The sequence below is a fragment of the Kitasatospora purpeofusca genome (assembly GCF_036010405.1).
Taxonomy (GTDB): Bacteria; Actinomycetota; Actinomycetes; order Streptomycetales; family Streptomycetaceae; genus Kitasatospora; species Kitasatospora purpeofusca.
This window is the reverse complement of record NZ_CP108561.1, coordinates 6,462,501-6,520,171: the sequence shown is the minus strand read 5'-3', so window position 1 is coordinate 6,520,171 and position 57,671 is coordinate 6,462,501. Positions and strand designations below refer to the sequence as shown.

The 57,671-nt window shown below is 73.3% G+C and carries 40 protein-coding genes and 2 rRNA genes (2 of these 42 cut by a window edge); 11 read left to right on the top strand and 31 right to left on the bottom strand.

The features are described from left to right. The 3 genes in view from OG715_RS28550 to OG715_RS28540 are tightly spaced (at most 15 nt apart) and all read right to left on the bottom strand, a layout consistent with a single transcriptional unit that may run on beyond the window. A protein-coding gene (locus tag OG715_RS28550; RefSeq protein WP_266274398.1) for a lysine N(6)-hydroxylase/L-ornithine N(5)-oxygenase family protein crosses the window boundary here: on the bottom strand, nucleotides 1–18 show its 5' end (the start). The gene continues 1,461 nt to the left of window position 1, outside the view; the window shows 18 of its 1,479 coding nt (coding positions 1–18); its start codon is at nucleotides 16–18; its stop codon lies off the left edge, out of view. A 15-nt stretch (nucleotides 19–33) separates the two neighbouring features. Further along, entirely contained in the window at nucleotides 34–747 is a 714-nt protein-coding gene (locus OG715_RS28545; RefSeq protein ID WP_407661135.1) for a GNAT family N-acetyltransferase, read from the bottom strand. Further along, on the bottom strand, nucleotides 639–2,540 hold the full coding sequence (locus OG715_RS28540; RefSeq protein WP_407661028.1) for an IucA/IucC family protein: 1,902 nt from the start codon (nucleotides 2,538–2,540) through the stop codon (nucleotides 639–641). Before OG715_RS28540 ends, OG715_RS28545 begins: the two co-directional genes overlap by 109 nt. A gap of 329 nt (nucleotides 2,541–2,869) precedes the next feature. On the opposite strand from OG715_RS28540, the gene OG715_RS28535 reads away from it, so the two are divergent. Beyond that, nucleotides 2,870–4,057 carry a trypsin-like serine peptidase gene (locus OG715_RS28535; RefSeq protein ID WP_266274399.1) on the top strand — a complete coding sequence of 396 codons (1,188 nt, stop codon included), beginning with the start codon at nucleotides 2,870–2,872 and terminating at the stop codon, nucleotides 4,055–4,057. A 139-nt stretch (nucleotides 4,058–4,196) separates the two neighbouring features. Here the strand turns inward: OG715_RS28535 and hflX are convergent, their stop codons facing one another. The 5 genes from hflX to miaA form a co-directional block, all read right to left on the bottom strand. Next, entirely contained in the window at nucleotides 4,197–5,705 is a 1,509-nt protein-coding gene (gene hflX / locus OG715_RS28530; protein WP_266274400.1) for a GTPase HflX, read from the bottom strand. Between the two features lie 107 nt (nucleotides 5,706–5,812). Next, complete coding sequence (locus OG715_RS28525) at nucleotides 5,813–8,299, bottom strand: RelA/SpoT family protein (RefSeq protein WP_266274401.1); 2,487 nt, start codon at nucleotides 8,297–8,299, stop codon at nucleotides 5,813–5,815. A gap of 210 nt (nucleotides 8,300–8,509) precedes the next feature. Next, entirely contained in the window at nucleotides 8,510–9,421 is a 912-nt protein-coding gene (gene dapF / locus OG715_RS28520) for a diaminopimelate epimerase (RefSeq protein ID WP_266274402.1), read from the bottom strand. A gap of 91 nt (nucleotides 9,422–9,512) precedes the next feature. Then, a complete protein-coding gene (locus OG715_RS28515; RefSeq protein ID WP_266274403.1) occupies nucleotides 9,513–10,061 on the bottom strand; it encodes a hypothetical protein in 549 nt (182 codons plus the stop codon). Nucleotides 10,062–10,287: 226 nt separating this feature from the next. Beyond that, on the bottom strand, nucleotides 10,288–11,247 hold the full coding sequence (gene miaA / locus OG715_RS28510; RefSeq protein ID WP_266274404.1) for a tRNA (adenosine(37)-N6)-dimethylallyltransferase MiaA: 960 nt from the start codon (nucleotides 11,245–11,247) through the stop codon (nucleotides 10,288–10,290). Nucleotides 11,248–11,384: 137 nt separating this feature from the next. Between miaA and OG715_RS28505 the strand changes: the two genes are divergently transcribed. Further along, nucleotides 11,385–11,723: an antitoxin gene (locus OG715_RS28505; RefSeq protein ID WP_266274405.1), complete on the top strand. Its 339-nt coding sequence runs from the start codon at nucleotides 11,385–11,387 to the stop codon at nucleotides 11,721–11,723. 34 nt (nucleotides 11,724–11,757) lie between these two features. Here the strand turns inward: OG715_RS28505 and OG715_RS28500 are convergent, their stop codons facing one another. Both OG715_RS28500 and miaB read right to left on the bottom strand, forming a co-directional pair. Continuing rightward, the gene (locus tag OG715_RS28500) at nucleotides 11,758–12,456 is read right to left on the bottom strand and encodes a class III extradiol dioxygenase subunit B-like domain-containing protein (RefSeq protein WP_266274406.1); all 699 of its coding nucleotides are present in this window, start codon (nucleotides 12,454–12,456) and stop codon (nucleotides 11,758–11,760) included. Between the two features lie 121 nt (nucleotides 12,457–12,577). Then, the gene (gene miaB, locus OG715_RS28495) at nucleotides 12,578–14,080 is read right to left on the bottom strand and encodes a tRNA (N6-isopentenyl adenosine(37)-C2)-methylthiotransferase MiaB (RefSeq protein ID WP_266274407.1); all 1,503 of its coding nucleotides are present in this window, start codon (nucleotides 14,078–14,080) and stop codon (nucleotides 12,578–12,580) included. A gap of 86 nt (nucleotides 14,081–14,166) precedes the next feature. Between miaB and OG715_RS28490 the strand changes: the two genes are divergently transcribed. After that, nucleotides 14,167–15,174 carry a TAXI family TRAP transporter solute-binding subunit gene (locus tag OG715_RS28490; protein WP_266274408.1) on the top strand — a complete coding sequence of 336 codons (1,008 nt, stop codon included), beginning with the start codon at nucleotides 14,167–14,169 and terminating at the stop codon, nucleotides 15,172–15,174. A gap of 21 nt (nucleotides 15,175–15,195) precedes the next feature. On the opposite strand, the gene OG715_RS28485 is transcribed toward OG715_RS28490, so the two are convergent. Beyond that, entirely contained in the window at nucleotides 15,196–16,638 is a 1,443-nt protein-coding gene (locus OG715_RS28485) for a sensor histidine kinase (RefSeq protein ID WP_266274409.1), read from the bottom strand. Between the two features lie 6 nt (nucleotides 16,639–16,644). Further along, nucleotides 16,645–17,400, bottom strand: coding sequence for a response regulator transcription factor (locus tag OG715_RS28480; protein WP_266274410.1), 756 nt, complete (start codon nucleotides 17,398–17,400; stop codon nucleotides 16,645–16,647). Nucleotides 17,401–17,813: 413 nt separating this feature from the next. On the opposite strand from OG715_RS28480, the gene OG715_RS28475 reads away from it, so the two are divergent. From OG715_RS28475 to OG715_RS28455, 5 genes are all read left to right on the top strand, one after another. Further along, the gene (locus tag OG715_RS28475; protein ID WP_323182239.1) at nucleotides 17,814–18,587 is read left to right on the top strand and encodes an amino acid ABC transporter ATP-binding protein; all 774 of its coding nucleotides are present in this window, start codon (nucleotides 17,814–17,816) and stop codon (nucleotides 18,585–18,587) included. 139 nt (nucleotides 18,588–18,726) lie between these two features. Then, a complete protein-coding gene (locus OG715_RS28470; RefSeq protein WP_266274411.1) occupies nucleotides 18,727–19,635 on the top strand; it encodes a glutamate ABC transporter substrate-binding protein in 909 nt (302 codons plus the stop codon). Between the two features lie 109 nt (nucleotides 19,636–19,744). Further along, the gene (locus OG715_RS28465) at nucleotides 19,745–20,398 is read left to right on the top strand and encodes an amino acid ABC transporter permease (RefSeq protein ID WP_266274412.1); all 654 of its coding nucleotides are present in this window, start codon (nucleotides 19,745–19,747) and stop codon (nucleotides 20,396–20,398) included. After that, on the top strand, nucleotides 20,395–21,246 hold the full coding sequence (locus OG715_RS28460; protein WP_266274413.1) for an amino acid ABC transporter permease: 852 nt from the start codon (nucleotides 20,395–20,397) through the stop codon (nucleotides 21,244–21,246). The genes OG715_RS28465 and OG715_RS28460 overlap by 4 nt, the downstream gene beginning before the upstream one ends. Nucleotides 21,247–21,380: 134 nt before the next feature. Then, a complete protein-coding gene (locus OG715_RS28455) occupies nucleotides 21,381–23,297 on the top strand; it encodes an FAD-dependent monooxygenase (RefSeq protein WP_266274414.1) in 1,917 nt (638 codons plus the stop codon). A gap of 57 nt (nucleotides 23,298–23,354) precedes the next feature. Here the strand turns inward: OG715_RS28455 and rny are convergent, their stop codons facing one another. The 7 genes from rny to OG715_RS28420 all read right to left on the bottom strand — a co-directional run bounded on the left by rny (nucleotide 23,355) and on the right by OG715_RS28420 (nucleotide 31,352). Then, nucleotides 23,355–24,806: a ribonuclease Y gene (gene rny, locus OG715_RS28450; protein WP_266274415.1), complete on the bottom strand. Its 1,452-nt coding sequence runs from the start codon at nucleotides 24,804–24,806 to the stop codon at nucleotides 23,355–23,357. Nucleotides 24,807–25,040: 234 nt separating this feature from the next. After that, nucleotides 25,041–26,072 carry a regulatory protein RecX gene (locus tag OG715_RS28445; RefSeq protein WP_323182240.1) on the bottom strand — a complete coding sequence of 344 codons (1,032 nt, stop codon included), beginning with the start codon at nucleotides 26,070–26,072 and terminating at the stop codon, nucleotides 25,041–25,043. A gap of 4 nt (nucleotides 26,073–26,076) precedes the next feature. Continuing rightward, the gene (recA, locus tag OG715_RS28440; protein ID WP_266274416.1) at nucleotides 26,077–27,198 is read right to left on the bottom strand and encodes a recombinase RecA; all 1,122 of its coding nucleotides are present in this window, start codon (nucleotides 27,196–27,198) and stop codon (nucleotides 26,077–26,079) included. A 154-nt stretch (nucleotides 27,199–27,352) separates the two neighbouring features. Next, a complete protein-coding gene (locus OG715_RS28435) occupies nucleotides 27,353–28,495 on the bottom strand; it encodes an AI-2E family transporter (protein WP_323182241.1) in 1,143 nt (380 codons plus the stop codon). Between the two features lie 240 nt (nucleotides 28,496–28,735). Then, a complete protein-coding gene (locus OG715_RS28430; protein ID WP_266274417.1) occupies nucleotides 28,736–28,930 on the bottom strand; it encodes a DUF3046 domain-containing protein in 195 nt (64 codons plus the stop codon). A gap of 68 nt (nucleotides 28,931–28,998) precedes the next feature. Beyond that, nucleotides 28,999–29,559 (bottom strand): GNAT family N-acetyltransferase, encoded by a 561-nt coding sequence (locus tag OG715_RS28425; protein ID WP_266274418.1) that lies wholly within the window; start codon nucleotides 29,557–29,559, stop codon nucleotides 28,999–29,001. Nucleotides 29,560–29,690: 131 nt separating this feature from the next. Further along, on the bottom strand, nucleotides 29,691–31,352 hold the full coding sequence (locus OG715_RS28420; protein WP_266274419.1) for a S8 family serine peptidase: 1,662 nt from the start codon (nucleotides 31,350–31,352) through the stop codon (nucleotides 29,691–29,693). A gap of 203 nt (nucleotides 31,353–31,555) precedes the next feature. Here OG715_RS28420 and OG715_RS28415 point away from each other — a divergent pair, with 203 nt between their 5' ends. After that, nucleotides 31,556–36,307 (top strand): DEAD/DEAH box helicase, encoded by a 4,752-nt coding sequence (locus tag OG715_RS28415; protein WP_266274420.1) that lies wholly within the window; start codon nucleotides 31,556–31,558, stop codon nucleotides 36,305–36,307. Nucleotides 36,308–36,540: 233 nt separating this feature from the next. Here OG715_RS28415 and OG715_RS28410 read toward each other — a convergent pair whose 3' ends face one another. The 9 genes from OG715_RS28410 to OG715_RS28370 all read right to left on the bottom strand — a co-directional run bounded on the left by OG715_RS28410 (nucleotide 36,541) and on the right by OG715_RS28370 (nucleotide 50,098). After that, nucleotides 36,541–36,834 (bottom strand): hypothetical protein, encoded by a 294-nt coding sequence (locus OG715_RS28410; protein WP_266274421.1) that lies wholly within the window; start codon nucleotides 36,832–36,834, stop codon nucleotides 36,541–36,543. A 52-nt stretch (nucleotides 36,835–36,886) separates the two neighbouring features. Then, a complete protein-coding gene (locus OG715_RS28405; protein WP_266274422.1) occupies nucleotides 36,887–37,255 on the bottom strand; it encodes a helix-turn-helix domain-containing protein in 369 nt (122 codons plus the stop codon). Nucleotides 37,256–37,639: 384 nt separating this feature from the next. Then, nucleotides 37,640–38,194, bottom strand: coding sequence for a CinA family protein (locus OG715_RS28400; protein WP_266274423.1), 555 nt, complete (start codon nucleotides 38,192–38,194; stop codon nucleotides 37,640–37,642). Between the two features lie 94 nt (nucleotides 38,195–38,288). Continuing rightward, nucleotides 38,289–38,927: a CDP-diacylglycerol--glycerol-3-phosphate 3-phosphatidyltransferase gene (gene pgsA / locus OG715_RS28395; protein ID WP_266274424.1), complete on the bottom strand. Its 639-nt coding sequence runs from the start codon at nucleotides 38,925–38,927 to the stop codon at nucleotides 38,289–38,291. Then, nucleotides 38,924–40,396 carry a 30S ribosomal protein S12 methylthiotransferase RimO gene (rimO, locus tag OG715_RS28390; RefSeq protein ID WP_266274425.1) on the bottom strand — a complete coding sequence of 491 codons (1,473 nt, stop codon included), beginning with the start codon at nucleotides 40,394–40,396 and terminating at the stop codon, nucleotides 38,924–38,926. Before rimO ends, pgsA begins: the two co-directional genes overlap by 4 nt. A gap of 96 nt (nucleotides 40,397–40,492) precedes the next feature. After that, nucleotides 40,493–41,362: a helix-turn-helix domain-containing protein gene (locus OG715_RS28385; RefSeq protein ID WP_266274426.1), complete on the bottom strand. Its 870-nt coding sequence runs from the start codon at nucleotides 41,360–41,362 to the stop codon at nucleotides 40,493–40,495. A gap of 307 nt (nucleotides 41,363–41,669) precedes the next feature. Continuing rightward, complete coding sequence (locus tag OG715_RS28380; protein WP_266274427.1) at nucleotides 41,670–44,366, bottom strand: FtsK/SpoIIIE family DNA translocase; 2,697 nt, start codon at nucleotides 44,364–44,366, stop codon at nucleotides 41,670–41,672. Between the two features lie 157 nt (nucleotides 44,367–44,523). Further along, a complete protein-coding gene (locus OG715_RS28375; RefSeq protein WP_030396687.1) occupies nucleotides 44,524–45,159 on the bottom strand; it encodes a response regulator in 636 nt (211 codons plus the stop codon). A 346-nt stretch (nucleotides 45,160–45,505) separates the two neighbouring features. After that, nucleotides 45,506–50,098: a HAMP domain-containing protein gene (locus tag OG715_RS28370; RefSeq protein ID WP_266274732.1), complete on the bottom strand. Its 4,593-nt coding sequence runs from the start codon at nucleotides 50,096–50,098 to the stop codon at nucleotides 45,506–45,508. 543 nt (nucleotides 50,099–50,641) lie between these two features. On the opposite strand from OG715_RS28370, the gene OG715_RS28365 reads away from it, so the two are divergent. Then, entirely contained in the window at nucleotides 50,642–53,200 is a 2,559-nt protein-coding gene (locus OG715_RS28365; RefSeq protein WP_266274428.1) for a SpoIIE family protein phosphatase, read from the top strand. Between the two features lie 318 nt (nucleotides 53,201–53,518). After that, nucleotides 53,519–54,082 (top strand): acetate uptake transporter, encoded by a 564-nt coding sequence (locus OG715_RS28360; RefSeq protein ID WP_266274429.1) that lies wholly within the window; start codon nucleotides 53,519–53,521, stop codon nucleotides 54,080–54,082. Between the two features lie 69 nt (nucleotides 54,083–54,151). On the opposite strand, the gene OG715_RS28355 is transcribed toward OG715_RS28360, so the two are convergent. The 3 genes from OG715_RS28355 to OG715_RS28345 all read right to left on the bottom strand — a co-directional run. Then, nucleotides 54,152–54,988 (bottom strand): phosphatase PAP2 family protein, encoded by an 837-nt coding sequence (locus OG715_RS28355; protein ID WP_266274430.1) that lies wholly within the window; start codon nucleotides 54,986–54,988, stop codon nucleotides 54,152–54,154. Between the two features lie 95 nt (nucleotides 54,989–55,083). Continuing rightward, nucleotides 55,084–55,200 (bottom strand): 5S ribosomal RNA (rrf, locus tag OG715_RS28350). 85 nt (nucleotides 55,201–55,285) lie between these two features. Then, nucleotides 55,286–57,671 (bottom strand): 23S ribosomal RNA (locus OG715_RS28345); it runs 737 nt beyond the window's last position.

Here is a 57,671-nt window from a genome sequence, read left to right as displayed (position 1 = left end):
GGGGGCTGGGGTGTCCATGAGGCGGGGGCTGTCCTAGGCGGGGTGCGGGGTGCGGTCGCGGACCATCAGGGCGGCCCGCTTGTCGGGCAGGTCGAGTTCGGCGGCGAGCCGGAAGCCGGCCCGCCGGAAGGCGCGGACGGAGCGCCGGTTGCGGACGTCGGGCTCGGCGACCACGCGTTCGCAGTGCGGGCGCTCCCGCAGGACGCGGTCGGTCAGGGCCGTGAGCAGGGCGGTGCCGAGGCCCCGGCCGCGGCTGGCGGCGGGCCCGAGCAGCAGGTGCAGTCCGGCGTCGTGCGGCCGGGCCGGGTAGTGCGCGGCGAGCGGGTCGAGGTCGGCGCGGTACACCTCCCAGTAGCTCATCGGGGTGTCGTCGAGCAGTCCGAGGCAGGGCAGGCTGCGGCCGTCGCCGTCGAGCTGGTGGCGCAGGTGCCGTTCGGTGACGGCGGACGGGCCGGCGAGTTCCCAGAACGCGGCCACCGCGGGGTCGTTCATCCAGCGGGTGAGCAGGCCGAGGTCGGCGGGGAGCCGGACCAGGCGGAGCCGGAGCTCCCCGGCGGCGGTGGCGATCGTGCCCCACCCCACCGGTTCGTCGGTGCCGGGGCGCCCGTCCACCGCGACACCGGGACCGGGGCGCCCGCTCACGCGCCCGCCACCGGGTTGGGCAGCTCGATGTAGACGGACTGGGTGGCGACCGGCCCCACCAGCTCGTCCAGTCCCTGGATCCGGGTGAGCAGATTGGCCTTGCAGGGCAGCGTCGGGGCGTCGAGCAGCAGGCCGGGCAGCGCGGAGCCGGTGGCCCGGGCGGCGGCGCCGGTCAGGAAGCGCCGGAGCGCGGCCAGCAGCACGGCCTCGTCGGCGAGCCGCTGCGAGCCGAGGGCGCCGATGAGGCCGAGGACGTGGTTGATGCCCAGGTAGTAGGCGAAGTGGTGGTCGATCACCGGATCGTCGAGGAAGGTGTCGCTGCGCGCGCCGAGGCCGGGCAGCCGGGCGGTGAGCCGGTCGGCGGCGCTGTGCCGGTAGTAGTAGCCCTGGTTGTCGCGGTAGCGGCCGCCGTTCGGCCAGCCGTCGGCGTCGAGCAGGACGAGGCTGTTCTGCTGGTGGGCCTCCAGCGCGATGCCGGCCTGTCCGTCCAGCCAGAGCACGGGCAGGACGACGGCGTCCAGGTAGCGCAGGAACCATTCGGCCGCCACGGTGGGCAGCGGCCGGCCGGTGCGGGACGCGAGCGTGCGCAGCAGGTCGCCGAGCCGGGACCGGACGCGGCCGGCCTCGTCGCCGGCCCCCGCCGGGTGCGGCCGCTCGGCGACCAGCCCGGCCACGCAGTGGGCGCGGTCGCCGGGGGCGAAGGGCTGGGCGCGCAGCACGGTGTCCAGGCCGCCGGGGTCGCCGAGGCCGGGGTGGTCGACGCCGATCCAGGCGGGGTCGCGGACGATGTCGAAGCCGGGGTGGGCGGCCCGCCACTCGGCGCCGAGGCCGCTCTCCAGCAGCCGGTGCATCTCCAGGCCCCGGTGGAGCTCCTTGCGGAGGTTCTCCCGGCGGGAGTTGGTGATCCGCAGGCCGAGCGAGAGCTTCAGCATCCAGGGGGTGCCGGGCCGGTAGACGGTGCGCACCGAGGAGGTCGGGTACCAGGCGGCGCCGGACGGGCCGAGGTCGTGCAGCCGGCCGTCGGCGAGCAGGGCGGCGGCGGCCGGGCGGTGGGCCAGTTCGCGGGCCTGCCAGGGGTGCAGCGGCAGGGCGGCGGTGCCGGGCGGCAGCAGGGCGGGGTCGCCGAGGAGCTGGGCGGTGATCCGGTCGGCGCCCTCGGTGAGGGCGGAGCCGGCGGCGAGCAGCTCGCGGTCGACGGCGTACCAGTGCAGTTGGAAGGAGCCGTGGAGTTCGGGCGAGTAGGCGGCGCTCTGGGCGGGGCCGAGGCCGTCGCGGCTCTTGGGGGTGGGGTGCATCGGGTGGCCGAGCAGCAGGGACTGCTCGGTGGCGAGGAACTCGGAGCGCTCGGGCCCGCCGGGCGGCGGGGCGGTGCCGGAGCGGTGGTGGGCGAGGATGTCGGCGGTGCGGACCACCGAGTCGGCGACCCGGGCGGCGAGGTCGGCGATCTGCCCGGGGTCGGGCCGGTCGGCGGCCGCGGCGGCGAGCAGGGCGGCGGCGGTGACGGCGTCCACCGGGGCCTCGTGGAGGTCTCCCGCCGTACCGGCCCCGAGGGTGGCCGGGCCGAACCGGTGCCAGCCGGCCGACGACCAGTGCCGGACGGGGGCGGAGAGCCGGGCGGCCCCACCGAGGACGGCGATCCGCAGGTGTCCGTCCGGTCCGGGCGCGGCGCCGGTCTCGCGGGCCCAGCAGCGCAACAGGGCCTCCACGGCGGCCTGTTCGGCGGCGACGGCCGGGTCCGGGTGGAGCAGCCGGTCGGACGTGACCGGGGCGGCGACGGCGGCACCGGCGGCGGGAACGGCGGTCACGGGACCGGTGGCCGCAGGGCCGGTGGCGGCGGCTGCGGGGCCGGGCCGGCCGGCCGGGATGTCGGGCGGGGCTCCGGTGAGGGCGGTGCTCAATGCTGCTCCTTGGTGCGCGTGGAGTGCCGACGCGCGGGGGGTGGAGAAAACCTGCGGGCGCTCGCACCGTCGCGTCAGGTAAGGGTTACCTATCCCTGACGGTTGATCACAAGGGCGCTTCACTCGTCCGGGTGAAGACCGGTGAAGGTTCACCATTCGGGAGGGAGCTGGTCCCCCAGTGCCAACGAGCGGACGGCCCCCGCGTCACAGATCGGTGACCGCCGCCCGGGACCGCAACCGGGGGCCGCCCGGTGCCGTCCTGGTGGCCAGTGGCAGACTCCAGGACGGCGGCCCGCCGCCCACACCGAACCACCAGGGGGACAGCACTCATGCCAGCGATCCACCGGTCAGCCGCGGCCGCGGTCCTCGCCGCGGGGACCCTGTTCGCCGTCACCGCCTGCGGCCCCGACGGGCCTTCGGGCGGCGGCGGAACCGCCGCCCCGCCGCCCTCGCCGGGCACCACCGCCTCCGCCTCCGCCGCGGGGGGCGGCACCGGCGTGATCGGCGGCATCACCCTGCCCACCGGCATCCCGACCAGCCTGCTGGAGGGCCTGCCGAAGAGCTGGGACGACCTGACGCGGTGGAAGTTCGAGGACTGGGACAACTGGGCGTCCAAGCACGTCTTCAACAACCCGATCGTCAAGGACTTCTGGAATCCGGACAAGATGGGCGACTCCAAGCCGGCCGACCCGGCGCCGCCCACCGCCAAGCCCGCCGCCGACGACGGGGTCACCGACCCGGAGCCCGCCGTGGTCAAGGCCGTGCCGGTGCCGCGTCCGTACACCAAGCAGCCGTCCGGGAAGGTCTTCTTCTCCGCCGAGGGCGGCCGGGGCAACTGCTCGGCCACCGTGGTCCAGGACCCGGCGCACCCGGGGAAGAGCAACCTGGTCTGGACGGCCGGCCACTGCGTCCACCCGGGCAAGGGCGGCAACTACTTCAAGGACCTGGTGTTCGTCCCCGCCTACAACAACTCGGGCGCCTCCAGCGGCGGCAAGAAGGCCCCGCTGGCCGAGCTGGCCCCGCTCGGCACCTGGTGGGCCAAGGACGTGGTGACCTCGCCGCAGTGGCTGGTCGAGGGCGGCGGGACCGGCGACGCGGCGAACCAGTACGACTTCGCGATCATGCGGGTGAGCAACCAGAACGACAGCGGCAAGTCGCTGGAGGAGACGGTCGGCGGGGCCGTCCCGGTCTGGTTCGACGCCCCACGCGACAAGGTCACCGCCACCGCCGTCGGCTACCCGCTGTACAAGCCGTTCGACGGCCAGGAGCTGTACAAGTGCGAGGGCGGGAAGCCGACCCGGCTCTCCTTCGACCCGAAGCGCCCGTCGATGCTCACCATCGGCTGCAACATGACCCAGGGCTCCAGCGGCGGCGGCTGGTTCGCGCCGATGCCGGACGGCAAGCTCGCCCTGGTCTCCAACACCTCGATCGGCACCCAGGACCACACCTCGCTGAGCGGGCCGTACCTGGAGACGGTCGCCAAGCAGGCGCTGGACTGGATCGCCAAGAAGAAGTAGCCCGGCACGATCACCGGCACGGCCGCCAGCACGATCACCGGCACGGCCGCCGGGAAGAACCGTCCGGGAACGCCGACGGCCCCGGTCCCCTCCTCGCGGGAGGGGACCGGGGCCGTTCGCGTGCTCCGCGCGGCGCGGATCAGCCCTGCGGCGTCAGCGCCACCACGAAGGGCTCCAGCTCGGCGGCCAGCTCGGCCGGCACCTTGGCGTGCAGCAGGGTCCCCTCGCCGGTGTGCTCGGCGCCGAGCAGCTCGCCCTCGGCGTGCACCCGGGACACCAGCGCGCCCTGGGTGTACGGGACGAGCGCCTGCACCTCGATCGCCGGCCGCGGCAGCTCGTCGTCGATGAGCGCGAGCAGCTCCTCGATGCCGACGCCGGTACGGGCCGACACCACGATGGCGTGCGGCTCGCGGCGCAGCAGCCGCTGCAGCACCAGCGGGTCGGCCGCGTCGGCCTTGTTGATCACCACGATCTCCGGCACGTTCTGCGCGTCGACCGAGACGACCACCTCGCGGACGGCCGCCAGCTGCGTCTCCGGCTCGGGGTGCGAGCCGTCCACCACGTGCAGGATGAGGTCGGCGTCGGCGACCTCCTCCATGGTGGAGCGGAACGCCTCGACCAGGTGGTGCGGCAGGTGCCGGACGAAGCCGACGGTGTCGGCCAGGGTGTAGACCCGGCCGCTCGGCGTCTGCGCCCGGCGCACGGTCGGGTCGAGGGTGGCGAACAGCGAGTTCTCCACCAGCACGCCCGCGCCGGTGAGCCGGTTGAGCAGCGAGGACTTGCCGGCGTTGGTGTAGCCGGCGATGGCCACGGACGGCACCTGGTGGCGCTTGCGCTCCTGGCGCTTGGTGTCGCGGCCCTTCTTCATGTCGGCGATCTCCTTGCGGAGCTTCGCCATCTTCTCCCGGATCCGGCGCCGGTCGGTCTCGATCTTGGTCTCACCGGGACCGCGGGTGGCCATGCCGCCGCCGGACGAGCCGGAGCCGCCACCACCCATCTGCCGGGAGAGCGACTGGCCCCAGCCGCGCAGTCGCGGCAGCATGTACTGCATCTGCGCGAGCGAGACCTGCGCCTTGCCCTCGCGGGACTTGGCGTGCTGGGCGAAGATGTCCAGGATCAGGGCCGTCCGGTCGACGACCTTGACCTTGACCACGTCCTCCAGGTGGATCAGCTGGCCCGGGGTGAGCTCACCGTCGCAGACCACGGTGTCGGCGCCGCTGGCGGCGACGATGTCGCGCAGGTCCTTGGCCTTGCCGGAACCGATGTAGGTGGCCGCGTCGGGCTTGTCACGCCGCTGGATCAGACCGTCCAGCACCTCGGAGCCGGCCGTCTCGGCCAGCGCGGCGAGCTCGGCCATCGAGTTCTCCGCCTCCTCCAGGGTGCCGTCGGTCCAGACCCCGACGAGCACCACGCGCTCCAGGCGGAGCTGGCGGTACTCGACCTCGGTGACGTCCTCGAGCTCGGTGGAGAGGCCGGCGACACGACGGAGCGCGGCGCGCTCGCTGCGGTCGTACTGGTCGCCGTCGTAGTGGTGTCCGTGGTCCTCGTCGATGGCCGCGAGGTCCTCGTCCATGAGGGCTTCCGCCCGCAGACCGTCGATGCGGCGCGTGGCGTCGGTCTGGTCGCGGGTGTCGAACGTGGAGGTCATTCTGTCCTTCGGCTACTGGAACGGGTGGCCTGTGCGCGACCGTACGGACGGTCGTGCCGGGAGTCTGCCCAGCTGCCGCCCCGACTACCACTCGGGCGAGGTGCGAGCTACCCCTCGGGGCCGCGGTTCGGACTGGGACTCCTCTGCCCCGAGAACGCCGCGGTCCGGCCGTGAATTCCCCATGATGTTCGCACGCCGGGCGCGGACGGGTCATCCGCATTTCCCTCCGGCGCCGCCGGGTCGCCCGCCGGGCGGACCGCCGGACCGGGCGGGGCGGCCGGGGCCCGGCCGGGGCCGCCGCCGGGCGGGGCGTGCGGCCGCTCCACGTCGTACACCCCGGAGACCCGCAGCATGGCCCGCAGCACCTGGGCCAGCGCGGCCGGGTCAGGCAGCTCGACGGTGTAGGTGTGCCGGACCCGCAGCTCCTGCGGCGGCTCGACCTCGGCCGAGACGATGCCGACGCCCTCCCCCGAGATCGCGGCGGTGAGGTCGGCGAGCAGCCGGGGCCGGTTCAGCGCCTCCGCCCGCAGGGTGGCCCGGTAGCCGCCCGGCGGGGCGCCGCCGGGGCGCCAGTCGACCTCCAGCGCGCCGCGCCCGTCGGCGCGCATCCGCTCCCCCGCCGGGCAGCCGGCCCGGTGCACGGCGATCGCGCCGCCGCGGATCGGGTAGCCGACGATCCCGTCCGGCGGCACCGGGGTGCAGCAGCGGGCCAGCCGGACCGGCGCGCCCGGGCGCTCGGCCGAGGTCACCGGGACGGCGGGCCGGCCGGGGGCGACGGGGTGGGCGGGCGGCGCGGGCTGGCTCGGCGAGGGGCCGGTGCGGACCACCGGGCGGCGGGGCGGGTGGTCGGCCAGCCAGCGCTCGATGGCGATCCTGGCGGCCGGGGTGCGGGCGTGCGCGAGCCATTCGGGGGCGGGGCCGGAGGGCTCGGACCGGTGCCGGCCGGCCGGAGCAGCGGAGGGCCCGGGGCCGTCCGGGCCGTCGGGTCCGAGGGAGCCTTCCGAGCTGTCCGACCGGTCGGAGCCGTCCGACCCGTGGGGACCGTCGGGCACGTCCGAGCCGTCGGTGAGGATGGCCACCCGGTCGCCGTCCTGGAGCACGGTGGAGAGCGCCACCAGCCGCCCGTTCACCCGCGCCCCGATACATCGGTGCCCGGTCTCCTCGCCCAGCAGGTAGGCGGCGTCCACGCAGGTCGCCCCGGCCCGGAGCTGAAGCGTTTCACCCAGCTCGGTGACCGCGGTGATCTCGCGGTCGCCGGCGAGGTCGGCGGTGAGGGCGGACCAGAAGGCGTCCGGGTCCGGGGTCTCCTGCTGCCACTCCAGCAGCCGGGAGAGCCAGCCCGGCCGGGCCGGGTCGGTGCGGTCCAGCTCGTCCGGGGCCTGCTCGCCGCCGCGCGCGGGCTGCCGGGGGTCGCCGAGCGCCACCACCCCGGTCTCGGCGATCGCGTGCATCCGGCGGGTGCGCACCAGCACCTCGACCACCTCGCCGCCGGCCAGCGCCACCGCGGTGTGCAGCGACTGGTAGAGGTTGAACTTGGGCGCGGCCACGAAGTCCTTGAACTCGCCCGGCAGCGGCGTCCAGCAGGTGTGCAGCTCGCCGAGCACGGCGTAGCAGTCGGCGTTCTCCTCGACCACCACCAGCAGCCGCCCGAAGTCGGCCGGCTGCGGCTCCTGCGGGCGGCCGTCCCGCCCCGGGGCGGCGTCCCGCTTGAGCAGCACCCGGTGCAGCGAGACGCAGTGCCGGGGCCGGACGGTCACCTCGGCGGCGACCCCGGCCTCGGCGAGCTGACGGCCCAGCACGTCGGCGAACGGCGCCAGCAGGGTGTCGGGGCCGTCCTCGTGGCGGGCCAGCAGGGCACGGCTGCGGGCGTGCTCCTCCGGGTGCAGGGTGGCGAAGACGATGTCCTCCAGCTCCGCCTTCAGGACCTGGATGCCGAGCCGCTCGGCCAGCGGGATCAGCACGTCCCGGGTGACCTTGGCGATCCGCACCTGGCTGGCCGGCTTCATGTGCCGGATGGTCCGCATGTTGTGCAGCCGGTCGGCGAGCTTGATCACCATCACCCGGACGTCGTCCCCGGTGGCGACCAGCATCTTGCGGAAGGTCTCCGCCTCCGCCGCCGCCCCGAAGTCGACCTTCTCCAGTTTGGTCACCCCGTCGACCAGGTAGGCGACTTCGGGGCCGAACCCCTCGGCGACCTGGTCCAGCGTCAACTCGGTGTCCTCCACGGTGTCGTGGAGCAGCGAGGCGACCAAGGTGGTCGTCCCGGCGCCGAGTTGGGCCAGGATCATGGTGACGGCCAGCGGGTGGGTGATGTACGGCTCGCCGCTCTTCCGCTTCTGGCCCCGGTGGCTCTCCTCGGCCAGCCGGTAGGCCCGGCCGAGGAGGCCGAGGTCAGCCTGCGGATGGTGCCGCCGGTGGGCCTGGACCAGCGGTTCGAGGGCGTCCGGCACCGGCGGGCGGCCGGTGGCCAGCAGCGCGGCGCGCCCGGCGCGTCCGAGCGCGGCCCGGCCCAGTCCGCCGAGCGGCCGTCTGGGCCCGGCTTGCCGTGCGGACGTCGGCTGCCCCGCCAGGGGCTGCCCGGCTTCGATGGTCATCGGCACCTCCGGCAGCGGTACCGGGGGCGTGGGCCGACCCGGTGGTCCATGCTACCGAGCAGAGCACGTTCCGCGATGCCCCGCTTCCCGTCCGTCATACCTGTCACTCGAACGGGGGGATTCGATCCCGTACGAATTGGGCAAACGCGATCGGCCCCCCGCAGCCCGGGCAACGCTCCCCGGGCCGCCCGCACCGCCGGTGAGGGACGGTCAGGCGCCGCCGAGCAGCGCCGTCCAGGACGGGTCCAGTTCGCCGCGGGCGACGATGACCGCCGGGCCGGTCTTCTCCACCCGGCCGTCCGGGTGCTCGGTGATCGTCAGCCGGCCGCCCAGCACGTCGACCGCGTAGGTCACGGCGGTGCCGGTGACCGCCGGGTCCAGGCCGTCCCGCCGGGCGGCGGCCACCGCGACGGCGCAGGCGCCGGTACCGCAGGAGAGGGTCTCGCCGGAGCCGCGCTCGTGCACCCGCATCGCGACGTGCCGGGGCCCCCGGTCCACCACGAACTCGACGTTGACGCCCTCGGGGTAGGCGCCCTCGGGACTGGTCGCCGGCGCCGTCCGCAGCTCCCCGGCGTGGTCCAGGCTCTCGACGAACGCGACCGCGTGCGGATTGCCCATGTTGACGTTCAGGGCCGGCCAGCTGCGGCCGCCGACCGCCACCGCGATGCCGTCCGGTCCGGGCAGGGCGGCGCGGCCCATGTCCACGGTGATCTCCCCGGGCGTGCCGTCCGCGGCGTCCGCCGCGACCCGCACGGTCCGCAGTCCGGCCCGGGTGGCCACCGGCAGCTCGCCGGGCTCGGCCAGTCCGGCCTCGACCAGGTAGCGGGCGAAGACCCGGACGCCGTTGCCGCACATCTCGCCGATCGAACCGTCCGCGTTGCGGTAGTCCATGAACCACTCGGCGCGGTCGGCCTGGTCGGCGGCGGCCGGGTCGGCGGCGGAGCGCACCACGCGCAGCAGCCCGTCCCCGCCGATGCCGGCGCGGCGGTCGCACAGCGCGGCGACGGCCTCGGGACCGATGGTCAGCCGGCCGTCCGGGTCGGGGACGATGACGAAGTCGTTCTGGGTGCCGTGCCCCTTGAGGAAGGGGAGGCCGACGGGCTGCGCGAAGGTTGCGGTCACCCTCCCGATGGTACCGAGGCGCCCCGGACCAGTGCCTTCCGGTTCCGACCCGCGGACCGCGGACCGCGTACCGCGGACCGCTCGGGACCGCCTACCGTCCGGAGAGCCGGACGACCCGCCACAGGGCCAGCGCGCAGGCGGCCAGCACGATCAGCGTGTAGATCACGATCGACCGCCACCCGGCCCGCTCGCCGGTGCCGCGGCGCGGCAGGCCGGGCCACTTGTAACCGGCGTGCCGGGCGGCCATCGCGCCCCAGCCGAGCGAGGCGGCGGTGAGCAGCAGACCGAGCATCCCGATCATCGCCGAACCGGCCCCGGCCGAGCCGAAGGCCAGCGGGAAGGCGAACATCAGCGATCCGGCGGTGGCCAGCAGGGCTATCGGCAGGGTCTGCCACCAGCGGAGCCGGCGGCGCGGCCGGATCTCCCGCTCGTGCACCGCGCCGGCGGGGGCGCTGGTGTCGAGCGCGGGCAGCGCGAGGGCGTACGAGGTGGGCATGTCCAGTCCGGACAGCACCGGCAGGTCCGGCAGCGTCGAGGAGTCGAGGTCGGCGGTCTGCGCCGTGGCACTGCCGCCGACGGCTCCGCCGTTCACGGAACGTCCGGCGCTCTGGCCGGTTTCGGGGCCGGTACCCGTGGACACGCGGCCTCCCCTGACAGTTCGACACGAGTGCGACTCGCGGCCTGGCCGATCGACCCGCCCGGGCCGACCCTTATGACCTCGATGATGGCATGTCCAGGGTGGCGTTCCGGGCCTGACCGGGGTCGTCGGGTGATCCGTGGCCATCACGTGATCCGGTCGTGACCGCCGGACTGTGCTGCACGGCCCCCTGCCCGCGCAACTGCACCGCCGGATGGCCGGAAACCGCCTACCGGACGGCCGTTTCCTGACGATCGATCAGCCCGAGCGAGCGGTCGAGCAGCTCGGCCGGGTCGGTGCCGGCCGGCCGGGAGAGCCAGTGGATCCGGTCGTCCCGGCGGAACCAGGACTCCTGCCGGCGGGCGAACCGCTTGGTCGCCCGGACGGTCTCGGCCCGCGCCTCGTCCTCGGTGCAGGTCCCGGCGAAGTGGTCCAGCACCTGCTGGTAGCCGAGCGCCCGGGAGGCCGTCCGCCCCTCGCGCAGCCCGAGCCCCTCCAGGGACCGCACCTCGTCCAGCAGCCCGTCCCGCCACATCCGGTCCACCCGCAGGGTGATCCGCTCGTCCAGCTCGGGACGCGGCACCGCGACGCCGATCTGCACCGCGTCGTACACGGCGGTGTTGCTCGGCAGGTTCGCGGTGAACGGCTGCCCGGTGATCTCGATGACCTCCAGCGCCCGGACGATCCGCCGGCCGTTGCCGGTGAGGATCGCCTCGGCCGCCGCCGGGTCCAGCGCGGCCAGCCGGCCGTGCAGCGCGTAGGGGCCGAGCTGCTCCAGCTCCGCCTCCAGCCGGGCCCTGACCTCCGGGTCGGTGCCCGGGAACTCCATCTCGTCGATCGCCGCCCGCACGTACAGGCCGGAGCCGCCCACCAGGACGGGGGTGCGGCCGGCCGCGAGCAGCCGGTCGATCTCGGCCCGGGCCAGCCGCTGGTACTCGGCGACGCTGGCGGCCTCGGTGACGTCCCAGATGTCCATCAGATGGTGCGGGACCCCACCGCGCTCCGCCGGGGTCAGCTTGGCGGTGCCGATGTCCATGCCCCGGTAGAGCTGCATGGAGTCGGTGTTGATCACTTCGCCGTCGAGGGCGCGGGCCAGGGCCACGGCCAGGTCGGACTTGCCGGCGGCGGTCGCGCCGACGACCGAGACGACACGGGGGCGGCTGGGCCGGACAGTAGTGGAGCTGCTCACCGGACAAGTCTGCCAAAGAACGACGGCGAACCGGCCGGCCCCCCGTTCAGGTCCGTTTTCGGCCGCCTCGTCCCGTTGCGAACGGTTCCGGCGTGACGGACGTTGTGAGAGAGACAGCGAGAGAAGGGTGAGGCGCCATGGGTCTGATGGACAACCTCAAGGGCAAGGCCGAGGAGCTCAAGGAGAAGGCCAGCGAGTTCGCCGGCAAGCACAGCGACCAGATCGGGAGCGCGGTGGACAAGGCGGGTGGCGCGATCGACAAGGCCACCAAGGGCAAGTACAGCGAGAAGATCGAGCACGGCACCAGCAAGGCCAGGACCGCCGTCGACGACTTCGCCCACAAGCCGGAGGACACGGGGGGCGCCGGGGGTGCCCAGGGCACCGGGGGTACCGGCACCGCCCCGGGCAGCCCGAACGGCGGCGTTCCCGGCGGCACGCCCGGCCCGAACAGCGGCGCGCCCGGCCCGACCGGCTGACCGCCCGGCCTTCCGGCCGGGCCCGGCCCGGGGCTCAGCTCCAGGAGGCGACCAGGTACCCGACCCCGTACGGCGCGTCCTGGTAGCCCAGCCGCGCGGTGAGGCCGGCGCCCTCGGCGGCGCCGGCCAGCACCTGCCAGGGCGCCCGGCCCTCGGCCTTCAGCTCGGCCGCCAGGCCCGGGTCCAGCGCCGCCAGCGCGGCCGTGTCGGCCGTACCCAGCGCCCGGGCGAGCACCGCGTCGTAGCCCTCGGCCCGCTCGTCCAGGTAGCCGGGCGCCTTCAGGGAGCGGCAGGCGCTGCCGTCGCCCATCACCAGCAGCCCGACCCGGTCGGCCAGCCCGGCCAGGCCCTGGCCGAGACCGAGCATCCGGTCGGCGGGCGCGTCGGCGGGTACCGCGCAGGCGTGCGTGGGCAGGGCCGTCCCGGACCGGCCGAGCAGCCAGGCGCCGACGGTCAGCGCGGGCGACAGCTCGGGGCCCTCGGCCCGGCCGCCCGGCAGCGCGGCCACCAGCGGCACGCCGTACCGGTGGAAGGACCCGGCCCCGCCCTCGGTCCAGACCTCGGCCTCCGGACCGGTGCCGACGACGACGAGCAGTTCCGGTTCGGCGGCGAGCACCGCCCCGAGCGCCTCGTCGCAGGCCGCGCGCAGCGGCTCCAGCTCGGCCGAGGCCCCGGCGGCGACCTCGGGGACCAGCAGCGGCGGACAGGGACACACGGCGGCGGCAACCAGCATGCGGATCACTCTAGGGGTTGCCCCGCCGAGAACGCCGACGGCCCGGGGACCGTGCGGTCCCCCGGGCCGTTCGGAATCCGGGCGGAGGGCCCGACCGTCCTCCGGTCGGGCCGGTGCCGGGTCAGTCCCCGCAGCAGGCGCCCCCGGCCGGGGCGGCGAGCGGCAGCGCCTTCGGGGCGCCGATCGACGGCAGCCCCAGCATCACGCCGGCCGGCTTGGCCGCGGCCACGCCCTTGCGCTTCTCCCAGGCGTCCCCGGCCGCGGTGCGCCGCACCGCGAGCGTCGGCCCCTCGGCCAGCAGGTGGTGCGGGGCGGCGTAGGTGATCTCCACGGTGACCGTGTCGCCCGGGCGGACCGGCTCGGCGGGCCGGGTGAAGTGCACCAGCCGGTTGTCCGGGGCGCGGCCGGAGAGCCGGTCGGTCCGGTCGTCCTTCTTGCCCTCGCCCTCGGCGACCAGGATCTCCAGGATCCGGCCGACCTGCTTCTTGTTCTCGTCCCAGGAGATCTCCTCCTGGAGCGCGATCAGCCGGTCGTAGCGGGCCTGGACGACCGCCTTCGGGACCTGCTCGTCCATCTCGGCGGCCGGCGTGCCGGGGCGCTTGGAGTACTGGAAGGTGAAGGCATTGGTGAAGCGGGCCTCGCGGACGACCTTCATGGTCTCCTCGAAGTCCTCCTCGGTCTCGCCGGGGAAGCCCACGATGATGTCGGTGGAGATGGCGGCGTCCGGCATCGCCTCCCGCACCTTGCGGATGATGCCGAGGAAGCGGTCCTGCCGGTAGGAGCGGCGCATCGCCTTGAGGACCTGGTCCGAGCCGGACTGCAGCGGCATGTGCAGCTGGTGCATCACGTTCGGGGTCTCGGCCATCGCGGCGATCACGTCGTCCGTGAAGTCGCGCGGGTGCGGCGAGGTGAAGCGGATCCGCTCCAGGCCCTCGATCTGCCCGGCGGCGCGCAGCAGCTTGGAGAAGGCCTCGCGGTCGCCCAGGTCGGAGCCGTAGGCGTTGACGTTCTGGCCGAGCAGGGTCACCTCGATGACGCCCTCACCGACCAGCGCCTCGATCTCGGCGAGGACGTCGCCGGGCCGGCGGTCCTCCTCCTTGCCGCGCAGCGCCGGGACGATGCAGAAGGTGCAGGTGTTGTTGCAGCCGACCGAGATCGCGACCCAGGCGGCGTACGCGGACTCCCGGCGGGTGGGCAGCGTGGAGGGGAAGGTCTCCAGCGACTCCAGGATCTCGACCTGGGCCTTGCGCTCGACCGCGGCCCGCTCCAGCAGCGCCGGCAGGTGGCCGATGTTGTGGGTGCCGAACACCACGTCGACCCACGGGGCCTTGGCGACGATGGTGTCGCGGTCCTTCTGGGCCAGGCAGCCGCCGACGGCGATCTGCATGCCCTTGTGGCGGGTCTTGACCGGGGCCAGCTGTCCGAGGTTGCCGTACAGCTTGTTGTCCGCGTTCTCCCGCACCGCGCAGGTGTTGAAGACCACCAGGTCGGGGTCACCCTCCTGGCCCGCCTTGACGTACCCGGCGTCCTCCAGCAACCCGGAGAGCCGCTCCGAGTCGTGGACGTTCATCTGGCAGCCGTACGTGACGACCTTGTAGCTCTTCGATCCGCTGTCACCGCTCACCCGACCAGGGTACGGGCAGCTCCCCCGGACCTTCCGCCGTCCTGCCCCCCTCCCGTTCGCCGCGGGCGCCTGGCACTATCCCTTCCATGGCCACCAGCAGCTCCTCCCGGTTCCGCACCGCGGCCCGCCGGCCGTTGTGGCGGATCGCGGCGGCGCTCGTCCTGGTGCTGGCCGGCCTGGGCGGCTGGTGGCTGTCGGAGAGCCGCTCCCCCGGCTACCCGCGCGGCGAGACCCGCCTGGCCACCGGTGTCCAGCGCGGGGTGTACGACCGGTACGGGCAGTTGCTGGACGCCCATCTGGCCAGGGCGATGCCCGGGGTCCGGCTGGAGCTCGACAACTCCGAGGGCTCGATCGACAACCTCCGCCGGGTCACCTCCGGCCGGGACGACTTCGCGATAGCCACCGCGGACGCCGTGGCCCAGTACACCGGCCCCGGCCGGGAGAAGCTGCGGGCCATCGCCCGGCTCTACGACGACTACCTGCAGCTGATCGTGCCGGCCGACTCCCCGGTGCACCGGGCCTCCGACCTCAAGGGCCTGCGGGTCGGCGTCGGCCAGCCGCTCTCGGGCGTCAACCTGGTGACCCGGCGGCTGCTGGCCGCGGCCGGACTGGACCCGGAGCACGACATCACCCCGGCCCCGCTGGGCATCGGCGACGCCGCCGACGGACTGCGGCGCGGCGAGGTGGACGCCTTCTTCTGGTCGGGCGGCCTGCCGACCAGCGCGCTCACCGACCTGTCCGAGCACGTCCGGATCCGGATCGTGCCGCTGGGCGACCTCGCCGAGTCGGTCCACAAGGTCGAGGGCGGCGGCACCGACGCCTACCGGGCGGCCACCATGCCCAAGGGCACCTACCCCAACGCCGAGCCCCAGGACGCGGTCGCCACCGTCGCCGTGCCCAATCTGCTGATCACCCGCGCCGACGTGGACGACGACCTGGTCCAGGGCATCACCCGCGCCGTGATCGACAGCCGCGACCAGATCGGCGCCCAGGTCCACGCCGCCCAGCTGGTCGACCTCCGCACCGCCGTCTACACCGACCCGCTGCCCCTGCACGAGGGCGCCGCCCGCTACTACCGCTCGGTCAAGCCCTGACCCTCGGGTCGGGCCCCCGCCTCAGCCGCGGCGCTTGTCGGCGGCGCGGGGGACGGCGAGGGTCACGGCGAGGCCGTGCGGGACGGCGGTGCCGAAGGTGAGGGAGCCGCCGGCGGCCTGGAGCAGGGTGGTGGCGATCGACAGACCGAGGCCCGAGCCGTCCACGTTCTGGTGCCGGGTACTGCGCCAGAAGCGGTCGCCGGCCCGGGCCAGCTCCTCCTCGGTGAGGCCCGGACCCCGGTCCGAGACGGTCACCGCGACCTCGTCCCGCCGCACCGCGACCAGCACCCGCACCCGGCTCCCCTCCGGCCCGAACTTGATCGCGTTGTCGACCACCGCGTCCAGCGCGCTGCCGAAGCCGATCGGGTCGGCCAGGCCCAGCGCCAGCGCCGGGCCCTCCCAGACCAGCTCGATCCCGCGCTGCCCGGCCAGCGGACGCCAGGCGTCCACCCGGGCCAGGGTGAGCGCGGCGAGGTCGGTGGGCTCCGGCTCGGGACGGGCGTGCTCGGCGGTGGCCAGTCCGAGCAGGTCGTCCAGGACCCGGGCCAGCCGGACGCCCTCCTCGCGGACCCCGCCGAGCTCCTCGTCGTGGCCCTCGGGCAGTTCCAGCCCCAGCACCTCGACCCGCAGCAGCAGCGCCGCCAGCGGGTTGCGCAGCTGGTGCGAGGCGTCGGCGACGAAGGCCTTCTGCTGGTCCAGGGCGAGCACCACGTGGTCGGCCATCTCGTTGAACGAGCGGGCCAGCCGCTGCAGCTCGGGCGGCCCGCCGCCGGGCGCCACCCGGGCGTTCATCCGGCCGGTGGCAATGTCGTGGGTGGCCCGGTCCAGGGTGCGGACCGGACGCAGCACCCACTCGGTCAGCCGGGCCGCGAGCAGCACCGCGACGATCATCGCGACGGCCTCGCCGGCCCCGATCACCAGCCACTGGCGCAGCACCCGGGTGCGCAGCGCGCCGGTCGGGGAGTCGCTGAGCACCACCGCGACCACGTCGCCGTCGCGGACCACCGGGGTGGCGACGGTGAGCGTCCGGTCCGGGGTCCACGGCCAGACCTGCGGCGGGTTGTGGCTGCGCCGGCCGTCGAGCGCCTCCTGGAAGGCCTGGTCGGCCCAGCCGCTGGCGGGCACCCGCCAGTCGGCCGGGGCCACCGCGATCGGCACGCCGTCGCGCTGGAAGATGCCGATCCGCACCCCGTACAGCTCGTGGTAGCGCACCACCTCGGCGTCCAGCGCGTGGCGGCGGCTGAGGTCGCCGGGGGCGGGCTGGGGGTCGCCCTTGAGCGCCGATTCGAGGCCGGAGACGCCGGAGGTCGGCAGGTCCTGGGCGAACCGGGCGGCGTCGTCCAGGCGGTCGACCACCACCCGGCTCTGCTCGGCGGCGGCGAACGCCGCGGCGAGCGGCATTCCGAGCGCGGCGAGCACACAGAGCATCAGCGCGATCAGGATGCCGAGGAGGCGGGTGCGCACGTGCGGTCAGTGCTCCGCGCGGGCCGGGGGCGGGCTGTCGGCGGCGGGCGCCGGGCATTCCGGGATCAGCCGGTAGCCCACGCCCCGGACGGCCTCGACCAGGCCGGGCAGGGCGAGCTTGGTGCGCAGCGAGCCGATGTGCACCTCCAGGGTGCGGCCGTTGCCCTCCCAGCCGCTGCGCCAGACCTCGCTGAAGATCTGCTCGCGGCGGTAGACCACGCCGGGGCTCTGGGCGAGCAGCGCCAGCAGGTCGAACTCCTTGCGGGTGAGCGGTACGTCCCGGCCGTCGACGCTGACCCGGCGGCGCTCGCGGTCGATCACGATGCCGCGGGACTCCAGCGGGCCGCGCTGCTGCGGGACGGTGTCCGGGGCGGGTGCGGCGACGGCGGCGGGCGCGGCGCCGCGGCGAGCGACGGCGTGGATCCGGGCGAGCAGCTCGCCCATGTCGTAGGGCTTGGTGACGTAGTCGTCGGCGCCGAGGTTGAGGCCGTGGATCCGGGAGCGTATGTCGGCCCGCGCGGTCACCATGATCACCGGTACGCCGCTGCCGGCCCGGATCCGGCTGCAGACCTCGAAGCCGTCGCGGTCGGGCAGCCCGAGGTCGAGCAGGACCACCCGGTACGGCTCGTTGCCGTCCGGCACCAGGGCGTCCAGGGCCTCGTGGCCGCTGCGGGCGTGCCGGACCTGGAAGCCGTGCCGGCCCAGGACCGCGACCAGCGCGGCGGCCACGCGTTCGTCGTCCTCGACGAGCAGCAGTCTCATGGTTCTCCTCCTCTCCCGGACGGTTTCCCGGGGGGTGTCCCTCGGTCGCCGTGGGATTGTCACGGCCCCTGCCGGGCAGGTCCCGGTTCTGCGCAGTATGGGCCAGCGAAGGCCCGGACGCCAGGCTCGGCCGGCGGCCGGCCGGCCCCTCCGGGGCTCCGCGATCACGCCCGCCGCGGCCTCCGGACGCTGTCACTGTGCCCTTATCGGACCTTTGTGAACAGCGTTCGCCGGGCGTGTGGCCGGATCGTGATCCTCAAATTCCACTCAGATCGGCTGACGTGGCGACGTCAGGGCTCCTATGGTCGGCCCACCGAGGGTCGCGGCTCCGCCGGCTGCGGCCCTCGGATTCCTACCACCATTGCCGCCCAAGGGAGTTCGCACCCACGGGCCGACCCGAGGGAGCAGGCCCGATGAGCACGAGCCTCGACCAGGACTCCCGCGCCGACGCCGCTCCCCTGGTGGTCCTGCGCAACGTCAACAAGCACTTCGGTGCGCTGCACGTCCTCCAGGACATCGACCTGGAGATCAAGCAGGGCGAGGTGGTCGTACTGATCGGCCCCTCCGGCTCCGGCAAGTCCACCCTGTGCCGGACGATCAACCGGCTGGAGACCGTCGACTCCGGGACGATCACCATCGACGGCCGCCCGCTGCCCGCCGAGGGCCGGGAGCTGGCCCGGCTGCGGGCCGAGGTCGGCATGGTCTTCCAGAGCTTCAACCTGTTCGCCCACAAGACCGTGCTGGAGAACGTGGTCCTCGGCCAGGTGAAGGTCCGCGGCATCGCCAAGGACCAGGCCGTGCGGACCGCCCAGGAACTGCTGGAGCGGGTCGGCGTCGGCGCCCAGGCGTCGAAGTTCCCCTCCCAGCTGTCCGGGGGCCAGCAGCAGCGCGTCGCGATCGCCCGGGCGCTGGCGATGAACCCCAAGGTGATGCTCTTCGACGAGCCCACCTCGGCGCTCGACCCCGAGATGATCAACGAGGTGCTGGAGGTCATGCGCCAGCTGGCCGCCGACGGCATGACGATGGTCGTCGTCACCCACGAGATGGGCTTCGCCCGCTCCGCCGCCAACCGCGTGCTGTTCATGGCGGACGGCCGGATCGTCGAGCAGAACACCCCCGAGGCCTTCTTCACCGCACCGCGCTCCGAGCGCGCCAAGGACTTCCTCTCCAAGATCCTGCACCACTGATGTCCCGGTCCGGACCCCCGGCCGACGGCGGCGGGGCGCCATCGCGCGCCCTCCCGCCCGCCCGCCGGGCCCCCACCCGAACCGCACCCTCCGCCAGAGCCCGGTCGACCCGTGGCCAAGCCCCAGGAGAACTGCCCTCATGAGGACTCGTCGCACCTTCGCCGTCGCGCTCTGCGCCGTCGCGCTCACCGCCACCGCCGCCTGCGGCAAGGACGGAACGCCCGGCACCGCCAACGCCTCGTCCGGCGGCACCCCCGCCCCGGCGCTGCCCACCTACACCGTGAAGACCGACGTCAAGATCGACTCGGCCGTGCTGGCCGAGGCCAAGAAGCGCGGCCAGCTGCTCATCGGCGCCAAGTCCGACCAGCCGTTCCTCGGCTGGGAGGACCTCGCCAGCGGCGACCGCAGCGGCTTCGACATCGAGATCGCCAAGATGGTCGCCGCGGACCTCGGCTTCACCCCGCAGCAGATCAAGTGGCAGACCCTGGTCTCCTCGCAGCGCGAGCCGGCCATCTCCAAGGGCCAGATCGACTTCTACGTCGGCACCTACAGCATCAACGACGAGCGCAAGAAGACCGTCTCCTTCGCCGGCCCGTACTACGTCGCCGGCCAGGACCTGCTGGTCAAGGCCGACAACACCACGATCACCGGCCCGGACTCGGTCAACGGCAAGAACGTCTGCACCGCCACCGGCTCCACCTCGATCAAGAACATCGAGAAGTACTCGCCGAAGATCACCCAGTTCGACACCTACTCGGCCTGCGTCGAGAAGCTGATGTCGGGCGAGGTCGACGCGGTCACCACCGACGACGCCATCCTCAAGGGCTACGCCTCGAAGTACGCCGGCAAGCTCAAGGTGGTCGGCCAGCCCTTCACCAAGGAGAACTACGGCGTCGGCCTGAACAAGGACGACAAGGCGCTGCGCGACGCGATCAGCGACGCGCTCAAGGCCCACCAGGACAACGGCGACTGGAAGAAGGCCTACGACGCCACCCTCGGTCTCTCCGGCGCCACCGCCCCGCAGCCGCCGGCCCTCGACCGCTACTGATCCGCCCGTCCCACCCGATCTCCACGGATCTGCACGGATCCCGACCGATCCCGACGGATCCGTGCAGATCTCCCCCGAGTCGACGAACCCCTGAGAGGAGGGCCGCCGGATGGGCTTCCTGTTCGAGGACGGCAACTTCGCGCTGTTCCGCGACGGCTTCCTGCAGACGATCGAGCTGAGCGCGCTCAGCGCGCTGCTCGCCCTGCTGCTGGGCACCCTGCTGGCGGCCTTCCGGGTCTCCCCCGTCCCCGTCCTGCGTGCCTTCGGCACCGGCTGGGTGACGATCTTCCGCAACACCCCGCTGACCGTGCTGTTCTTCGCCGTCACCTTCGGCCTGCCGCCGCTCGGCGTGCACTTCAGCCACCTGGTGTTCGCGGTGCTGGCGCTCGGCGGCTACACCGCGGCGTTCGTCTGCGAGGTCCTGCGCTCCGGCATCAACACGGTGCCGATAGGTCAGGCCGAGGCGGCCCGCAGCCTCGGCCTGACCTTCGGCCAGACCCTCACCCAGATCGTCCTGCCGCAGGCGGCCAGGACGGTGCTGGCCCCGATGAGCAGCGTGTTCATCGCGCTGCCGAGGAACTCGGCGATCGCCGGCGCGTTCAGCGTCAGCGAGCTGTACAGCGTCCAGCAGGGCTTCTCCGACGGGGACGGCTACTCGATCTTCGCGATCTTCTTCTGGGTCGCCTGCGCCTACCTGCTGATCAGTGCCGCCGTCGCCCTGCTGTTCCGTTTCCTGGAGTCCCGACTGGCGGTGGCCCGATGAGCAAGCTCTTCACCCGCTCGACGACGGCCGGCGTCCTCTACGACGCCCCCGGCCCGAAGGCGCGCGCCCGCAACCGGATCTTCGGGGTGCTCTCGCTGCTCGGCATCGCCGGACTGTTCTGGTACGTCTTCCTCACGCTGAACGACAACGGCCAGTTCGACGCCGGGCTCTGGGACGCGTTCCAGTACACGACCATCCAGCAGCGGATCGTCGACGGCCTGGTCGCCACACTCCAGGCCTTCGGGCTGGCGGCGGTGCTCTCGCTGGTACTGGGCGCGCTGCTGGCGGCCGGGCAGCTCTCCGAGCACAAGCCGGTGCGCTGGGTGTGCGTCTCGGTGGTCCAGTTCTTCCGGGCGATGCCGCTGCTGATCCTGATCGTCGCGCTCTACTACGGCTTCTTCGCCAAGGAGCCGATGTGGGCCTTGGTGCTCGGCCTCACCCTCTACAACGGCTCGGTGCAGGCGGAGATCATCCGCAGCGGCGTCAACGCGGTGCCGCGCGGCCAGGGCGAGGCGGCCTACGCACTCGGTATGCGCAAGACCCAGGTGATGACCGGCATCCTGGTCCCGCAGGCGGTCCGCTCGATGCTGCCCACGATGATCGGCCAGCTGGTCGTCACCCTCAAGGACACCTCGCTGGGCGCCATCATCACCTACCACGAGCTGCTCTTCGTGGGTAAGGCCATCGCCACCCAGCCGCTCAACTCCGCGGGCTTCCCCTACATCCCCGTGGTCCTGGTGATCGGCCCCATCTACATCGCGATGTGCCTCCTGCTCACCGCGCTCGCCCGGTGGATCGAGGCACGTGGCCGACGCGGCGCGAACCGGCGCACTTCAGCTGCTGCTTGACGGACACGCAGGTGAACTGTTGCATTGCTCTTCGTGACACCATCCGGGAGCATCCACGCGGCATATGACGGCAGGCTGACGGCCGGTCCGTGCTCCGAGATCCACGGCGCCCGCCCGGGCCCGGAGGGACCGGCATGGACCCGGTGATCGTGGTCGGGGCCGGGCCGGTCGGCCTGGCCCTGGCCCTCGCCCTGGCCCGGCACGAGGTGCCGACCGTCGTCCTCGACGAGGGCTCCGGGCTCAGCCCCGAGAGCCCTCGCAGCGTCGTCCTCGGCGCCGACACCGCCTCCTTCCTCACCCGGATCGGCTACGCCCGGGCCGCCTCCGACGCCGCCCGCTGGGACGCCTTCGCCGTCTGGCGCCGCCGCCAGGAGGTGCTCCGGATCGACCTCGCCGACACCCCCGTCCTGCACCTGCCCCAGCACCGCCTCCAGCGCGGCCTCCGCGACGCCCTCACCGGCAGCCCGCTGGTCAGGGTGGTCCCGCTGCACCGGGTCACCCGGCTCGAACAGGACCGCGACGGCGTCAACGTGCTCACCCGCAATCCGCAGGACGGCACCGAGAACTGGTGGCGCGGCAGCCATCTGGTCGGCTGCGACGGCGCCCGCTCGGCCGTCCGCAAACTGCTGAAGATCCGCTTCCCCGGGCGGCCCGCCGTCGACCGCAGCGCGATCGCCACCGTCCGGGTCGACCTGCCGTTCACCGAGCCCCGGCTGCACCGCGAGCCGCCGTGGCGCGGCGACCGCGAGGCCACCGCCCGCCCACTGCCGGACGGCGTCTGGCGGCTGGACTGGCGGCTCCCCCCGGGCCGGCCCGCCCCCGCCGAACCGGTCGACCCGCACGCCACCTGGCCCGGCATCGTCACCGGCGACACCCTGCTCACCAGGGTCTCCTCCACCCTCACCGGCTGGTGCGGCGAACTCCCGGAGTTCGACCTGCTCGCCGCCGCCGACCACACCGCCCAGCAGCGGCTGGCCGCCCGGTTCCGGGTCGGCCGCTGCTTCCTGGCCGGCGACGCCGCCCATCTGCACGGCGCGCTCGGCATGCAGAACCTCACCGACGGACTGCGCGACGCCGACAACCTGGCCTGGCGGCTCGCCCTCGCCTGGCACCTCCACTCGGGCGGTCCGCAGCCCGGCGGCTCCCTGCTCGACGGCTACGAGGCCGAACGCCGCGGGGCGGTCGGCGCCCGGCTGCGCGCCGTCGACCAGGCCATGCCGCTGCTGCGCCCGCTGCGCGGCTGGGCCCAGACCCGGCGCTCGCTGCTCACCGGGTCCTTCCGCAAGCACGCGCCGATGCTCGCCGACGGGCACCTCGGCACCGGGCGGTTCGGCGGCGCCCCCGCCTATCCGGCCGCCCCCTCCGGCGTGCCCGGACGGGTCCCGGTCCAGCGCGGCGCCCGCGGCACCACCTCGCTCAGCGAACTGCTGCCCGCCACCTCCCCCGGGGTGCTCGTCCCCGACCTGCCGGTAGTGGCCACCGACGGCACCCCCGACCGGTTGCACTCCCGGCTCGGCGCCGGCTTCCTGCTGCTGCTGGTCGCTCCCGGCACCGCCGTCTGGTCCGCCGAACGCTGGCTGGGCGCCGGGCTGATGCCCCGGCTGGCCGAGGTCGCCGCCGCGCTGCCGGTGCCGGCCGAGGTCCTGGTCACCGAGGCCTACCCGGGTGCCGGCCCGCACACCGTGCTGCTGATCCGGCCCGACGGCCATCTGGTCGGGGTCACCCAGGGCGCGGCGGCGGAGGACCTCCAGGCGCTGGCCGACGGGGCCAGGGGCGGCCCGGCCTCGCTCCCCGGCGGACCCGAGCAGGAGGCCCCGGCCTCCGGACCGGCCGCGCCCGGGGCCGCGTCCACCGGCCCGGCACCCAACGGCGCCAAGACCTCCGGCGCCACGGCCCCCGGTGCAGAGGCCAACGGTGCCACGGCCAACGGTGCCACGGCCAAGGGTGCAAAGGCCCCCGGCCCGGTCGTCACCGGGCCGGTCGCCGCCGCTCCTCCCGCTGCCGCTCCGGCCACCGGGCCGTTCCCGCCGGTCCGCCCGTCCGGGCGCTGACCGGGCACCGACCCGGCGGCGGCCGGACCGCCGCCGTCGGGCTCCGGAGGACACGCCCTACCGGGCCACCTCGGTCGCCCGGCTCTCGCGCACCACGGTGACCCGGATCTGGCCCGGATAGGTCAGCTCCTCGGCGACCTGCTTGGCGACCTCACGGGCGATCACCTGCGCCCCGAGGTCGTCCACCACCTCCGGCCGGACCATCACCCGCACCTCCCGACCGGCCTGCATCGCGTAGACGGTGGCCACACCGTCGTGCGCCCGGGCGATCTCCTCCAACCGCTCCAGCCGCCGCACATACGCCTCCAGCGACTCCTTGCGCGCGCCCGGCCGAGCGCCCGAGCAGGCGTCGGCCGCCTGGGTGAGCACCGCCTCCACCGTCCGGGGCTCCACCTCGCCGTGGTGCGCGGCGATCGCGTGCACCACGTCCGCCGATTCGCCGAACCGCCGGGCCAGGTCGGCGCCGATCGCCGCATGGCTGCCCTGGACCTCGTGGGTCAGCGCCTTGCCGATGTCGTGCAGCAGCGCCGCGCGCCGCACCGGCTCCGGGTCCACCCCGAGTTCGGCGGCCATCATCCCGGCCAGGTGCGCCGACTCCACCAGGTGGCCGAGCACGTTCTGCCCGTACGAGGCCCGGTAGCGCAGGGTGCCGAGGGTGCGGACCAGCTCCGGGTCCATGGCGCCGACCCGGACGGCGAGCAGAGCGTCCTCACCGGCCCGCACGCAGCGGCGCTCGACCTCGGCCCGGCTGCGCTCGTGCACGTGCTCGATCCGCAGCGGGTGGATCCGGCCGTCCTCCACCAGCTGTTCCAGGGTGAGCCGGGCGGTCTCCCGGCGGACCGGGTCGAAGCAGGAGAGCTGCACCACCGAGGGTGTGTCGTCGATGATCAGATTGACGCCGGTGACGGCCTCGAAGGTCCGGATGTTGCGGCCCTCGCGTCCGATCACCCGGCCCTTCATCTCCTCGTTGGGCAGCCGGAACACCGACACGGCGGTCTCGGCGGTCTGTTCGGCCGCCAGCCGCTGGATCGCCCCGGCCAGGATGCCCCGGGCCCGCTGCTCGCCCTCCTCGCGGGCGGCGCGCTCGATCTCCCGGACGGTGACCGCCGCCTCCCGGCGGGCCTCCGACTCGGCCTCCCGGACGAGTTCGGCGCGGGCCTCGGCGGCGGAGAGCCCGGCGGTCCGCTCCAGCTCGGCCGCCCGGCGCCGGAGGAGTTCTCCGGCCTCCGCCGCGGTGCGGGCCAACGCGGCCGAGCGCTCGGCGAGTTCGTCCTCGCGGGTGCGCAGCCGGTCGAGCTCCCCGGCCAGCCGCTCCTCGCGCCGGTCGAGTTCGGCCCGCAGCCGGTCGGCCTGCTGCTCGGTCTGCCGCCGGGCCCGTTCGGCCGCCGCGGCGGCGCGACGGCGCGCGACCCTCGACTGCCGGACCAGTAGCCAGGCTGTCGCCAGGGCCACCAGCAGGACGGCCGCCGAAAGCGAGGCGGCCGATCCGGCGCTCACCGCGATCCTCATGCTGCCCACTCCCCGTCCCGCCGCGGCACACCGCCCGGGACCACCGCGCGGCCGCCCGGAACCGCCCGGTCACAGGCATGGCCGGGCATACGGCCGGGTGCGGCCGAGGGACGATCGACGTGCTCCCGCACTGAGTGCGAGGCTAGGCGCGGGTTACGAAACGGTCAAGACTGGCCAGGTAGTTGACCAACCCTCGGGTAACAGTCGGGGCGTACCGGGCCGACCGGGAGGGCCTCAGTCCTCGTAGCCGGCGCCGTCGTCGCCGTACTCGTCCTCGTCCTCGTCCATGGACCCCTCCGCGTCCAGGGCGTCGCGGACCACCCGGAAGGCCAGACCCTCGGAGTAGCCGCGCCGGGCGAGCAGTCCGACCAGCCGGCGGGTGCGGGTCTGCCGCTCCAGACCCCGGGTGGCCCGCAGCCGCCGGTCGACCAGGGCCCGGGCCGCCTCGGTCTCGTCGTCGTGGTCGAGCTGGGCCAGGGCCTGCTCGGCGAGCTCGCCGGAGATGCCCTTGGTCCGCAGCTCCTGCGCCAGCGCACGCCGGGACAGACCTCGGACGCTGTGCCGGGACTCCACCCAGGCCCGGGCGAAGGCCGCGTCGTCGATCAGCCCGACCTCCTCCAGCCGGGTCAGCACCTCCTCCGCGACCTCGTCCGGGATCTCCCGCTTGCGCAGGGCGTCGCCGAGCTGCTTGCGGCTCTTGGCCGCGCCCGTGAGCAGCCGCAGGCAGATGTCCCGCGCGCGGCTCTCGGGATCGGCCGGCTCCTCGGCCCGGGCACCGCGGCCCGCGCCTCGACGGCCCGGAGCCCGGTCCGCACCGTCGTGGCCCCGGCCCCCGGAGTCACCGGCCCCCCGGGTACGGCCGGACCGGCGCCTCGGACGCTCCTCCGGGAACGCCGGAGCGGGGTCGGCCGCACCCCCGTGACCGTCCGACCCCGCACCCTCGCCCCGGCCGCCCCCGACGGCCGCGCCGCTCTCGGCCTCCAGCGCCGAGCGCCGCCGACGCCGCCCCGCGGGCAGGTCGGAAGCCTGGACCAAGCCCAGCTCGCCCGTGTCCGCCGGGCGGGCCGCCGGGCGCTTCACCGCCCGGGCCCGCTCCGGCGCGGGCTCCCACTCCGGCTGCCACGCCGATTGCGACCGGCCTCCCGGCCGGGGCCGCGACTCGGACCGGGGCTCGGCCTGCGGCCCCGCGACGGCCGCGAACCAGTCCGGCGGCCCGTGGTCGTCGTCCTCCTCCTCGGGGCCGACCGGCCCACTGTGCTGCGTCAACGACTCAGGCCTTGGCGGCGGCCGCCGTCGTCTTCTTCGCCGCGGCCGTCTTGGCGGCGGTCGCGGTGATCGGCTTGGCCGCGCCCTCGGCGCCACCCGCCGCCGCCTCGGCCTCGGCCGGCTCCTCCACCTTCGGGCCGATGCCCAGCTTGCTCTTGATCTTCCGCTCGATCTCGTCCGCCAGCTGCGGGTTGTCCCGCAGGAAGTTGCGGGCGTTCTCCTTGCCCTGGCCGAGCTGGTCGCCCTCGTAGGTGTACCAGGCGCCCGACTTGCGGATGAAGCCGTGCTCCACGCCCATGTCGATCAGGCCGCCCTCGCGGCTGATGCCCACGCCGTAGAGGATGTCGAACTCGGCCTGCTTGAACGGCGCGGCGACCTTGTTCTTGACGACCTTGACCCGGGTGCGGTTGCCGACCGCCTCGGTGCCGTCCTTCAGGGTCTCGATCCGGCGGATGTCCAGCCGGACCGAGGCGTAGAACTTCAGCGCCCGGCCACCGGTCGTGGTCTCCGGCGAGCCGAACATCACGCCGATCTTCTCGCGCAGCTGGTTGATGAAGATCGCGGTGGTGTTCGACTGGTTCAGCGCACCGGCGATCTTCCGCAGTGCCTGGCTCATCAGCCGGGCCTGCAGACCGACGTGGGAGTCGCCCATCTCGCCCTCGATCTCGGCGCGCGGCACGAGTGCCGCCACCGAGTCGATGATCACCAGGTCGACCGCGCCGGAGCGGATCAGCATGTCCGTGATCTCCAGCGCCTGCTCACCGGTGTCCGGCTGGCTGACCAGCAGGGCGTCGGTGTCCACGCCGAGCTTCTTGGCGTACTCCGGGTCGAGCGCGTGCTCCGCGTCGACGAAGGCGACCGTGCCGCCGGCCCGCTGGGCGTTGGCCGCGATGTGCAGGGTCAGCGTGGTCTTGCCGGAGGACTCGGGGCCGTAGATCTCGACCACCCGGCCGCGCGGGATGCCGCCGACCCCGAGGGCGACGTCCAGGGCGGTGGAACCGGTGGAGATCACCTCGATCGGCTCGTTCGCCTTCTCGCCGAGGCGCATCACCGAGCCCTTGCCGAACTGGCGCTCGATCTGGGCGAGCGCCGTCTCAAGGGCCTTCTCGCGGTCCGTACCTGCCATGGCTTCCACCCTCGGGTTCTGTGCTGTGCGCTTCATCGTCCTCGACGCTAGCGCCTCCCACCGACAATCGGCCCCGACCGGGCTCTGCCTGGGGGAAACTCTGCGCCGGAGAGTACAAAGAACAAGTGTTCGAATCAAGCCAGGGCCGTTCGGACTACTTCCTCCCGGAGTCGCCGCCGACCATCCGCCGCAGCCGCCTGGCTGCCTCCCGGCGCAGCTCCCGGCGGTGCCGGCGCTGCTCGCCGCGGTCGATCCGCGGGTCCGTGGCCACCTCGTAGCGGCGCACGTACGTCCCGACGAAGCCCTGCAGGGTGGCCGCCGCCGGGATCGCGATCAGCGCGCCGACCGCGCCCAGCAGCGCCGCACCGGCGATCACCGAGCCGAACGCCACCGCCGGGTGCACGTCGACGGTCCGCGCCGTGATCCGCGGGTGCAGCAGGTAGTTCTCGATCTGCTGGTAGACCACCACGAAGGCCAGCACCCAGAGCGCGTCCACCGGCTGCGAGGTGGTGAGCGCCACCAGCACCGGCAGCGCCCCGGCGAGATAGGTGCCGATGGTCGGCACGAACTGCGACATGACGCCGACCCAGACCGCGAGCGCGGCCGCGTACGGCAGGTCCAGCAGCGCGAACATCACCCAGTGCCCGAGCGCCGACACCACCGCGAGCAGGGCCCGCGAGTAGAGGTAGCCGCCGGTCTTGGCGAGCGCGATCTCCCAGGCCCGCAGCACCTCCGCCTGCTTGGCGGGCGGGAGCATCGAGCAGACGGTCCGCCGCACCCGGGGCCCGTCGGCGGTGAAGTAGAAGGTGAAGAGGCCGACGGTGAAGGCCTGGAAGAGCCCGCCGATCAGGGTCGAGGAGACGCCCCAGACGTTGTCCGCGGCCTGCTGGGCGTAGGTCTCGATCGCGCCGGAGTCCTTGAGCAGCTTCTTCTGCAGCTCGTCCAGCGAGAGGTCCTGGTGGAAGGTGCTGTTGATCCAGGCGATCAGGTTGTCCAACAGGTGGGGCAGGTCGCCGGCGATCTTCGCGACCTGGTCGACCAGCAGGGTGCCGAGCGCGGTCAGGAACCCGGCCACGGCGATCGCCACCGCCACGAAGACCAGGAAGGTGCCGATGCCCCGGCGCACCCCCCGGGCCGCCATCCGGTCCACCGCCGGCTCCAGCGCCAGCGAGAGGAAGAACGAGACCAGCAGCATCACGAAGAGGTCGATCAGCTGGTGGAAGGCCCAGTCGGCGAGCTGGAACACCCCGACCAGGACCAGGGCGAGCACCATCGCCCGCGGCAGCCAGCGCGGCATCCCGGAACCCCAGAGACCGTCACCCGCGGTCCGGGTCCCGGCCGGTCCCTCGGGCGGGCCGGGCGGAGAGGCGGGCGGAGGGCCCGCGGCCTCGTCGGCGACCTGCGCCGACCTGTCCGAATTCTGCTGTTCTGCACTCCTTGCCACCCGCACAGTTTGACCCATGCCCGACGAACGTTCGAGCATCGGCGAAGGGTTCGCCGGAGCGGGGTCGGGACCGGTCCGGCCCGGCGGCCGGGGTCAGCGGAGCACGCCGGAGACGCCCTGGGTCTCGCAGACGACCCGCCAGACGTCCTTGGCCTCGTGGCCGGCGTCCAACGCCTGCCGGACGGTCCGCCCGCCCAGCTCGCTCATCACATGGTCGCTCGCGAAGGACTCCGCGTACGCCTCGCCGAAGTGCTCGTACATTCGCCGCCAGAACTCCGTCAGCCTCATGCCCCCCAGTATCCCGGACCGTCCGCCGACCGGTCCGGGGCTCCGGCCGCTCGGGCCGCTCCGGCCCGTCAGCCTGCCCGGGTCCGCCAGTCGGCGGCCGTCAGCGCGTACTCGACCTCGCCGTGCTCGCTGCCCGGGACCGCCTCCGGGTAGTCCTCCTGGAAGGTACGCACGTACGACAGTCCGGCCTTCTCCATCACCCGCCGGGAACCGCCGTTGACCGCCATCGTGTACGCCACCACCCGCTCCACGCCCAGCCCGGTGAAGCCCCGGCGGACCAGCGCCCGGGAGCCCTCGGTGGCGTAGCCGTGCCCCCAGGCCGCGCGGCGCAGCCGGTAGCCCAGCTCGACCTCGGCGCGGTCGCCCTCGACCGGCCGGAACTCGAACCAGCCGAGGAAGGCCCCGCCCTCCCGCTCCTCGGCGGCCCACCAGCCGAGGTCGCCGAAGCGCCGGTAGTGGTCGAAGTAGAGCGGCAGCAGGGTGTCCTCGACCACCGCGCGCGGGGTGGGCCGGCCACCGCTGAGGTAGCGGGTCACCTCCGGGTCGGCGTCCAGTTCCACCAGGGCGTCCACGTCGGCGGCGGTGAAGCGGCGCAGCACCAGCCGCTCGGTGGTGAGGAAGGTGTCCATCCCCCGATCCTCGGCCCGCCGGCCCCGCCCCGTCACGCGGTTTTCCGCGGCCCTCCGTGCCCGCACCGCCGTCCGTGCCCGCACCGCCGTCCGCCGCACCCTCCGCCGTCCGACGCGGCTGCGGCAGCGGCTCAGTGCGGCAGCACCAGCGTCCCGGCGCCGTAGAACTCGTGGTCGCCGCAGACGTGCGGCCCGGGCGGGCAGGCGGCCGCCGCGTCCGCGGCGAGCAGGGCGGCCAGCCGGTCGGAGCCCCAGTCCGGGTGCAGCGCGGCGGCCACCGCGACGGCGCCGGTGACGTGCGCGGCGGCCATCGAGGTGCCGGCCAGCGCGGCGTACCGGCCGCCGGGCCAGTCGGAGACCACCGCCCCCCGGGCCCCTCCGTCCGGGTCCCCGCCGGGGGCGGCCAGCGAGACGTGGCCGCGCCCGTAGTTGGTGTACGCGGACGGACGGCCGTCCCGGTCGACGGCGGTCACCGTGACCACGCCGGGCAGTTCGCCGGGCAGCCGGACGCACTCGGGGCCGACGTGGCGGGACTGCGGCGGGCCGGTCGTGCGGTCGTTGGGGCTGCGCTCGTCGGTGCGGGGCGCGCCGAGGTCCTGCGCGTCGTTGCCCGCCGAGGCGACCACCACCGCGCCCTTCCCCCGGGCGTACTCGACGGCCCGGCCGACGGCGGCGGTCAGCGCGGCCTGGTCGGGGTCCTCGGGGCAGTTGTACTTCCACGGGTCGGCGAAGTAGCTGTTGTTGATCGCCCTGGCGCCGTGGTCGGCCGCCCAGAGCATGCCGCAGACGATGTTCTCGGCGTAGTACTGGCCGAGCGGACCGAGCAGCCGGACGGCGGCGATCCGCACGCCGGGCGCGACCCCGCTGACGCCGCGGCCGTCCCTGGCCGCGCCGACGATCCCGGCGACATGGGTGCCGTGGCCGCTCTCGCCGACCCCGGCGTCGGGGCGCCAGGCGCCGGTCCTGGCGTCGGGGCGGCCGTCGGCGCAGGAGGCGGAGCTCCTCGGGTCGACGGCGGCGCGCAGATCGGGGTGGGTGTCGTCGACGCCGGAGTCGAGGACGGCGACCAGAACCTTGCGCAGGGCGTCGGCGGCGGGGGCTCTGGTGCCGCGCAGCAGGTTGGGGGTGGCGTCCCCGGCGGCGGGGGCGGCGCCGAGCAGCGCGAGGTTCCAGGCGTCCTGCTCGCCGGGGTCCGGGACGGTGGCGGTGGCATCGTCCCCGCCGTCCCCGCCCCGGTTCCCGCCCCCGACGCCGCCTCGGACGCCGTTCCCGTCGGCGGCGCGTCCGGGCGGCACCCGGTCACCGGCCGCCCGGTCACCGGCCGCCGGGTCCGCCCCGGCCCGGAAGTCGCCGGCGCCGTCCAGCGGCCGGGGCGGCCCGGGCACCGGCGAGGTACGGCTGGCCCCGACCGCGGCCACCCCGGGCCGGCCCCGGACCTTCTCGGCGAAGCCCCCGCCGGCGTACGCGAGCACCATCCCGATCTGCGGGTACTCCTGGACCACCTGCCCCCCGGCGGCCCGGGCCTCGGCGGCCGCGTGCGCGGCCCCGTCGGCGTCGGCCCGCTCGGCGAGCACCAGGTAGCTGAGGTAGGAGCGGCCCGGCCCGGCGACGTAGGGCACGGCGCCGCCGACGACCAGCGCGGTCAGCAGCATCGCGAGCAGGACCCGGAGCGGCACCCGCCCGCGGCGCCGGACCGGCCGCCCGGGACCGACCGCCCGAACGGGCACAGCGAGCGGGCCGGCGCCGGGGGCCGGGAGAGGACCGCCGCGGCCGGACGGGTCCGCCTGCGCCATGGCACGGTCTCCGCTCGTCGGTCCCGGCGGCCGCGCCGGAGCCGGCCGGCCACCGGAGGGCTGATCATCACAGGAGCATCACAGTGGTAAGAATCATCACCATATGGTCCGTTTGTCCGACTCGCCTTCCCGATTGCCCCGAACGGCCACCGCCCCGCCACCGCCCGGCCCGCGTTGTCAGTGCCACCCGGCACCATGGGGGCATGGCGACCGCGCACCCGACCCCGCCCCCCGCCGACCCGCTGGCCGGCTTCGCCCCGGCCACCCGGGCCTGGTTCACGGGTGCCTTCTCCGCGCCGACCGCCGCCCAGGCCGAGGCCTGGCGCGCCATCGGCCGGGGCACCGACGTGCTCGTGGTCGCCCCCACCGGCTCCGGCAAGACCCTCGCGGCCTTCCTCTCCGCACTGGACCGGCTCAGCAGCACCCCGCCCCCGGCCGAGCCCGGCCGCCGCTGCCGGGTCCTCTACATCTCCCCGCTCAAGGCCCTCGCGGTGGACGTCGAGCGCAACCTCCGCGCCCCGCTGGCCGGACTGCGCCAGGCCGCCGTCCGGCTCGGCCTGCCCGAGCCGGAGGTCCAGGTCGGCATCCGCTCCGGCGACACCCCGGCCGCCGACCGCCGACGCTTCGCCACCCACCCGCCGGACATCCTCATCACCACCCCCGAGTCGCTCTTCCTGCTGCTCACCTCCGCCGCCCGGGAGGCCCTGCGCGGCGTGGACACGGTGATCCTGGACGAGGTGCACGCCGTCGCCGGCACCAAGCGCGGCGCCCACCTCGCCCTCTCCCTGGAGCGGCTGGACGAGCTGCTCGACCGCCCGGCCCGCCGGATCGGCCTGTCCGCCACCGTCCGCCCGGTCGAGGAGGTGGCCCGCTTCCTCAGCCCCGGGCGCGGCGCCGAGGTGGTCCAGCCGCCCGCCACCAAGGAGTTCGACCTCTCCGTGGTGGTCCCCGTCCCGGACCTCGACGACCTGCCCGCCGCCCCCTCGACCGGCGCCGCCGGTGGCGAGGACCCTCAGCGCAAAGCCTCGATCTGGCCGCACGTCGAGGAGCGCATCGTCGACCTCGTCCAGGCCCACCGCTCGACCATCGTCTTCGCCAACTCCCGCCGCCTCGCCGAGCGGCTCTGCAACCGGCTGAACGAGATCGCCCTGGAGCGGGCCGGCGGCACCCCGCCGCCGGAGGCGCACGCCCCGGCCCTGCTGATGGGCGGCTCCGGCACCGCCCGCGGCGCCCCGCCGGTGATCGCCCGGGCCCACCACGGCTCGGTCTCCAAGGAGCAGCGCGCCCTGGTCGAGGAGGAGCTCAAGGCCGGGCGGCTGCCCGCCGTGGTCGCCACCTCCAGCCTGGAGCTGGGCATCGACATGGGCGCCGTCGAGCTGGTGGTCCAGGTCGAGTCCCCGCCCTCGGTCGCCTCCGGCCTCCAGCGGGTCGGGCGGGCCGGCCACCAGGTCGGCGCCGTCTCCACCGGCGTCGTGTTCCCCAAGTACCGGGGCGACCTCGTCCAGTCCGCCGTGGTCACCGAGCGGATGCGGGCCGGCCGGATCGAGGCGCTGCGCATCCCGCGCAACCCGCTCGACGTGCTCGCCCAGCAGCTGGTCGCGATGACCGGGATGGACACCTGGCAGGTCGACGAGCTGCTCGCCCTGGTCCGCCGGGCCGCGCCGTTCGCGACCCTGCCGCAGTCCGCCTTCGACGCGGTGCTCGACATGCTGGCCGGCCGCTACCCCTCCGACGCCTTCGCCGAGCTGCGCCCCCGCCTGGTCTGGGACCGGGTGGCCGGCACCGTCACCGGCCGCCCCGGCGCCCAGCGGCTCGCCGTCACCTCCGGCGGCACCATCCCCGACCGGGGCCTGTTCGGCGTCTTCATCGCCGGGACGGACGACAGGAAGGGCGCCGGCGGGCGCCGGGTCGGCGAGCTGGACGAGGAGATGGTCTACGAGTCCCGGGTCGGCGACGTCTTCACCCTCGGCACCACCTCCTGGCGGATCGAGGACATCACCCACGACAAGGTGCTGGTCACCCCGGCCCCCGGGGTCCCCGGCCGGCTGCCGTTCTGGAAGGGCGACACCCTCGGCCGCCCGCTCGAACTCGGCCGCGCCCTCGGCGCCTTCACCCGCGAGCTCGGCGCACTCGACCCGGCCGCCGCCACCGAGCGGCTGAAGCGGGCCGGCCTGGACGACTGGGCCGCCGCCAACCTGCTCGACTACCTCGCCGAGCAGCGCACCGCCTGCGGCCACCTCCCCGACGACCGCACCATCGTGGTCGAGCGCTTCCGCGACGAGCTGGGGGACTGGCGGATCGTCGTCCACTCCCCGTTCGGCGCCCAGGTGCACGCCCCCTGGGCGCTCGCCCTGGCCGCCCGGCTGCGCGAGAAGCACGGCCTCGACCCGCAGGTCATGCACGCGGACGACGGCATCGTGCTCCGGCTGCCCGACGCCGACCTGCTCTCGCCCGACTTCGACTTCGGCGCCCCCCTCGCCGCACCGGGCCCCACCGCCGGACCGGCCACCGACGAGGCCCCGGTCGGCGCCGACGCCGCCCTGTTCGACCCGCAGGAGATCGAGCAGCTGGTCACCGACCAGGTCGGCGGCTCCGCCCTGTTCGCCTCCCGCTTCCGCGAGTGCGCCGGCCGCGCCCTGCTGCTCCCGCGCCGCAACCCCGGCAAGCGCACCCCGCTCTGGCAGCAGCGCCGTCGCGCCGCCCAGCTGCTGGAGGTCGCCGCCGAGTACGGCTCCTTCCCGATCGTCCTGGAGGCCGTCCGCGAGTGCCTCCAGGACGTCTTCGACGTCCCCGGCCTGGTCGAGCTGATGGGCGACCTCGAATCCCGGGCCGTCCGCCTGGTAGAGGTCACCACCAACGAGCCCTCCCCGTTCGCCCGCTCACTGCTCTTCGGCTACGTCGCGCAGTTCCTCTACGAGGGCGACTCCCCGCTCGCCGAGCGCCGCGCCGCCGCCCTCTCGCTCGACTCCCGGCTGCTGTCCGAACTCCTCGGCCAGGCCGAGCTGCGGGAGCTGCTGGACCCGGAGGTCCTCGCCGAGCTGGAGGCCGAGCTCCAGCGGCTCACCCCCGAGCGCCGGATCAAGGACGCCGAGGGGGTCGCCGACGCGCTGCGCCTGCTCGGCCCGCTGAGCGAGGCCGAGCTGACCGCCCGCGGCGCCGAACCGCTCCTCGCCCTCGAACTCGAAGCCGCCCGCCGGGTGATCCAGGTCCGGATCTCCGGCGAGCTGCGCTGGGCCGCCGTCGAGGACGCCGGCCGGCTGCGCGACGCCCTCGGCACCCCGCTCCCGGTCGGCGTGCCGGAGGCCTTCACCGAACCGGTCAAGGACCCGCTCGGCGACCTGCTCGCCCGGCACGCCCGCACCCACGGCCCGTTCACCGCCGCCGAGGCCGCCGCCCGCTTCGGCCTCGGCACCGCCGTGGTCACCGGCACCCTGCACCGGCTCACCGCCACCGGCCGCCTGGTCCGGGGCGAGTTCCGCCCCGTCGCCCACCACCCCGCGCCGGAAGCGCCGCACACCGCCCCGGCCGACGGGCACACCGGCGCGGTCGAGTGGTGCGACGCCGAGGTGCTGCGCCGACTGCGCCGCCGTTCGCTGGCGGCCCTGCGCCACGAGGTCGAACCCGTCCCGCCCCGCGCACTGGCCGCCTTCCTGCCGCAGTGGCAGCACCTGGCCGGCCACCGGCTGCGCGGACCGGACGGCCTGCTCCGGGTGGTCGAGCAGCTCCAGGGCTCCGCCCTGCCCGCCTCCGCGCTGGAGAAGCTGATCCTCCCGGCCCGGCTGAGCGACTACTCCCCCGGTCTGCTCGACGAGCTGACGGCGGCCGGCGAGATCGGCTGGGCCGGCGCGGGCGCGCTGCCCGGCAAGGACGGCTGGATCAGCCTGCACCTGGCCGAGAACGCCCATCTGCTGCGGCCCGAGCCCGTCCCGCCCACCGTCACCCCGGTGCACACCGCCCTGCTGGAGGCGCTGGCCGGCGGCTACGGCCTGTTCTTCCGCCAGTTGGTCGCGCACCTCCCGGAGACACCCGAGCCCGAGATCGTCGAGGCCCTGTGGGACCTCGTCTGGGCCGGCTACGTCAGCAACGACACCCTGGCCCCGCTGCGGGCCCTGCTCGGCTCCGGGCGGACGGCCGGCGCCACCGCGCACCGGGCGCCCCGGGCCACCCCGCGCGGCCGCTACGGCGGCGCCGGCCGGCCCCAGGGCCGACTCGGCGGGGCCCTGCGCAGCGGCCCGCCGACGGTGGGCGGGCGCTGGTCGCTGCTGCCCCCGTTCGCCGCCGACCCCACCCTGCGGGCCACCGCCCAGGCCCAGGGCCTGCTGGACCGGCACGGCCTGCTCACCCGGGGCACGGTCGTCGCCGAGCGGGTCCCGGGCGGCTTCGCCGGGGTCTACCGGGTGCTCGCCGCCATGGAGGAGCGCGGCCGGGCCCGCCGGGGCTACTTCGTCGAGGGGCTGGGCGGCGCCCAGTTCGCCATGGAGGGCGCCGCCGACCGGCTGCGCTCGGTCAACGGCCGGCTGGAGCGGGCCCGGGGCGTGGAGTGGCCGGCCGCCCCGGCCGCCGAGCCCCCGCAGGCCCTGGTGCTGGCCGCCGCCGATCCGGCCAACGCCTACGGGGCCGCGCTGCCCTGGCCCGAGCCGCCCGCAGGGGCCGCCGAGACCACGGGCAAGGCGCACCGGCCCGGCCGGAAGGCCGGCGCCCTGGTGGTCCTGGTCGACGGCGAGCTGTGCCTGTACGTCGAGCGCGGCGGCAAGTCCCTGCTGGCCTGGCCGGAGGACGGGGCGACGCTCGCCGCCGCCGCGGCCGCGCTGGCCGGGGCCGCCCGGGCCGGGGCACTCGGCAGCGTGACCGTCGAACGGACCAACGGCGAGCCCGCCCTCGGCTCCGCCCTCGGCGCCGCGCTGGAGGAGGCGGGCTTCCACCCCACTCCGCGCGGTCTGCGGCTGCGCCCCTGAGCGGAGCGCCGACAGCACCGGGAGCACCTGCGCAAGGGGGCCGGAAAACATCCGGAAGCGACCGAAAACCACCCGGCCCGAGGCCGGGGAACGCCGGGCCCCGGTCCGCCGGACGCAGGCGGACGGACGCGGGCGGGCGGACGCGGACGGACGCGGACACACGACGAGGGCCGCAGGACATCGAAGTCCCGCGGCCCTCGTCCGCGTTTCTGTTCACCGGGTCCCGCCCGGGCTCACCCGATCGGAGGCTCGGCCTCCGCCGGTCCGATCGGCTCGGCCGTCCGGCGCCGCGCGGGGCCGGTGGACCACCGGTCGGCATGGACCGGGATCAGCCCGAGGCCCCAGCCTCCGGCCGCCAGCAGCCCCAGCATCGCCCCGTCGGGCAGCCGTCCGGCGCCCGACGACAGCCACCAGCCGGACCCGACGGCCAGGACCGTCAGGAGCGCCAGCAGCGCCGGGACCCGCCGGGACCGCACCCACCGGAGCCGTATTCGGGCCCCGGCACGCATCACCGCCGCATTCCGCACGACCGCCTCCTTCGCTCGACCCGGACCGCGAACGGCCCGCTCCGAGGCCGGGTCAGGCGGCGACCACGTCCATTGCGGCGGCCTTGGGCGAGATGTTCGCCCGGTCGGAACCGGGGGCCGGCAGCGGTACCGGTTCGAGCACCGGCCTCAGCAGTTCACCTTCGGAGAGGGTGGCCATCGCCGCAAGTTCGGCGAGCGACAGTTCGTCGCTGACCTCGCGCATGACCTCGGACATCCGGACGTCGAGTGCGTCGCAGATGGCGGAGAGCAGCTCCGAGGAGGCCTCCTTCTGTCCCCGCTCGACCTCGGAGAGGTATCCGAGCGAAACCCTGGCTGCCGCCGACACCTCGCGGAGTGTGCGGCCCTGGCGCTGGCGCTGCCGACGCAGTACATCGCCCAGTAGGCGACGGAGCAGGATCATCGGTGCCTCCCTCCTCGGACTGCGGATCGAGATGTCACGCCCCCACCGTACCGCCTTGCCCGCTTCGCGTGCGGGGACCATGGTCGTGTTCACTCTGGGCTGCAAGGCTGTCCCCTCCCCTGTTTCGGTGTCGCGCCCGGGCCGGTGGGCACCCCGTCGTACCCTCCGGGCGGCACCGGGTCACCGCCGCGCCACTCGTTCGCCACCTGGTTTCTGCCCAATCAGGGCCTCCGATGTAACACGATCCTGCGGTTGTCCGATGCCCGTACGCCAGTTCGGGGGATCCCGGTTCGACGGGGATCCTGCGAGCGGCCGTCGGCGGGAGCCGGGTCCGAGGTGGTGCGTGGACGGTCGGAGGCACGGTGACGACAGTGCGGACGACGCTCAGCGCGTGGGCGTACCGGACGGGAGCCGCCCTACGAGCAGCTCCAGAGCGGCGGTCACCGCCCCGTGACGGATTGTGGCACGGTCCCCCGACAACCGTGGCGAACTGACCAGACTTCCCCCCGGGCCGGCCACCGCGAGGTGTACCGTGCCGACCGGCTGCCCGTCCTGCGGCTCCGGACCGGCCACTCCGGTGGTCGCGATCCCGTAGGTGGCACCGAGCAGCTTCCGCACGCCTTCGGCCATCTGCCGGGCCACCACCGGGTGGACCGGGCCGTGGACCGCCAGCAGTCCCTCGTCGACCCCGAGCACCGAGGCCTTCAGCTCGGTCGCGTACGCGGTCACCGAGCCCCGGAAGGTCGCGGAGGCCCCCGGGACGTCCACCAGCGCGGCCGCCAGCAGTCCGCCGGTCAGCGACTCCGCGACGGCCACCGTGCCGCCCTCCGCCCGCAGCCCGGCGTGCACCCGCTCGGCCAGCTCGAAATCGTCCGGCCCGACACCGCCCGGTCCGGAATCACCCGGCCCGGAATCGGCCGCCCCGGCTCCGCCGCTCATCCCGACGTCCCTCCCTCGCGTTCCCCGGGCCCACCCCGGAGTACCCGTCATTGTGTGCCCGGAGGGCCGTCGGGGAGCCGCTCCGCCCCGGGTTTCACCCGGTCGTGCGCCGCGCGGCCAGGCCCTCCCGGCGAAGGCGCAGCGCCTGCCCCACGTAGTCCAGCGCGGTGCCGACGGTCAGCAGTACCGCGACCCCCATCAGCAGGGCCCTGGCGGTGGCCAGCCAGCCGGTCAGCTCCAGCACGTACATGCCGACCGCGATGCCCTGGGTGAGCGTCTTGATCTTGCCGCCCCGGCTGGCCGGGATCACGCCGAAGCGGATCACCCAGAACCGCATCAGCGTGATGCCGAGCTCGCGGGCCAGGATCACCACGGTGATCCACCAGGGGAGGTCCCCCAGCACCGAGAGCCCGATCAGCGCCGCGCCCATGATCGTCTTGTCCGCGATCGGATCGGCGATCTTGCCGAAGTCGGTGACCAGGCCCTTGCGCCGGGCCAGCTCGCCGTCGAACAGATCGGTGATCATCGCGACCGCGAAGGAGGCCCAGGCCACCGAGCGCCACTTGGGATCGTGCCCGCCGTCGGCGAACAGCAGGGACACGAAGACCGGGACCAGCAGCAGCCGGACCATGGTCAGCACGTTCGCGATGTTCCAGATCCCCGGCGCCGGGGGCGCCACGGCCGCCGGTCTGCCCGGGTGGGCCGCGGCCGGGGCGCCTGGCCCCTGGGTCATTCCCCGACTCCGGGCGCCCGGAGGAGCCGCACCTGCTCCAGCGCCTCGGCGACCAGGTCGACGCCCTCGCTGGCGACCACCCGGGCCCGGTAGAACTGCCCGACCTCGGCGTCCTCGACCCCGAGCAGGGTGGTGAGGCCGTCCGTCTCCGGGGCCTGGTGGGCGGCACGGCCCTCGACCACGTCCCCGTCGACCGACTCGACCAGCACCTCGACCTCGGTGCCGATCCGCTCCTCGGCGCGCTGGGCGGTCATCTCCTCGGCGAGCCGGGTGAGCCGGGCCAGCCGGTCGGCGACCACGTCCTCCGGCAGCTTGCCGTCGTAGCCGGCGGCCTCGGTGCCGTCCTCGTCGGAGTAGCCGAAGACGCCGATCGCGTCGAGCCCGGCGTGGGTCACGAAGCGCTCCAGCTCGGCGAAGTCCGCCTCGGTCTCGCCGGGGAAGCCGACGATGAAGTTGGACCGGGCGCCGGCCTGCGGGGCCTTGCCGCGGATGGAGCCGAGCAGCTCCAAGAACTGGTCCGTGGAGCCGAAGCGCCGCATCCGCCGCAGCACGGCCGGCGCGGAGTGCTGGAACGACAGGTCGAAGTAGGGCACCACGTCCGCGGTGCCGGTCATGGCGTCGATCAGCCCGGGGCGCATCTCGGCGGGCTGGAGGTAGGACACCCGGACCCGCTCCACGCCCTCGATCGAGGCGACCTCGCCGAGCAGGGTCTCCAGCAGTCGGATGTCGCCGAGGTCCTTGCCGTACGAGGTGTTGTTCTCGCTGACCAGGACGACCTCGCGGACGCCCTCCCCGGCGAGCCACTGGGCCTCGTGCAGCACGTCCGAGGGGCGGCGGGAGATGAACGAGCCCCGGAAGGCCGGGATGGCGCAGAACGAGCAGCGCCGGTCGCAGCCGGAGGCGAGCTTGACGGAGGCGACCGGGTTGTCGTCCAGGCGCTTGCGCAGGGTGCGCGGCCCGGAGGCCGGCGCGAGGCCGTCCGGCAGGTCCTCGGGGGCGCCGTGACCGGGCACGGCCACCTCGGCGGCGGCGGCCTGGCGCTCGACGGGGCTCAGCGGGAGCAGCTTGCGGCGGTCGCGCGGCAGGTGCGGGGCGTGGTGGCCGCCGGACAGGATGGTCTGCAGGCGGTCGGAGATGTCCGAGTAGTCGTCGAAGCCGAGCACACCGTCGGCCTCGGGCAGCGCGTCGGCCAGCTCCTTGCCGTAGCGCTCGGCCATGCAGCCGACCGCGACGACGGCCTGGGTGCGGCCGTGACCCTTGAGGTCGTTGGCCTCCAGGAGGGCGTCGACGGAGTCCTTCTTGGCGGCCTCGACGAAGCCACAGGTGTTGACGACGGCGACGTCGGCTTCGGCTGCGTCGTCCACGAGCAACCAGCCGTCGGCCTCCAGTCGCCCGGCGAGTTCCTCGGAGTCCACCTCGTTGCGGGCGCATCCGAGCGTGACAAGGGCGACAGTACGGCGATCAGGCATAGGGCCAAGATTAACGCGCGGCCGCCGGAGCCGTTCGCCCCGGAGGCCACGCATTGGTTCCGGCCGGGTTCCCGACCGGTCGGACGCCCCTCGCCATCAGCCCGCCTGCGGGTCGCCGGGGGTGTACGTGACGTGCACCACCTGGCCGTTCTTGCCCGCCGGACCGAGGTCCTTGCCGTTGACGTACACGTGCACGGCGCCGGCGTTGCCGATCACCAGCTTGATCTGCTTGGGGTCGGTGAAGGTCTGGTCCTGACCTTCCTCGATGTTGTTCTGGAACAGCGACTTCCCGGTGCCGTCCACCGCCGAGACCCAGCTGGTGTCCTTCTCGGCGACCAGCTTCACGGTGACCTTGTCGGCCGGGGCGGCGGCGATCGCGGCGCTGGGCGCCGGCGCGGGCGGCTGGACCGTCGGGGTGGGCGCCGGGGCGACCGCGGCGACCGAGCCGGTGCCGGAGCCCGAGGGCAGCGGGGCGCTGGCGGAGCCGGTGGTGCCGACGCCGGACTTGCCGCTCACCAGGTTGAAGCCGATCACCCCGACCACCGCGACGATCGCGGCGACCATCGCCGCCGTCCAGTTCGGGCGGCCCCGGCCGGGGACCTTGATCGGGCCGCTCTCGATCAGCTCAGTGGGCCGCTTGGAGGCCGGGGAGCCGCCGTGCGCGGCGTCGTAGCGGGCCACCAGGGCCTCGCCGTCGACGCGGACCAGCTGGGCGATCGCGCGGATGTGGCCGCGGGCATAGAAGTCACCGCCGCAGCGACCGAAGTCGTCCTCCTCGATGGAGTGCACGATCGGTACCCGCACGCGGGTGGCACTGCTCACCTGATCCACCGTGAGCCCGGCGTCGATCCGGGCGGCGGACAGCACCCGGCCGATGCTCGGCGCATCGGCCGTCTGTTCCGCGGTGCCGGAGGGCAGCGCGGACGACGGGGCGTTCTCGCGGTCGGGAGACTTGCCGATGGTCACGGTGCACGCCTTTCGAGCGGTTGGCCACCTGCTGGGGAACAGTCTAGGGGCGGGAGCGGATCGTTTCTCAAGCGGAACAGGCCCGAATGCGTTCGCCCGCCCCCGCCGGGGGCCGGGCGTGCACTGACTGTCCGTCGGTGCGGGGGCCGCCGTCGCCGGGGCCCCCGTACCGGGGTGGCACATCGTCCGTTGCCCGTGTGACGCCGTCCGCACCCGATCGGTTCCGCACCCGCCGCCTACCCCGGTCCGAACGGGTGAACACTCCCCGCGGGCCCCGACGCGCCGCCCTCCGGCCACCGCGGCGGCCTCAGCCGCGGATGGCGACGATCACCCCGTCCAGCTCGTCCGGCTGCACCAGTACGTCGCGGGCCTTGGAGCCCTCGCTCGGCCCGACGATGCCGCGCGACTCCATCAGGTCCATCAGCCGGCCGGCCTTGGCGAAGCCGACCCGCAGCTTGCGCTGCAGCATCGAGGTGGAGCCGAACTGGGTGGAGACGACCAGCTCGGCCGCCTGGATCAGCAGCTCCAGGTCGTCGCCGATCTCCTCGTCGATCTCCTTCTTCGGCCCGCCGCCGACCGTCACGTCCTCGCGGTAGGCGACCGAGGTCTGCTCCTTGCAGTGCTTCACCACCGCGGCGATCTCGGCCTCGGTGACGAACGCGCCCTGCATCCGGATCGGCTTGCTCGCCCCCATCGGCAGGAACAGCGCGTCGCCCTTGCCGATCAGCTTCTCGGCGCCGGGCTGGTCCAGGATGACCCGGGAGTCGGCCATCGCCGAGGTGGCGAAGGCCAGCCGGGACGGCACATTGGCCTTGATCAGGCCGGTGACCACGTCCACCGAGGGCCGCTGGGTGGCCAGCACCAGGTGGATGCCGGCCGCACGGGCGAGCTGGGTGATCCGGACCACCGAGTCCTCGACGTCGCGCGGCGCGACCATCATCAGGTCGGCCAGCTCGTCGACGATCACCAGCAGGTACGGGTACGGGGTCAGCTCGCGCTCGCTGCCGAGCGGCGGGGTGACGGTGCCGGCCCGGACCGCCGCGTTGAAGTCGTCCACATGGCGGAAACCGAACGCGGCGAGGTCGTCGTAGCGCAGGTCCATCTCGCGGACGACCCACTGGAGGGCCTCGGCGGCCTTCTTCGGGTTGGTGATGATCGGCGTGATGAGGTGCGGGATGCCCTCGTACGCGGTCAGCTCGACCCGCTTGGGGTCGACCAGCACCATCCGCACCTCGTCCGGGGTGGCCCGGGCGAGGATCGAGGTGATCAGGCAGTTGATGCAGGAGGACTTGCCCGCGCCGGTCGCGCCGGCCACCAGGATGTGCGGCATCTTGGCGAGGTTGGCCATCACGCTGTGGCCCTCGACGTCCTTGCCCATGCCGACGACCATCGGGTGGGTGTCCTCGGCGGCGGCGCGCGAGCGCAGCAGGTCGCCGAGGTTGACCATTTCCCGGTCCCGGTTCGGGATCTCGATGCCGACGGCGGACTTGCCCGGGATCGGGCTGATGATCCGCACATCCGGGCTGGCCACCGCGTAGGCGATGTTCTTGGCCAGCGCGGTGATCCGCTCGACCTTGACGGCCGGGCCGAGCTCGACCTCGTAGCGGGTGACCGTCGGGCCGCGGGTGAAGCCGGTAACCCTGGCGTCCACCTTGAACTCGCCGAAGGTCCCGGTGAGCTGGGCCACCACCTCGTCGTTGAGGGCGCTGCGGGCCTTGGCCGGGCCGCCGCGCTCCAGCAGGTCGAGCGGGGGCAGCGCGTAGCTGAGGTCCTCGGAGAGCCGGAGCTGCTCCATCCGGACCGGTGCCGGGCCGTGCTCCTCGGGAGCGCCGGGGCCGGCGCCGCCGGTCCTGGCGGCCGGGACGGCGGGCTCCTCCGGCGGAGCGGTGCGGTCCTGCACCTGGTGCATCATGTCCGCCACCGCCGAGGAGGCGGGCACGCCGTAGACCAGCGCGCCGTCCAGGTCGGCGGCGGCGCCCGCGGCGATGTCGCGGGTGGCGTACGGGTCCAGGGCCTCCTTGGTGAACATGTCCGGCTCGTCGGCGGGCGCCCCCGCCGGCTCCGGCCTGCGCCTGCGACGGCGCCGACGGGCGGCCACCTCGTCCGTCGCGTCCTCGCCGTCGGTCTCCACGGTGTAGGGCAGGGCCGAGGGATCGGCGTCCTCCGGCGGCTCGTGGGAGAGCTCGCGCTCCGGCGTGCGCCCCTCGGCCGCCACGGTGTCCCGCGGACCGGCCTCGACCACCCCGAGCCGGACGCCGACCGCGCGGATCCGCTCCGGGATCCGGTTGACCGGGGTGGCGGTGGTGACCAGCAGGCCGAAGAAGGCGAGCAGCAGCAGCAGCGGCACCGCGAGGGCCGGCCCTGCGGCGGCCATCATCGGGGTGGACGCGGCCCAGCCGATGATCCCGCCGGCGGTCCTTATCCGGGTCGCGCCGCTGCCCATCACGGGCGCGCCGCAGCCGATGTGGACCAGGCCGAGCACCCCGATCAGCAGGGTGCTCAGACCGATCATGATCCGCCCGTTGGCCTCCGGCAGCTCGGGGTGGCGCAGCAGCCGGACCGCCACCGCGGCCAGCAGGAACGGCACCAGCGCGTCGAGCCGCCCGAACAGGCCGGAGACCACGTTGGTGGCCGCCTCGCCCAGCCAGCCCTGCGGGCTGAACCAAGTGCCGGCGGCGGTCACCAGGGCCAGCGCGAACAGCAGCAGGCCGATGCCGTCCTTGCGGTGCGCCGGGTCGAGGTTCTTGGCGCCGTCGCCGAAGCCGCGGAAGACCGCGCCGATGCTGTGCGCCGCGCCGAGCCAGACGGCGCGCACGGCCCGGAAGAGTATCGGCCGGGGCGGGGGCGGCGGCGGGGCCTGCTTGGCCGCCGTCTTCTTCGCCGGGGCTGCCTTCTTGGCGGCCGCCTTCTTCGCGGGCGGCTTGGCCGGAGCCTTCGCCGCGGCCTTCTTGGACGGTCCCGGACTCGGGTTGCGTGCCGCGCTTCCGGGCGTGCGTGTGGCCATGGGTCAGCAGCCTACCGGGGCACGCGAGCTGTGCCCATGTCGTCCGTCCGGGGTGCCCGGACGTGTCGCCGACACACCGTCACACCGGTCGTGTTCACCCGGACGGGCGAGCGCCGAGAGGCCGGCCGACCGCCTCCGGGAGCGGGCCCGGCGGGTCTCAGTCGGTACCGGGGCGCAGCGCGTCCAGGGCCCGCCGGAGTCCGGTCAGCTTGCGCTCCAGGTGCGCCGCGGTGGCCGCGACCCCGCCGTCCTCGGTGCCGTCCAGCTGCTTGGTCAGCGACTCGGCCTGCTCCTCGACGGCGGCCAGCCGGGCCGACAGCTCGCCGAGCAGCGCGCCGCCGATGGCGGGCTCGGCGCCGGTCGCCTCCAGCTGCAGCCGCAGCAGCGCCGCCTGCTCCTTCAGCTGGCAGTTCTTCATGTAGAGATCGACGAAGACCGAGACCTTGGCGCGCAGCACCCAGGGGTCGAAGGGCTTCGAGATGTAGTCGACCGCGCCGGCCGCGTAGCCGCGGAAGGTGTGGTGCGGCCCGTGGTTGATCGCGGTCAGGAAGATGATCGGGATGTCCCGGGTGCGCTCGCGGCGCTTGATGTGGGCGGCGGTCTCGAAACCGTCCATCCCCGGCATCTGGACGTCCAGCAGGATCACCGCGAAATCGTCGGTGAGCAGCGCCTTGAGCGCCTCCTCGCCGGAGGCCGCCCGTACCAGCGTCTGGTCCAGCGCCGAGAGGATCGCCTCCAGTGCCAGGAGGTTCTCCGGCCGGTCGTCGACCAGGAGGATCTTCGCCTTCTGCATTACGACGCGCCCTCCTGTCGCCTGCCTACCTGGGGAAGGCACCCGCGTACTGCCCACCACTACCCCGGTCATGCTAGCCGCACCCCCTCGCCCGGCACATCGCTCCGTCGCGTCCGGATCCGGAGCGGTGCGCAGCCAGTGCACCGGCGTACGCTCACCAGCGAGTCGTCACTCGGTCACTGTTCGCAACGATCGGTGACCCTACCCCGTTCCCGACCCTCCCCGCCAGCAAACCGCCCACCCACCGGCGTGAACCCCGGAGCGTACTCCGGGATTCACGCCCCCGCCATTCGCAGGGGCCGAACTCGGCCGTCCGCGGGGCCCGGTGGGCACCGGACGCCCGCCCTCAGGACTTCCGGAGGGTGAGCCACTCGTGCATCACCGACAGCAGGTGGTCGGTCTCCACCGGCTTGGTGATGTGGTCGGTGGCACCGGCCGCCAGGGACTTCTCCTTGTCGCCCTTCATCGCCTTGGCGGTCAGCGCGATGATCGGCAGACCGGCGAACTGGGGCATCCGCCGGATCGCCTCGGTGGTCGCGTAGCCGTCCATCTCCGGCATCATGATGTCCATCAGGACCAGCGCCACGTTCTCGTGCTGCTCCAGCATCTCGATGCCCTCACGGCCGTTCTCCGCGTACAGCACGGTCAGACCGTGCTGCTCCAGCACGCTGGTGAGCGCGAACACGTTGCGCACGTCGTCGTCGACGATCAGCACCTGCTCGCCGTCGAACCGGAGGTCGCCGCGACCGGACGACCGCACCGCCGGGGCGGTCTCCAGGGTGCGCGCCTCGGCCGCCCGCCCCTCGGCCGGGCGGAGGCCGGCGGGCCGGGCCGGGGTGGACCGGCCACCGGCGGGCGGCACGTCCAGGGTCGCGCCGCGACGGCGCTCGACCGCGCCCCGGCGGCGGACCTCGACCAGCTCGCGCACCTCCTGCGCCCAGTGCTCGGCCGGGTTCTCCCCCACCGGCACCGGCGTCCCGACCGGGGTCACCCCGACCGAGGCCCGCAGCGCGGGCATGCCGGGCGCCTGGCCGGTGCCCGGGGCCTCGGTGCGCAGCGGCAGGTAGAGGGTGAAGGTCGAGCCCTTGCCCAGCTCGCTCTCGGCGTGGATCTCGCCGCCGAGCAGCCGGGCGATCTCCCGGCTGATCGACAGCCCGAGGCCGGTGCCGCCGTACTTGCGGCTGGTGGTGCCGTCGGCCTGCCGGAACGGCTCGAAGATCTCCCGCAGCTTGTCGCCCGGGATGCCGATCCCGGTGTCCGACACGGTGAAGGCGATCAGCGGATCGTCCGGCCCCTGGATCGCGCCCGCCTCCAGCAGCTGCTCGCGCACGTGCTGCGGCACGCCCCCGCCCGCCGGGCTGATCGAGAAGTCCACGGCCCCGGCGTCGGTGAACTTCACCGCGTTGGAGATGAGGTTGCGCAGCACCTGCTGGAGCCGCTGCTCGTCGGTGTGCAGGGTGACCGGCAGGGCCGGCGAGACCCGCACCTCGAACTCCAGGTTCTTGTCCAGCGCGACCGGCTGGAACGTCGCCTCGACGTAGTCGACCAGCTGGACGAGGGCGATCCGGGCCGGCCGGACGTCCATCTTGCCCGCCTCCACCTTGGACAGGTCGAGGATGTCGTTGATCAGCTGGAGCAGGTCGGACCCGGCGCCGTGGATGGTGTCGGCGAACTCGACCTGCTTGGGCGAGAGGTTGCCCTCGTTGTTGTCGGAGAGCAGCTTGGCCAGGATCAGCAGCGAGTTCAGCGGGGTGCGCAGCTCGTGCGACATGTTGGCGAGGAACTCGCTCTTGTACCGGGAGGCCAGCGCGAGCTGTTCGGCGCGCTCCTCCAGGACCTGCCGCGCCTCCTCGATCTCGCTGTTCTTGATCTCGATGTCACGGTTCTGCTGGGCGAGTTGCTCGGCCTTCTCCTGCAACTCCTCGTTGGTGCGCTCCAGTTCCTCCTGGCGCGCCTCCAACTCCGCCGACCGCATCGAGAGTTCCGCGGTCAGCCGCTGGGACTCCAGCAGCAGGCCCTCGGTCTTGGTGTTGACGCTGATGGTGTTGACGGTGACGCCGATGAGGTCGGCGATCTGGTTGAGGAAGTCCAGCGCGACGGTGGTGAAGGAGCTGAAGGTGGCCAGCTCGATCACCCCCAGCAGCCGGCCCTCGAACAGCACCGGCAGCACCACGATGTGGGCCGGCGAGGCCTCGCCGAGACCGGAGGCGATCTTCAGGTACCCGGGCGGCGCCTCCTTGAGGATGATCGCCCGCTTCTCCACCGCGGCCTGGCCGATCAGCGACTCACCGGGGTGGAAGGTGGTCGGCATCGCCCGGCGCTGGTAGCCGTAGCTGCCGATCAGCCGCAGCACGGTGTCGTTCTCGTCGTCGTCCTCCGTGATCAGCTCGGCGGTGCGGCCGGCCGGCTGGGCGAGGAAGAAGGCGCCGTGCTGGGCCGAGACCACCGGGGTGAGCTCGGTCATGATCAGCGAGGCCACCGCCTCCAGATCGCGCCGGCCCTGGAGCAGACCGGAGATCCGGGCCAGATTGGTCTTCAGCCAGTCCTGCTCCTGGTTGGTGCGGGTGGTCTCGCGCAGGTTGGCGATCATCTGGTTGATGTTGTCCTTGAGCTCGTCGAGCTCGCCGGCGGCGTCCACGTCGATCCGCAGCGACAGGTCGCCCCGGGTCACCGCAGTGGCGACCTGCGCGATCGCGCGCACCTGCCGGGTGAGGTTGTTCGCCAGCTCGTTGACGGACTCGGTGAGGTCCTGCCAGGTGCCGTCCACCCCGGGCACCCGGGCCTGACCGCCGAGCCGCCCGTCGGTACCCACCTCGCGGGCGACCCGGGTGACCTCGTCGGCGAACGCCGACAACTGGTCCACCATCGTGTTGATGCTGGTCTTGAGCTCCAGGATCTCGCCGCGCGCGTCGACGTCGATCTTCTGCGACAGGTCGCCGCGCGCCACCGCCGTGATCACCAGCGCGATGTTCCGCACCTGACCGGTCAGATTGTTGGCCATCAGGTTGACGTTGTCGGTCAGGTCCTTCCAAATACCGGCCACACCCGGCACCCCCGCCTGACCGCCCAGGATGCCGTCGGTACCCACCTCGCGGGCCACCCGGGTGACCTCCACCGCGAACGCGGACAGCTGGTCGACCATCGTGTTGAGCGTCCCGGCCAGCGCCGCGACCTCGCCCTGCGCCTCGATGGTGATCTTCTTGGAGAGGTCGCCCGAGGCCACCGCCGTCGCCACCTCGGCGATGTTCCGCACCTGGCTGGTGAGGTTCGAGGCCATGAAGTTGACGTTGTCGGTCAGGTCCTTCCAGATGCCCGACACCCCGCGCACCCGGGCCTGGCCGCCGAGGTTGCCCTCGGTACCCACCTCGCGCGCCACCCGGGTGACCTCGTCGGCGAACGCCGACAACTGGTCCACCATCGTGTTCACGGTGGTGACCAGCTCCAGGATCTCGCCCCGGGCATCGACGGTGATCTTCTTCGAGACGTCCCCGCGGGCCACCGCGGTGGTCACCTCGGCGATGTTGCGGACCTGGCTGGTCAGGTTGTTGGCCATCAGGTTGACGCTGTTGGTGAGGTCCTTCCAGGTGCCGGACACCCCCGGCACGCTCGCCTGACCGCCGAGGATGCCCTCGGTACCGACGTCCCGGGCCACCCTGGTCACCTCGTCCGCGAAGGCGGACAACTGGTCGACCATGGTGTTGATGGTGTTCTTCAGCTCCAGGATCTCCCCGCGGGCGTCCACCTGGATCTTCTGCGAGAGGTCGCCCCGGGCCACGGCCGTGGTCACCTGGGCGATGTTCCGCACCTGGTCGGTGAGGTTGTTCGCCATGAAGTTGACGTTGTCGGTGAGGTCCCGCCAGACCCCGGCCGCCCACGGCACCTGCGCCTGACCGCCGAGCCGCCCCTCGGTACCCACCTGGCGGGCCACCCTGGTCACCTGCTCGGCGAAGCCCGAGAGCTGGTCCACCATCGTGTTGATGGTGTTCTTCAGCTCCAGGATCTCCCCGCGCGCGTCCACCTCGATCTTCTGCGAGAGGTCGCCGCGCGCCACCGCCGTGGTCACCTGGGCGATGCTGCGGACCTGACCCGTCAGGTTGTCCGCCATGAAGTTCACCGAATCGGTGAGGTCCCGCCAGACCCCGGCGACACCCGGCACCTGCGCCTGGCCGCCCAGCCTGCCCTCGGTACCCACGTCCCGGGCCACCCTGGTCACCTGGGCCGCGAAGCCGTTCAGCTGGTCCACCATCGTATTGACGGTGTTCTTCAGCTCCAGCATCTCGCCGGCCACCTCGACCGTCACCTTGCGGGACAGGTCGCCCTTGGCCACCGCGGTCGTCACCTGCGCGATGTTGCGCACCTGCGCGGTCAGCCGGCCGGCCATGGTGTTGACCGAGTCCGCGAGGTCCTTCCAGCTGCCGGAGACGCTGCGCACCTTCGCCTGGCCGCCCAGCTTGCCCTCGGTGCCGACCTCGCGGGCCACCCGGGTCACCTCGTCGGTGAACTCCGACAGCTGGTCCACCAGCCCGTTGACGGTCCGGCCGATCTTCAGGTACTCGCCGCGCAACGGGTGGCTCACCCCGTTGCTGTGCAGCGAGCGCAGCTCCATCTTCTGGTCCAGGTCGCCCTCGGCGATCGAGCTCAGCACCCGGCCCACCTCGGCCATCGGCCGCGCCAGGTCGTCGATCAACGAGTTGCAGTTGTCGACCGCCGCCATCCAGGCGCCCTCGCCGGCCCCGGTCTCCAGCCGCTCGTTCAGCCGGCCCTCACGGCCCACCGCACGGCGCACCCGGGCCAGCTCGCCCGTCAGGTGCTGGTTGCGCTCCGCCACCTCGTTGAACACCGCGGCGATCTCCGCCAGCGGTCCGTCCCCGGGCACCGTCAGCCGGCGCCGGAAGTTTCCGTCCCGCATCGCCGTCAGCGCGGCCAGCAGCTTGCGCAGCTCGGCCGGCTCGGCGCCGCGGTTGTGGTTGGCACGCCGACCGGCCGCGCTCCGCGGCGCGGCCCCGGACCGCCCGCCACGCTGAGCGGGCGGCGTCGTACCGGTTGCGTCCTTGGTGGCCGAACTCAACGGGCCCCTCCCAGATCGTGAACTGTCCGGGCGCCCGCGGCCGCGCCCCGCCGGGGCCCGCCGCCGGGAACCGTCCCGGTGAACGTCCCGGTGGGCCCCTCGGGTCCACCGGAACCCGCAACGACCGTACTGCTCCGAACGGACATCGCGGACCCCCCAGTCTGGCAGCACTCGCGCCCGGTACAAGACCGGTTGCGCTCGGTTGGTACCGGCCCGGTCCGAAACGGGTGGGCAGAATCACCCTCCGGTGCCTGTTTCGACGCCCCGCCCACACGGGGAACCAAGCGGAAAGTAGGGTGGAGCGCTGCACCGGGCCACCGACCCGCCCCAGCGCCGCCGCCACCCGCCGGCACGCACCGGGAGTCGAGGCCGCACCCCCGGGCAGCCAGGCCAGAGCAGAGGAGACGTGGCAACGTGGTCACCGCGCGCGCAGCCGCCACCTTCGAACCCGTGGGCCGGTCGGCCTCCGCCGCCCGCGCCTTCGTACGCGACGCGCTGCTGGGCTGGGGGCTGCCCGAGGTCGTCGACGACGCGGTGGTCCTGGTCAGCGAACTCGTCACCAACGCCGTCGTGCACGCCGGCACCGCCGCCGAGGTCTGCTGCCTGCGCGAGGACGGCACGGTCAGGATCGAGGTCACCGACCACCACCCCGAACGCGGCCTGCCCACCTTCGCCGACGTACCCACCACCGCCTCCGACCACTACGCCGACGCCGACGGCGAGGGCGGCCGGGGCCTGCTGATGTGCGCCGCCCTCGCCGAACGCTGGGGCGTCGAGTACGGCTCCGGCCGCAAGACCGTCTGGTTCCGGCTCGCCCTGCCCGCGCACACCGCCGGCACCCGCTACGCGCTGCCCGCCACCCCCGGCAGCGAACTGCCCCGCAGCAGCGGCCCGGTGCACGTCGCCGTCGTCCAGCTCGACGACGACGGCCGGGTGCTCGCCTGGAACCCCGACGCCGAGGCGCTGTTCCAGCACCCCGCCGACACCGTGCTCGGCCGCCCCTGGGCCGACCTCGCCGTCTGGCCGCAGCCCGCCGAGGCCGGCCTCGGCCTCGCCGCCACCCTGCGGCTCGCCCGCTGGGAGGGCGGCTACGCGCTGCGCCGCGCCGACGGCACCACCACCGACGTCTACGGCGTCCAGGTCCGGCTGCGCGACACCGACGGCACCCCGTCCACGCTCTGCCTGCTGGTCCTCGACGACGACCGCGCCGTCCTGCGCTCCCCCGCCCGCGCCCTGCCCGGCGACCGCGCCGAAGCGGCACCCCGGCTCGACCTGCTGGCCGGCCTCGGCAGCGGCGAGGACCTCGACACCCTGCTCCAGCACACCGTCGAACGCGCCCGCGACCTGCTCGACGCCGACGCCGCCTACCTGCTGCTCACCACCGAGGACGAGGCCGAGTTCGAGCTCCGCGCCACCACCGGACTGCCCACCGCGATCCGACCGCACACCCGCTTCCCGGTCGACACCGGCAACCGCTACGACTCGCCCCGCCTCCCCTCCGTGCACGAGGACCTCACCGCCCGGCCCACCGGCCGGACCGTGCTCGACGGCAGCGCCCTGCGCTCCCTGCTCACCGTCCCGCTCAAGGTCGAGGGCCGGCTGATCGGCTCGCTCGGCATCGCCACCGCCGCCCCCGGCCGCTACGACAACGAGGACGCGCTGCGGCTGCAGTCCGCCGCCGACCGGCTCGCGCTCGCCGTCGAGTCCACCCGGCTCACCGAGCTCGAACGGCTGCGCCGCGGCTCGCTGTCCTTCCTCGTCGAGGCCTCCGACCTGCTGGCCGGCACCCTCGAACACGAGCAGACACTGGCCCTGATGGCGCAGATGGCCGTCCCCACCCTCGCCTCCTGGTGCGCCGTCTACACCAACGGCGACCACGGCGCCCCCGCCTCACTGGCCTTCGTCCTGCACGAGGACGAGGACCGGATCGACCCGCTGCGCGCCCTGCTCGACAAGACCACCGCCCCGGACGCCGGACCCACCCACGGCGCCCGCTTCTGGGCCGGACCCACCGAGACCGCCGACGGCAGCGGCTTCACCGACGAGCCCGGCCTCGGCGGCCTCCTCGGCGAGACCGTCGTCCTGCCGCTGACCGCCCGCAACCGGGTGATCGGCCTGCTCGCCCTCGGCACCCCGGCCGGCGTCCGGTTCCGCCAGGAGGTCCTGGAACTCGCCGAGGACCTCTCCCGCCGGGCCGCCCTCGCCCTGGACAACTCCCGGCTCTACTCCGAGCGCACGGCCACCAGCCAGGCCCTGCAGCGCAGCCTGCTGCCGCCGGACCTGCCCGACATCCCGGGCGTCGAGGTGGACGTCTACTACCAGGCCGCCGGCGAGGGCAACGAGGTCGGCGGCGACTTCTACGACCTCTTCCCGATCCGCGAGGGCACCTACGGCTTCGCCATCGGCGACGTCTGCGGCACCGGCCCCGAGGCCGCCTCGGTGACCGGCCTCGCCCGGCACTCGCTGCGGCTGCTCGCCCGCGAGGGCCTGGACGCCCCGCAGGTCCTCAGCCGGCTCAACACCGCGATCCTGGACGAGGGTTCGCGCAGCCGCTTCCTCACCCTGCTCTACGGCGAGCTGACCCCCCGCCCCGACGGCAGCACCGAGCTCTCCATGGTCTGCGCCGGACATCCGCTGCCCCTGCGGCTGCGCACCGACGGCCGGGTCGACCGGGCCGCCACCCCGCAGCCGCTGCTCGGCGTGATGGACGAGCTCGACCTCACCGCCGAGCACCTGGTGCTCCACCCCGGCGAGGTCCTGCTCTGCGTCACCGACGGCGTCACCGAGCGCCGCGAGGGCCTGCGGATGCTGGGCGACGACGGCCTCGCCGAGGTGCTCACCGGCTGCACCGGCCTCACCGCCGGGGCGGTCGCGCTGCGCGTCCAGCGGGCGGTCGAACGCTTCGCCCCGGAGCCGCCGTCCGACGACATGGCCATCCTCACCCTGCGGGTGCCCACCCAGCGGACCACCTGAGCCCGGACCCGCACCCGGACTGTCCGACCGGGCCTGTCCGCCGGACTGTCGCAGCCTGAACGATCCGCGACGGACCGTCGACACAAAATGTGCGATTCACAAGGGTACAAGCCCGCTCACCGTGGGTACACCGATCTCACCGGGGAATCCCCCCGGAGGGGACGTGACCAGCGGCTCTTTCGCTGGCCAGCTTTCTGACCGCAGCCGTCGCACGCTCCAGCAGTGCGCACCCGGCGCGGTCGTGCGCCTTCACCTCATCGAAACTCATCCCGCGTTCACTGCGCCCTTGCGCGCGCCCATGAGTGAAAGGAGCCTCCGGTGAGCAATGAAGCTACCGGGGCACTGAACGCCCGCTCCACCGGTGCCGACGCGGGTAACCTCGGTTACCTCGCACTCGGCCTGACCCTCCTCGCCTACGGCGTTCTCTCGACCGGCCTGTTCAGCGGCACAGCCGCGGCGAACTCGGCCCATCTCGCCCACATCCTCGGCGGCATCACCCTGTTCGTCGCCGGCCTCTGGCAGCTCCGCGGCGGCGAGGGCTTCACCGGGACGGCCTTCACCAGCCTCGGTGCCTTCTGGGCCACCTGGTCCACGGCCTCCGGCGCCGGCAAGAACGCGGCCGGCCTGTTCCTGCTGCTCTGGGCCCTGCTCGCCCTCACCCTGACCGCGGCCAGCTGGAACGCCGGTCTGTTCAGCCGCGCGGTCTACGGCCTGCTGACGGTCTCGCTGTTCCTCTCCGCGATCGCCACCTTCAACACCTCCGGCGGCCTCGCCAAGGCGGCCGGCTGGATCGCCGCGGCCTCCGGGCTGGCGGCCTGGTACTGGGCCACCGCCTCGCTGACCAACAGCGCCTGGGGCCGTGACGCCCTGCCGGTCAAGTAACGGCGGGTGCACCGGTGGGCCGGACCCTCCCCCCATGGGGCCCGGCCCACCGGCATGCCGTGCGCCCGCTCAACCCCGGGCACCCACCCGGTCCCGTCCGGCCTCCGGCCGGACCTCCGCCGTGTTCCGGGCCCGCCACCGCGCGAAGCCGCTCTGGGCCGCGTAGGCCAGCAGCAGGATCGCCACCGCGACCAGCCCGTCCGCCCAGAAGTGGTTGGCCGTCACCACCACGACCGTGACGGTCAGCACCGGGTGCAGCACCATCAACCACCGCAGCGGACTCCGCGAGACCCGCACCACCGCGACCGCCACCAGCACGCACCACGCCACATGGACGGACGGCATCGCCGACAGCTGCGCGGCCTGCACCAGCCCGCCGACCCCACCGCCGTAGACCGACTGCCCGTACTCCGCCGCGACGTCGACGAACCCCTTCTCCGGCAGCATCCGGGGCGGCGCCACCGGGATGAACTGGACGGCCAGGCAGACCGCCGTCGTGATCACCACCGTGGTCCGCACCCAGGCGTACCGCTCGCGGTGTCTGACGAAGACCCAGACCAGCACCGCGATCATCACGGTGAAGTGCATCGACGCGTAGTAGTAGTTCGCCAGCTTCACCAGCACCGGGTACGGCGTCACAGCGGCCTGCCAGGAGGCCTCGTCGGGAAGTCCGGCCGCCAGTTCCGTCCCGTGGATCCAGCGGGCCCGGTCCAGGGCGTGTTCGGTACTCATCAGCGAGAGGCGTCCGACCAGCTGCCAGAGCGCGAACAGCGCGAGCAGGGTGCCGGCCTCCCGCAGGACCGTCGAGACACCGCGCCGCCGCACCCGGGCCGCCACGTACGAGCCCCCGTAGAGCACGGCCGCGGTACCCCCGGCGGACTGCCAGGTAAGGGTCAGGTTCTGCAACGGTTCGTGCCTCTCCACCGAGCGCGGACGTAGTGGGGAGACGTTAACGCAAAAAGACCCCCTCCTGAACCGGAGGGGGTCTTTTTGGAATGATTGTTCGGCGGCGTCCTACTCTCCCACAGGGTCCCCCCTGCAGTACCATCGGCGCTGTGAGGCTTAGCTTCCGGGTTCGGAATGTAACCGGGCGTTTCCCTCACGCTATGACCACCGAAACACTATGAAACTGTCAACCGCACCCACGACAGGCCATGTCATGGGGGTCGTTGTTTCAGAACAACACAGTGGACGCGAGCAACTGAGGACAAGCCCTCGGCCTATTAGTACCGGTCAACTCCACCCCTCACAGGGCTTCCATATCCGGCCTATCAACCCAGTCGTCTACTGGGAGCCTTACCCTCTCAAGGAGGTGGGAGTGCTCATCTCGAAGCAGGCTTCCCGCTTAGATGCTTTCAGCGGTTATCCCTCCCGAACGTAGCCAACCAGCCATGCCCTTGGCAGGACAACTGGCACACCAGAGGTTCGTCCGTCCCGGTCCTCTCGTACTAGGGACAGCCCTTCTCAACACTCCTACGCGCACAGCGGATAGGGACCGAACTGTCTCACGACGTTCTAAACCCAGCTCGCGTACCGCTTTAATGGGCGAACAGCCCAACCCTTGGGACCTACTCCAGCCCCAGGATGCGACGAGCCGACATCGAGGTGCCAAACCATCCCGTCGATATGGACTCTTGGGGAAGATCAGCCTGTTATCCCCGGGGTACCTTTTATCCGTTGAGCGACGGCGCTTCCACAAGCCACCGCCGGATCACTAGTCCCGACTTTCGTCCCTGCTCGACCCGTCAGTCTCACAGTCAAGCTCCCTTGTGCACTTACACTCAACACCTGATTGCCAACCAGGCTGAGGGAACCTTTGGGCGCCTCCGTTACTCTTTAGGAGGCAACCGCCCCAGTTAAACTACCCACCAGACACTGTCCCTGATCCGGATCACGGACCCAGGTTAGACATCCAGCACGACCAGAGTGGTATTTCAACGACGACTCCACCATGACTGGCGTCACGGCTTCAAAGTCTCCCACCTATCCTACACAAGCCGAACCGAACACCAATATCAAGCTATAGTAAAGGTCCCGGGGTCTTTCCGTCCTGCTGCGCGAAACGAGCATCTTTACTCGTAATGCAATTTCACCGGGCCTATGGTTGAGACAGTCGAGAAGTCGTTACGCCATTCGTGCAGGTCGGAACTTACCCGACAAGGAATTTCGCTACCTTAGGATGGTTATAGTTACCACCGCCGTTTACTGGCGCTTAAGTTCTCAGCTTCGCCCCGACGAATCAGAGCTAACCGGTCCCCTTAACGTTCCAGCACCGGGCAGGCGTCAGTCCGTATACATCGCCTTACGGCTTCGCACGGACCTGTGTTTTTAGTAAACAGTCGCTTCTCGCTGGTCTCTGCGGCCACCCCCAGCTCTGGCAGCAAGTGCCGTCACCAGGAATGGCCCCCCTTCTCCCGAAGTTACGGGGGCATTTTGCCGAGTTCCTTAACCATAGTTCACCCGAACGCCTCGGTATTCTCTACCTGACCACCTGAGTCGGTTTGGGGTACGGGCCGCCATGAAACTCGCTAGAGGCTTTTCTCGACAGCATAGGATCATCCACTTCACCACAATCGGCTCGGCATCAGGTCTCAGCCTTGATGAGTGACGGATTTGCCTATCACTCGGCCTACACCCTTACCCCGGGACAACCACCGCCCGGGCTGGACTACCTTCCTGCGTCACCCCATCGCTCACCTAGTACAGACTTGGTCCAGCGGCTCCACCACGTCCCTTTGTCCGAAGACTCCGGGCCGGCTTCACGGCTTTAGCATCACCTGGTTCAGCGTTGGCGCTTCAAAGCGGGTACGGGAATATCAACCCGTTGTCCATCGACTACGCCTGTCGGCCTCGCCTTAGGTCCCGACTTACCCTGGGCAGATCAGCTTGACCCAGGAACCCTTGGTCAATCGGCGCAAGAGTTTCCCACTCTTGTATCGCTACTCATGCCTGCATTCTCACTCGTGTACCGTCCACGACTGGTTTCCACCGCCGCTTCACCCGGCACACGACGCTCCCCTACCCATCACAGCAGGCGTTGGCCCTATATGCTGCAATGACACGACTTCGGTGATGTGCTTGAGCCCCGCTACATTGTCGGCGCGGAATCACTTGACCAGTGAGCTATTACGCACTCTTTCAAGGGTGGCTGCTTCTAAGCCAACCTCCTGGTTGTCTCTGCGACTCCACATCCTTTCCCACTTAGCACACGCTTAGGGACCTTAGTCGGTGTTCTGGGCTGTTTCCCTCTCGACCATGGAGCTTATCCCCCACAGTCTCACTGCCACGCTCTCACTTACCGGCATTCGGAGTTTGGCTAAGGTCAGTAACCCGGTGAGGCCCATCGCCTATCCAGTGCTCTACCTCCGGCAAGAAACACGTGACGCTGCACCTAAATGCATTTCGGGGAGAACCAGCTATCACGGAGTTTGATTGGCCTTTCACCCCTAACCACAGGTCATCCCCCAGGTTTTCAACCCTGGTGGGTTCGGTCCTCCACGAAGTCTTACCTCCGCTTCAACCTGCCCATGGCTAGATCACTCCGCTTCGGGTCTTGGGCATGCAACTGTATCGCCCTGTTCGGACTCGC

Coding starts and splice junctions, on each gene's coding strand:
- rimO (WP_266274425.1), bottom strand. CDS start 40,396: ATGCCTGATCGCCGTACTGTCGCCCTTGTCACGCTCGGATGCGCCCGC.
- OG715_RS28500 (WP_266274406.1), bottom strand. CDS start 12,456: ATGCTGGTTGCCGCCGCCGTGTGTCCCTGTCCGCCGCTGCTGGTCCCC.
- OG715_RS28460 (WP_266274413.1), top strand. CDS start 20,395: ATGAGCAAGCTCTTCACCCGCTCGACGACGGCCGGCGTCCTCTACGAC.
- pgsA (WP_266274424.1), bottom strand. CDS start 38,927: ATGACCCAGGGGCCAGGCGCCCCGGCCGCGGCCCACCCGGGCAGACCG.
- OG715_RS28490 (WP_266274408.1), top strand. CDS start 14,167: ATGGCCACCAGCAGCTCCTCCCGGTTCCGCACCGCGGCCCGCCGGCCG.
- OG715_RS28380 (WP_266274427.1), bottom strand. CDS start 44,366: ATGGCCACACGCACGCCCGGAAGCGCGGCACGCAACCCGAGTCCGGGA.
- OG715_RS28435 (WP_323182241.1), bottom strand. CDS start 28,495: ATGCCGCGCTGGCTGCCGCGGGCGATGGTGCTCGCCCTGGTCCTGGTC.
- OG715_RS28430 (WP_266274417.1), bottom strand. CDS start 28,930: ATGAGGCTGACGGAGTTCTGGCGGCGAATGTACGAGCACTTCGGCGAG.
- OG715_RS28405 (WP_266274422.1), bottom strand. CDS start 37,255: ATGATCCTGCTCCGTCGCCTACTGGGCGATGTACTGCGTCGGCAGCGC.
- hflX (WP_266274400.1), bottom strand. CDS start 5,705: ATGACCTCCACGTTCGACACCCGCGACCAGACCGACGCCACGCGCCGC.
- OG715_RS28525 (WP_266274401.1), bottom strand. CDS start 8,299: ATGACCATCGAAGCCGGGCAGCCCCTGGCGGGGCAGCCGACGTCCGCA.
- OG715_RS28470 (WP_266274411.1), top strand. CDS start 18,727: ATGAGGACTCGTCGCACCTTCGCCGTCGCGCTCTGCGCCGTCGCGCTC.
- OG715_RS28415 (WP_266274420.1), top strand. CDS start 31,556: ATGGCGACCGCGCACCCGACCCCGCCCCCCGCCGACCCGCTGGCCGGC.
- rny (WP_266274415.1), bottom strand. CDS start 24,806: ATGAGGATCGCGGTGAGCGCCGGATCGGCCGCCTCGCTTTCGGCGGCC.
- OG715_RS28375 (WP_030396687.1), bottom strand. CDS start 45,159: ATGCAGAAGGCGAAGATCCTCCTGGTCGACGACCGGCCGGAGAACCTC.
- OG715_RS28480 (WP_266274410.1), bottom strand. CDS start 17,400: ATGAGACTGCTGCTCGTCGAGGACGACGAACGCGTGGCCGCCGCGCTG.
- OG715_RS28420 (WP_266274419.1), bottom strand. CDS start 31,352: ATGGCGCAGGCGGACCCGTCCGGCCGCGGCGGTCCTCTCCCGGCCCCC.
- OG715_RS28465 (WP_266274412.1), top strand. CDS start 19,745: ATGGGCTTCCTGTTCGAGGACGGCAACTTCGCGCTGTTCCGCGACGGC.
- OG715_RS28505 (WP_266274405.1), top strand. CDS start 11,385: ATGGGTCTGATGGACAACCTCAAGGGCAAGGCCGAGGAGCTCAAGGAG.
- OG715_RS28535 (WP_266274399.1), top strand. CDS start 2,870: ATGCCAGCGATCCACCGGTCAGCCGCGGCCGCGGTCCTCGCCGCGGGG.
- OG715_RS28400 (WP_266274423.1), bottom strand. CDS start 38,194: ATGAGCGGCGGAGCCGGGGCGGCCGATTCCGGGCCGGGTGATTCCGGA.
- recA (WP_266274416.1), bottom strand. CDS start 27,198: ATGGCAGGTACGGACCGCGAGAAGGCCCTTGAGACGGCGCTCGCCCAG.
- OG715_RS28455 (WP_266274414.1), top strand. CDS start 21,381: ATGGACCCGGTGATCGTGGTCGGGGCCGGGCCGGTCGGCCTGGCCCTG.
- OG715_RS28425 (WP_266274418.1), bottom strand. CDS start 29,559: ATGGACACCTTCCTCACCACCGAGCGGCTGGTGCTGCGCCGCTTCACC.
- OG715_RS28475 (WP_323182239.1), top strand. CDS start 17,814: ATGAGCACGAGCCTCGACCAGGACTCCCGCGCCGACGCCGCTCCCCTG.